At 67.7% G+C, this 54,458-nt stretch carries 60 protein-coding genes and 1 tRNA gene (2 of these 61 only partly in view); 27 read left to right on the top strand and 34 right to left on the bottom strand.

Going from position 1 to position 54,458, the window contains the following annotated elements; translation table 11 throughout:
- On the bottom strand, positions 1–820 hold the 5' portion of the coding sequence (locus QO010_RS08685) for an autotransporter assembly complex protein TamA (RefSeq protein WP_307348251.1). Its footprint begins 1,001 nt before the window's first position; 820 of the gene's 1,821 nt are visible here — the first part of the coding sequence; the start codon lies at positions 818–820; its stop codon lies off the left edge, out of view.
- 311 nt (positions 821–1,131) lie between these two features.
- On the opposite strand from QO010_RS08685, the gene QO010_RS08680 reads away from it, so the two are divergent.
- The 5 genes from QO010_RS08680 to QO010_RS08660 all read left to right on the top strand — a co-directional run bounded on the left by QO010_RS08680 (position 1,132) and on the right by QO010_RS08660 (position 5,493).
- On the top strand, positions 1,132–2,544 hold the full coding sequence (locus QO010_RS08680) for a circularly permuted type 2 ATP-grasp protein (RefSeq protein ID WP_307348643.1): 1,413 nt from the start codon (positions 1,132–1,134) through the stop codon (positions 2,542–2,544).
- Positions 2,541–3,485 carry an alpha-E domain-containing protein gene (locus tag QO010_RS08675; protein WP_307348249.1) on the top strand — a complete coding sequence of 315 codons (945 nt, stop codon included), beginning with the start codon at positions 2,541–2,543 and terminating at the stop codon, positions 3,483–3,485. Before QO010_RS08680 ends, QO010_RS08675 begins: the two co-directional genes overlap by 4 nt.
- Entirely contained in the window at positions 3,485–4,462 is a 978-nt protein-coding gene (locus tag QO010_RS08670) for a transglutaminase family protein (RefSeq protein ID WP_307348247.1), read from the top strand. Before QO010_RS08675 ends, QO010_RS08670 begins: the two co-directional genes overlap by 1 nt.
- A gap of 167 nt (positions 4,463–4,629) precedes the next feature.
- Positions 4,630–5,220, top strand: coding sequence for a type II toxin-antitoxin system prevent-host-death family antitoxin (locus QO010_RS08665; protein WP_307348245.1), 591 nt, complete (start codon positions 4,630–4,632; stop codon positions 5,218–5,220).
- Between the two features lie 144 nt (positions 5,221–5,364).
- A complete protein-coding gene (locus tag QO010_RS08660; protein WP_307348243.1) occupies positions 5,365–5,493 on the top strand; it encodes a hypothetical protein in 129 nt (42 codons plus the stop codon).
- An 11-nt stretch (positions 5,494–5,504) separates the two neighbouring features.
- Here QO010_RS08660 and QO010_RS08655 read toward each other — a convergent pair whose 3' ends face one another.
- A complete protein-coding gene (locus QO010_RS08655; protein WP_307348241.1) occupies positions 5,505–6,305 on the bottom strand; it encodes a hypothetical protein in 801 nt (266 codons plus the stop codon).
- An 18-nt stretch (positions 6,306–6,323) separates the two neighbouring features.
- On the opposite strand from QO010_RS08655, the gene QO010_RS08650 reads away from it, so the two are divergent.
- Positions 6,324–6,647 carry a hypothetical protein gene (locus QO010_RS08650; protein WP_307348239.1) on the top strand — a complete coding sequence of 108 codons (324 nt, stop codon included), beginning with the start codon at positions 6,324–6,326 and terminating at the stop codon, positions 6,645–6,647.
- A gap of 85 nt (positions 6,648–6,732) precedes the next feature.
- Here QO010_RS08650 and QO010_RS08645 read toward each other — a convergent pair.
- Positions 6,733–6,807, bottom strand: a tRNA-Lys gene (locus tag QO010_RS08645).
- Positions 6,808–6,923: 116 nt separating this feature from the next.
- Between QO010_RS08645 and QO010_RS08640 the strand changes: the two genes are divergently transcribed.
- The gene (locus QO010_RS08640) at positions 6,924–7,538 is read left to right on the top strand and encodes a hypothetical protein (protein WP_307348237.1); all 615 of its coding nucleotides are present in this window, start codon (positions 6,924–6,926) and stop codon (positions 7,536–7,538) included.
- Here QO010_RS08640 and tgt read toward each other — a convergent pair.
- Both tgt and queA read right to left on the bottom strand, forming a co-directional pair.
- Positions 7,535–8,653: a tRNA guanosine(34) transglycosylase Tgt gene (tgt, locus tag QO010_RS08635; RefSeq protein WP_307348235.1), complete on the bottom strand. Its 1,119-nt coding sequence runs from the start codon at positions 8,651–8,653 to the stop codon at positions 7,535–7,537. The two genes, QO010_RS08640 and tgt, sit on opposite strands and share 4 nt — an antisense overlap.
- Positions 8,653–9,729, bottom strand: a complete 1,077-nt coding sequence (gene queA, locus QO010_RS08630) for a tRNA preQ1(34) S-adenosylmethionine ribosyltransferase-isomerase QueA (RefSeq protein ID WP_307348234.1) — start codon at positions 9,727–9,729, stop codon at positions 8,653–8,655. Before queA ends, tgt begins: the two co-directional genes overlap by 1 nt.
- 104 nt (positions 9,730–9,833) lie before the next feature.
- On the opposite strand from queA, the gene QO010_RS08625 reads away from it, so the two are divergent.
- From QO010_RS08625 to QO010_RS08615, 3 genes are read left to right on the top strand one after another with little or no spacing between them, the layout of a single operon-like run.
- A complete protein-coding gene (locus QO010_RS08625) occupies positions 9,834–10,430 on the top strand; it encodes a hypothetical protein (protein ID WP_307348233.1) in 597 nt (198 codons plus the stop codon).
- Positions 10,423–11,433 (top strand): endonuclease/exonuclease/phosphatase family protein, encoded by a 1,011-nt coding sequence (locus tag QO010_RS08620; protein WP_307348230.1) that lies wholly within the window; start codon positions 10,423–10,425, stop codon positions 11,431–11,433. Before QO010_RS08625 ends, QO010_RS08620 begins: the two co-directional genes overlap by 8 nt.
- A 32-nt stretch (positions 11,434–11,465) precedes the next feature.
- Positions 11,466–12,161, top strand: a complete 696-nt coding sequence (locus QO010_RS08615; protein WP_307348228.1) for a beta/gamma crystallin-related protein — start codon at positions 11,466–11,468, stop codon at positions 12,159–12,161.
- Here QO010_RS08615 and QO010_RS08610 read toward each other — a convergent pair.
- Genes QO010_RS08610 through gyrA form a run of 6 tightly spaced genes read right to left on the bottom strand, consistent with a single transcriptional unit; the run spans position 12,158 to position 18,277 of the window.
- Positions 12,158–12,715, bottom strand: a complete 558-nt coding sequence (locus QO010_RS08610) for an HD domain-containing protein (protein ID WP_307348226.1) — start codon at positions 12,713–12,715, stop codon at positions 12,158–12,160. The genes QO010_RS08615 and QO010_RS08610 overlap by 4 nt on opposite strands.
- Positions 12,712–13,179, bottom strand: a complete 468-nt coding sequence (locus tag QO010_RS08605) for a peptidylprolyl isomerase (RefSeq protein ID WP_307348641.1) — start codon at positions 13,177–13,179, stop codon at positions 12,712–12,714. Before QO010_RS08605 ends, QO010_RS08610 begins: the two co-directional genes overlap by 4 nt.
- A complete protein-coding gene (locus tag QO010_RS08600; protein ID WP_307348225.1) occupies positions 13,176–14,030 on the bottom strand; it encodes a peptidylprolyl isomerase in 855 nt (284 codons plus the stop codon). The genes QO010_RS08605 and QO010_RS08600 overlap by 4 nt, the downstream gene beginning before the upstream one ends.
- Before the next feature lie 16 nt (positions 14,031–14,046).
- Complete coding sequence (locus QO010_RS08595; protein WP_307348224.1) at positions 14,047–14,949, bottom strand: peptidylprolyl isomerase; 903 nt, start codon at positions 14,947–14,949, stop codon at positions 14,047–14,049.
- Between the two features lie 49 nt (positions 14,950–14,998).
- Positions 14,999–15,496, bottom strand: coding sequence for a pantetheine-phosphate adenylyltransferase (gene coaD / locus QO010_RS08590; protein WP_307348222.1), 498 nt, complete (start codon positions 15,494–15,496; stop codon positions 14,999–15,001).
- 24 nt (positions 15,497–15,520) lie between these two features.
- Positions 15,521–18,277 carry a DNA gyrase subunit A gene (gene gyrA, locus QO010_RS08585; protein WP_307348221.1) on the bottom strand — a complete coding sequence of 919 codons (2,757 nt, stop codon included), beginning with the start codon at positions 18,275–18,277 and terminating at the stop codon, positions 15,521–15,523.
- A 180-nt stretch (positions 18,278–18,457) separates the two neighbouring features.
- On the opposite strand from gyrA, the gene QO010_RS08580 reads away from it, so the two are divergent.
- The 4 genes from QO010_RS08580 (at position 18,458) to QO010_RS08565 (ending at position 21,834) form a co-directional block, all read left to right on the top strand.
- Complete coding sequence (locus QO010_RS08580; RefSeq protein WP_307348220.1) at positions 18,458–19,000, top strand: superoxide dismutase family protein; 543 nt, start codon at positions 18,458–18,460, stop codon at positions 18,998–19,000.
- Between the two features lie 80 nt (positions 19,001–19,080).
- Positions 19,081–19,779 carry a hypothetical protein gene (locus tag QO010_RS08575; protein WP_307348219.1) on the top strand — a complete coding sequence of 233 codons (699 nt, stop codon included), beginning with the start codon at positions 19,081–19,083 and terminating at the stop codon, positions 19,777–19,779.
- Positions 19,780–19,782: 3 nt separating this feature from the next.
- Complete coding sequence (locus QO010_RS08570; protein ID WP_307348218.1) at positions 19,783–20,694, top strand: alpha/beta hydrolase; 912 nt, start codon at positions 19,783–19,785, stop codon at positions 20,692–20,694.
- A 69-nt stretch (positions 20,695–20,763) separates the two neighbouring features.
- Positions 20,764–21,834, top strand: coding sequence for a 2OG-Fe(II) oxygenase (locus tag QO010_RS08565; protein WP_307348217.1), 1,071 nt, complete (start codon positions 20,764–20,766; stop codon positions 21,832–21,834).
- Here QO010_RS08565 and QO010_RS08560 read toward each other — a convergent pair.
- Both QO010_RS08560 and ssb read right to left on the bottom strand, forming a co-directional pair.
- Positions 21,831–22,730, bottom strand: a complete 900-nt coding sequence (locus QO010_RS08560; RefSeq protein ID WP_307348215.1) for a DMT family transporter — start codon at positions 22,728–22,730, stop codon at positions 21,831–21,833. The two genes, QO010_RS08565 and QO010_RS08560, sit on opposite strands and share 4 nt — an antisense overlap.
- A 243-nt stretch (positions 22,731–22,973) precedes the next feature.
- Complete coding sequence (gene ssb, locus QO010_RS08555; protein WP_307348214.1) at positions 22,974–23,468, bottom strand: single-stranded DNA-binding protein; 495 nt, start codon at positions 23,466–23,468, stop codon at positions 22,974–22,976.
- 171 nt (positions 23,469–23,639) lie between these two features.
- Here ssb and QO010_RS08550 point away from each other — a divergent pair, with 171 nt between their 5' ends.
- The 3 genes from QO010_RS08550 to QO010_RS08540 are packed head-to-tail and all read left to right on the top strand — an operon-like array spanning position 23,640 to position 25,311.
- Positions 23,640–24,014, top strand: coding sequence for a PadR family transcriptional regulator (locus QO010_RS08550; protein WP_307348213.1), 375 nt, complete (start codon positions 23,640–23,642; stop codon positions 24,012–24,014).
- Entirely contained in the window at positions 24,011–24,616 is a 606-nt protein-coding gene (locus QO010_RS08545) for an HAAS signaling domain-containing protein (protein WP_307348212.1), read from the top strand. The genes QO010_RS08550 and QO010_RS08545 overlap by 4 nt, the downstream gene beginning before the upstream one ends.
- Positions 24,613–25,311: a CPBP family intramembrane glutamic endopeptidase gene (locus tag QO010_RS08540; RefSeq protein WP_307348211.1), complete on the top strand. Its 699-nt coding sequence runs from the start codon at positions 24,613–24,615 to the stop codon at positions 25,309–25,311. The genes QO010_RS08545 and QO010_RS08540 overlap by 4 nt, the downstream gene beginning before the upstream one ends.
- Before the next feature lie 15 nt (positions 25,312–25,326).
- Here QO010_RS08540 and QO010_RS08535 read toward each other — a convergent pair whose 3' ends face one another.
- From QO010_RS08535 to QO010_RS08525, 3 genes are read right to left on the bottom strand one after another with little or no spacing between them, the layout of a single operon-like run.
- Positions 25,327–25,725, bottom strand: coding sequence for a hypothetical protein (locus QO010_RS08535; RefSeq protein ID WP_307348209.1), 399 nt, complete (start codon positions 25,723–25,725; stop codon positions 25,327–25,329).
- Positions 25,726–25,736: 11 nt separating this feature from the next.
- Positions 25,737–26,420, bottom strand: a complete 684-nt coding sequence (locus QO010_RS08530; protein ID WP_307348207.1) for a hypothetical protein — start codon at positions 26,418–26,420, stop codon at positions 25,737–25,739.
- A gap of 45 nt (positions 26,421–26,465) precedes the next feature.
- Positions 26,466–29,219: a hypothetical protein gene (locus QO010_RS08525; RefSeq protein ID WP_307348206.1), complete on the bottom strand. Its 2,754-nt coding sequence runs from the start codon at positions 29,217–29,219 to the stop codon at positions 26,466–26,468.
- Between the two features lie 172 nt (positions 29,220–29,391).
- Here QO010_RS08525 and QO010_RS08520 point away from each other — a divergent pair, with 172 nt between their 5' ends.
- Complete coding sequence (locus tag QO010_RS08520) at positions 29,392–29,727, top strand: UrcA family protein (protein ID WP_307348204.1); 336 nt, start codon at positions 29,392–29,394, stop codon at positions 29,725–29,727.
- 79 nt (positions 29,728–29,806) lie between these two features.
- On the opposite strand, the gene pseH is transcribed toward QO010_RS08520, so the two are convergent.
- From pseH to flbT, 7 genes are all read right to left on the bottom strand, one after another.
- Positions 29,807–30,361, bottom strand: coding sequence for a UDP-4-amino-4,6-dideoxy-N-acetyl-beta-L-altrosamine N-acetyltransferase (gene pseH / locus QO010_RS08515; RefSeq protein WP_307348203.1), 555 nt, complete (start codon positions 30,359–30,361; stop codon positions 29,807–29,809).
- 28 nt (positions 30,362–30,389) lie between these two features.
- Positions 30,390–31,220 carry a flagellin gene (locus QO010_RS08510; RefSeq protein WP_307348202.1) on the bottom strand — a complete coding sequence of 277 codons (831 nt, stop codon included), beginning with the start codon at positions 31,218–31,220 and terminating at the stop codon, positions 30,390–30,392.
- 181 nt (positions 31,221–31,401) lie between these two features.
- A complete protein-coding gene (locus QO010_RS08505; RefSeq protein WP_307348200.1) occupies positions 31,402–31,647 on the bottom strand; it encodes a hypothetical protein in 246 nt (81 codons plus the stop codon).
- 171 nt (positions 31,648–31,818) lie between these two features.
- On the bottom strand, positions 31,819–32,649 hold the full coding sequence (locus QO010_RS08500; RefSeq protein ID WP_307348197.1) for a flagellin: 831 nt from the start codon (positions 32,647–32,649) through the stop codon (positions 31,819–31,821).
- 351 nt (positions 32,650–33,000) lie between these two features.
- A complete protein-coding gene (locus QO010_RS08495) occupies positions 33,001–33,834 on the bottom strand; it encodes a flagellin (protein WP_307348194.1) in 834 nt (277 codons plus the stop codon).
- Between the two features lie 391 nt (positions 33,835–34,225).
- Complete coding sequence (gene flaF / locus QO010_RS08490) at positions 34,226–34,600, bottom strand: flagellar biosynthesis regulator FlaF (protein WP_307348192.1); 375 nt, start codon at positions 34,598–34,600, stop codon at positions 34,226–34,228.
- Entirely contained in the window at positions 34,560–34,985 is a 426-nt protein-coding gene (gene flbT / locus QO010_RS08485; protein WP_307348190.1) for a flagellar biosynthesis repressor FlbT, read from the bottom strand. The genes flaF and flbT overlap by 41 nt, the downstream gene beginning before the upstream one ends.
- A 235-nt stretch (positions 34,986–35,220) precedes the next feature.
- Between flbT and QO010_RS08480 the strand changes: the two genes are divergently transcribed.
- The 5 genes from QO010_RS08480 (at position 35,221) to QO010_RS08460 (ending at position 39,563) form a co-directional block, all read left to right on the top strand.
- Entirely contained in the window at positions 35,221–37,029 is a 1,809-nt protein-coding gene (locus QO010_RS08480) for a tetratricopeptide repeat protein (protein WP_307348188.1), read from the top strand.
- A gap of 62 nt (positions 37,030–37,091) precedes the next feature.
- Positions 37,092–37,586 (top strand): hypothetical protein, encoded by a 495-nt coding sequence (locus tag QO010_RS08475; RefSeq protein ID WP_307348186.1) that lies wholly within the window; start codon positions 37,092–37,094, stop codon positions 37,584–37,586.
- Positions 37,587–37,633: 47 nt separating this feature from the next.
- A complete protein-coding gene (locus QO010_RS08470) occupies positions 37,634–37,765 on the top strand; it encodes a hypothetical protein (protein ID WP_307348185.1) in 132 nt (43 codons plus the stop codon).
- A gap of 98 nt (positions 37,766–37,863) precedes the next feature.
- The gene (locus tag QO010_RS08465) at positions 37,864–38,733 is read left to right on the top strand and encodes an AAA family ATPase (RefSeq protein WP_307348182.1); all 870 of its coding nucleotides are present in this window, start codon (positions 37,864–37,866) and stop codon (positions 38,731–38,733) included.
- 77 nt (positions 38,734–38,810) lie between these two features.
- The gene (locus tag QO010_RS08460; RefSeq protein ID WP_307348180.1) at positions 38,811–39,563 is read left to right on the top strand and encodes a hypothetical protein; all 753 of its coding nucleotides are present in this window, start codon (positions 38,811–38,813) and stop codon (positions 39,561–39,563) included.
- Here the strand turns inward: QO010_RS08460 and QO010_RS08455 are convergent.
- The gene (locus QO010_RS08455) at positions 39,560–39,931 is read right to left on the bottom strand and encodes a hypothetical protein (RefSeq protein ID WP_307348178.1); all 372 of its coding nucleotides are present in this window, start codon (positions 39,929–39,931) and stop codon (positions 39,560–39,562) included. The two genes, QO010_RS08460 and QO010_RS08455, sit on opposite strands and share 4 nt — an antisense overlap.
- A gap of 26 nt (positions 39,932–39,957) precedes the next feature.
- A complete protein-coding gene (locus QO010_RS08450; protein ID WP_307348175.1) occupies positions 39,958–40,770 on the bottom strand; it encodes a universal stress protein in 813 nt (270 codons plus the stop codon).
- 168 nt (positions 40,771–40,938) lie between these two features.
- Here QO010_RS08450 and QO010_RS08445 point away from each other — a divergent pair, with 168 nt between their 5' ends.
- The 3 genes from QO010_RS08445 to QO010_RS08435 are packed head-to-tail and all read left to right on the top strand — an operon-like array spanning position 40,939 to position 43,031.
- On the top strand, positions 40,939–41,532 hold the full coding sequence (locus QO010_RS08445) for a YfbR-like 5'-deoxynucleotidase (protein WP_307348639.1): 594 nt from the start codon (positions 40,939–40,941) through the stop codon (positions 41,530–41,532).
- A gap of 3 nt (positions 41,533–41,535) precedes the next feature.
- Positions 41,536–42,072, top strand: a complete 537-nt coding sequence (locus QO010_RS08440) for a tyrosine phosphatase family protein (protein WP_307348173.1) — start codon at positions 41,536–41,538, stop codon at positions 42,070–42,072.
- The gene (locus QO010_RS08435) at positions 42,069–43,031 is read left to right on the top strand and encodes an NUDIX hydrolase (RefSeq protein WP_307348172.1); all 963 of its coding nucleotides are present in this window, start codon (positions 42,069–42,071) and stop codon (positions 43,029–43,031) included. The genes QO010_RS08440 and QO010_RS08435 overlap by 4 nt, the downstream gene beginning before the upstream one ends.
- Here the strand turns inward: QO010_RS08435 and QO010_RS08430 are convergent.
- The 3 genes from QO010_RS08430 to QO010_RS08420 all read right to left on the bottom strand — a co-directional run bounded on the left by QO010_RS08430 (position 43,017) and on the right by QO010_RS08420 (position 45,007).
- Positions 43,017–43,982, bottom strand: a complete 966-nt coding sequence (locus QO010_RS08430) for a sterol desaturase family protein (RefSeq protein ID WP_307348171.1) — start codon at positions 43,980–43,982, stop codon at positions 43,017–43,019. The two genes, QO010_RS08435 and QO010_RS08430, sit on opposite strands and share 15 nt — an antisense overlap.
- Positions 43,979–44,386: a hypothetical protein gene (locus QO010_RS08425; RefSeq protein ID WP_307348169.1), complete on the bottom strand. Its 408-nt coding sequence runs from the start codon at positions 44,384–44,386 to the stop codon at positions 43,979–43,981. Before QO010_RS08425 ends, QO010_RS08430 begins: the two co-directional genes overlap by 4 nt.
- Before the next feature lie 126 nt (positions 44,387–44,512).
- On the bottom strand, positions 44,513–45,007 hold the full coding sequence (locus tag QO010_RS08420) for a porin family protein (protein WP_307348167.1): 495 nt from the start codon (positions 45,005–45,007) through the stop codon (positions 44,513–44,515).
- 239 nt (positions 45,008–45,246) lie between these two features.
- Here QO010_RS08420 and QO010_RS08415 point away from each other — a divergent pair, with 239 nt between their 5' ends.
- Positions 45,247–46,362: a beta-ketoacyl-ACP synthase III gene (locus QO010_RS08415; protein ID WP_307348164.1), complete on the top strand. Its 1,116-nt coding sequence runs from the start codon at positions 45,247–45,249 to the stop codon at positions 46,360–46,362.
- On the opposite strand, the gene QO010_RS08410 is transcribed toward QO010_RS08415, so the two are convergent.
- The 6 genes from QO010_RS08410 to QO010_RS08385 form a co-directional block, all read right to left on the bottom strand.
- A complete protein-coding gene (locus QO010_RS08410) occupies positions 46,359–47,561 on the bottom strand; it encodes a M48 family metallopeptidase (RefSeq protein WP_307348162.1) in 1,203 nt (400 codons plus the stop codon). The genes QO010_RS08415 and QO010_RS08410 overlap by 4 nt on opposite strands.
- 67 nt (positions 47,562–47,628) lie before the next feature.
- Complete coding sequence (locus tag QO010_RS08405) at positions 47,629–48,147, bottom strand: nucleoside/nucleotide kinase family protein (RefSeq protein ID WP_307348160.1); 519 nt, start codon at positions 48,145–48,147, stop codon at positions 47,629–47,631.
- Entirely contained in the window at positions 48,147–50,825 is a 2,679-nt protein-coding gene (gene ppdK / locus QO010_RS08400; protein WP_307348158.1) for a pyruvate, phosphate dikinase, read from the bottom strand. Before ppdK ends, QO010_RS08405 begins: the two co-directional genes overlap by 1 nt.
- 16 nt (positions 50,826–50,841) lie before the next feature.
- Positions 50,842–53,022 (bottom strand): glycine--tRNA ligase subunit beta, encoded by a 2,181-nt coding sequence (gene glyS / locus QO010_RS08395; RefSeq protein ID WP_307348156.1) that lies wholly within the window; start codon positions 53,020–53,022, stop codon positions 50,842–50,844.
- Between the two features lie 3 nt (positions 53,023–53,025).
- Positions 53,026–53,943: a glycine--tRNA ligase subunit alpha gene (locus QO010_RS08390; protein WP_307348154.1), complete on the bottom strand. Its 918-nt coding sequence runs from the start codon at positions 53,941–53,943 to the stop codon at positions 53,026–53,028.
- A gap of 121 nt (positions 53,944–54,064) precedes the next feature.
- Positions 54,065–54,458, bottom strand: the 3' end of a protein-coding gene (locus QO010_RS08385) for a fasciclin domain-containing protein (RefSeq protein WP_307348151.1). Its footprint extends 494 nt past the window's final position; the window shows 394 of its 888 coding nt (coding positions 495–888); its start codon lies beyond the right edge, outside the window — the gene reads right to left on this strand; its stop codon occupies positions 54,065–54,067.

Below are 54,458 nucleotides of genomic sequence, written 5' to 3'. Positions count from 1 at the left end.
CCAGCACCGGCCGGGTGCCGTCGGGCAGCAGCTGCTCCTTGGGGGCCAGGGTGACGGTGACGCTGTCATAGACGCCGGTGTCCAGCAGCCGCCGCTCCAGTTCGGCGATATCGTCGGGCTTGTAGATCTCGCCGCTCTTCCAGGGGGCCAGACCGGCGATGAATTTGGAATTGGAGCGGCCGGTGCCGGTGAGCTGCACGCCGTCCAGCCGCACCAGCATGCCGGAAACGACGACATAGGTCGGCCGCACCGTGTCGTCGGCATGGTCGACCACCACCTCACGCTGGCCCGGCGTGGCGTCGGCATAGCCCCGCGCCTGCAGCGCCGCGATGATCCGGCCCTCGGCCGACAGGATGGTGGCGGCCCGGCCGGTCGCCCCGATGCGCAGGGCCATGGCCTGCTCGGCGGCCTTCTGGATGTCGGCCAGCGGCGGCTCGCCCTCCCAGCGCACGGTCGGGGCGGCGATGCGGAATCGGGGGCCGGTCTTGACCTTGAGCACCGCCTCGGGCGGCTGGCCGCTGTCCTCGTCGTCGGGATCGGCCACGTCGGCCTCGACGTCGTAGCCGTAATAGCCTTCCGAGCGCAGGACGGCGATGGCGTCCTCGCCGGCCTGGCGCGCCCGCCGCCTGGCTTCAAATCGCGTGGTGGCCGGGCTGTGGCTCTCGCCGATGGCCTGCTCGATCAGGTCGCGCAGATCGCCCTCCGGGACCCCCTCGATCCTGGCCTTGGGGGTTTCCGCAGATACGGGCGCGGCCGCCATCTGGGCGGCCACGGCGACGGAGGCGGCAAGGGCAAGACGCAGCGGCGCCAAGCGATTCATTCCCTTCCTTGCGCCCCCCAGGCTCGTTTAGTCGTGGCGCGGGCGGGTGTCACGCTTACAGGTGAACCGGCTCTGGCCCTTTGCTTGAGCCAAGAAAGTTGCACAAATGTGAGGCGGCGCGCCGCCAAGGCGACGAGTCGAGCCGAAAGCGGCGCACTATGGCCGCAACGCGGTCTATCAGGTCGGGGGACATTCAGTCCCCGTCAGGAAGGGCAAGGCTAATCAGCGTGGCGAAAGCGCGAGTAACCGGAACGGCGCCGGCTCCCGCCCCGACCGAAGCGGCCTATCTGCCCGGCGTGGCCTTCGACGAGATGTACGCCGAGGGCGGGATGGTGCGCGAGCACTACAATCCCATCCACGCCCGGCTGGCGACCCTGAGCCCCGAGGCCCTGGCCGAGCGGCAGAAGACGCTGGAGCGGTCCTTCCTGCTGCAGGGCATCACCTTCACCGTCTATGGCGCCGAGGCGACCACCGAGCGGATCATCCCCACCGACCTGATCCCGCGCATCATTCCCGGGGCGGAGTGGAACCGCATCGAGAAGGGCCTGATCCAGCGCCTCAAGGCGCTGAACATGTTCCTGGCCGACATCTATGGCGAGCAGCAGATCCTGATGGATGGGGTGGTGCCGCGCGACCTGGTGCTGGGCGCGGCCAGCTACCGACGCGAGATGCAGCACGTCTTCGTGCCCCACAAGGCCTATGCCAACGTCTGCGGCTCGGATCTGATCCGCGGCCAGGACGGCGAGTTCGCCGTGCTGGAGGACAATCTGCGGGTCCCATCCGGCGTCTCCTACATGCTGGCCAACCGCGACGCCGCCAAGCGGACCTTCCCGGGCACCTTCCGCATCGCCAATGTCCGGCCGGTCGAGCGTTATCCCGACCTGCTGCTGGCGACGCTGAAAAGCATGGCGGCCGAGTGGCGGCCCAACCCGCAGGTCGCGGTGCTGACGCCTGGCGTCTACAACAGCGCTTATTACGAGCACGCCTATCTGGCCCGGCTGATGGGGGTGCCCCTGGTCGAGGGGCGCGACCTGGTGGTGCATGAGAACCAGGTCTACATGCGCACGACCACGGGCCTGCGCCGCATCGATGTCATCTATCGCCGGGTCGACGACGACTTCATCGACCCCCTGACTTTCCGGCGGGACTCGGGGCTGGGGGTGGCGGGCCTGTTCAACGCCTACCGGGCCGGCAATGTGGTGATCTGCAATGCCCCGGGCACCGGGGTGGCCGATGACAAGGCCGTCTACGCCTACGTCCCCGACATCATCCGCTACTATCTCGACGAAGACGCCATCCTGCCCAACATCGAGACCTTCCTCTGCCGCGAGCCGGCCCAGCTCAGCCACGTGCTGGCCAATCTGGACAAGCTGGTGGTCAAGGCGGTGGGGGCGTCGGGCGGCTACGGCATGCTGGTCGGGCCGCACGCCAGCCAGAAGGAGCGGGACGAGTTCGCCACCGTCCTCAGGGCCGATCCCGGCAACTATATCGCCCAGCCGACCATCCAGCTGTCGACCGCCCCCTGCCTGATCGACGGCGCCAATATCGAGCCGCGCCACGTCGACCTGCGCCCCTTCATCCTGTCGGGCGAGAAGACGGTGGTGACCCCCGGCGCCCTGACCCGCGTGGCCCTGCGCCGGGGCTCGCTGGTGGTGAATTCCAGCCAGGGTGGCGGCTCCAAGGACACCTGGGTCCTGAGCGAACCCCGGAGCGCCAAGTCATGATGCTGGCCCGTGTCGCCGACAGCCTCTACTGGATCGGCCGCTATGTGGAGCGGGCCGAGCACCTCTCGCGCCTCTCCGACGTGATGCTCAACGCCACCCTCGACCAGACCGACGCGGCGGCCCAGGCGGCCTATATCGCCCTCTCGGCCGTGGGCGACCGCGACCAGGCCCGGGCGGCCAAGCCCTATGAGGCGGCCCTGGCCCTGGTCATGGACCGCAAGGACCCCAACTCGGTCTTGATGTCCCTGGCCCTGGCCCGCGAGAACGCCCGCCAGGTGCGCGACCAGATCACCACCGAGACCTGGGAGCGGCTGAACCTGCTGTTCCTGAAGGTCACCGCCGACGACGCCCCCCAGGAGTTCGAGCGGCAATCCTCGGCCTTCCTGCACGACATCATCGCCGACCTGCACCTGTTCAAGGGCGCGGCCGACGCCACCATGAGCCATGGCGAGGGCTGGCGGTTCCTGCTGCTGGGGGTGCATATCGAGCGGGCCCAGTTGATCGCCCGCCTGCTGGAGGTCTGTTTCGGCGACACCCGCGGCCGGCGGGTCACCGACCGCCTGGCGTTGATGAGCCTGCTGCGCATGGCCTGCGCCCTGGAGCCATACCTGCGGCAGTACACCGCCGAGATCGAGCCGCGCTACATCCTGGACTTCCTGCTGTTCGACGAGGACTTCCCCCGCTCGATCCGCTTCGCCACCGCCCGCATCGAGGAGGACCTCACCTCGCTGGCCCGGCGGATGGATTCGCACGGCCGGGCCGGCCCCGAGCGGCTGGCCGGCCGGCTGAAGGCCCGCCTGCAGTTCGCCGATGTCGAGGAGCTGGAAGCCACCGGGGCCAGCGGCCTGCTGGCCACCGTGACCACCGAATGCGCCCGCATCCATGAGGCCATCTACGAGACCTTCGTGGCCTATCCCCTCGAACTGAGGCTGCCCGCCTGATGCTGCTCGAGATCCGCCACGTCACCGACTACCACTATGAGCGCCCGGTCCGGGAAAGCGTCATGGAGCTGTGGATGCAGCCCCAGAAGAGCCCTCGCCAGCGGCTGATCAGCTTCGAACTGGAGCTGGACCCCCGCGCCCAGCTGTTCAGCTATCCCGACACCTTCGGCAACGCCGTCTATCACTTCGACGTCCCCCAGCCGCATGACTCCCTGCGGATCATCGCCCGCTCGGCGGTCGAGACCGAGCGGGCGCCGGCCATCCCCGAGAGCCTGGACATCGGCGAATGGGACCGCCTGCGCAGCGACTTCGTGCGCGGCGAATGCTTCGACTTCCTGCGGCCGCACGGTTTCGTGGCACCCTCCCCGCGCCTGCAGGCCTTCGTGGAGAAGGCCGGGCTGGACGCCCTGCGCCGGCGCGATCCGCTCAGCGCCGTGCGGGCCCTGAACACGGCCCTCTACGAGGCCTTCGCCTACGACCCGGACGCCACCACCGCCGAGAGCCCCATCGACGTGGCGCTGAAGGCCAAGGCGGGAGTCTGCCAGGACTTCGCCCATATCATGCTGACCATCTGCCGCGACTGGGGCCTGCCGGCCCGCTATGTCTCGGGCTACCTGTTCACCGACCGCAAGCACCATGACCGCTCCGACCCCGACGCCACCCATGCTTGGGTCGAGGTCTTTCTGCCTTCGCTGCGCTGGGTGGGGCTGGATCCGACCAACAACGTCCTGGCGGGCGAGCGCCATGTGACGGTGGCCATCGGCCGCGACTATGCCGACGTGCCGCCCAGCCGCGGCGTCTACAAGGGCGAGGCCGACAGCCAGCTGGCCGTCGCTGTGCAGGTCCGCAAGGCCCGGGCGGCTCTCGCCGAACCCGAATTCATCCGCGCCACCCGCCCCAACTTCCCGGGCGGGCGCCGCCGCAAGGACAGCGACGTCCTGATGCGCGAACAGCAGCAGCAACAGCAGCAGCAGTAGCCATCGGCGCCCGCATCGACGCTCTGATCACGGCATTACTCAACCTCGGTAACTTGGGGTTGCATCTGCTCGCGAAGCATCACCTATTATGAGAGGAAGAGGGGTTAAGTCTCTACGGAATTTAAGCAATTTCCGCAGAACCCCGGTTGGCGAAACGACGGGGCTTAATGGTGAAACACGCATACGGCGAGGCCACGTATGCCACGGCGGCGGAGGTCAGCCGCAACTTCGGACGCTGGCAGGATCAGGCGCTGGCCGGGCCGGTGGTGGTCACCCATCACGGCCGACCGAGGGTGGTGGTGATCTCCGCTCACCAGTACGAGGCGATGACCGAGGAGGCGGCCGGCGGGATGGCCGAGGATCCTCCGGAGACGGCGCGGCTGCAGGAAGCCCTGGCCGCCCTGCAGGCCTTCCAGACCGTGACGGGCGGCGGCGCGATCCGCCTGACGCGACGGGGCGTCATCGCGACCATCGACGAACCGGTGGCGGAACTGCTTGGCCTCAGCGGTGAGGAAGCGGTCGGCGCCCTGTTGACCGATCTGATCGACACCGGCGAGCGCCGGCGGGTGACCGCGGCCCTGGAAGCCTGTTTCGAGGAGGGCGTCGCCGCCCAACTCGACCTCAAGCGCCTGGGCCGGACAGGCGAGGCGGCGCCGGTCACCCTGGGCCTGGCCCCGGTGCGGCGGGACAGCCTGATCGACGGCGTGGCGGTCGCGGTGACCCGGACGACGCCCGGAGGGGGCGTCGAGGTTTGGTAGGCCGGGTGGGGGTCGAACCCACGACCATTCGATTAAAAGTCTGAGGCGGGCGGCTGTATTGTCGGCCAGCCGTTAGACGTTTCCCGGTCTGTTCGGAACCAACCTTCCCTCGGGTGGTCAGGCCGGTCTAACGGGTCCGTGGTGATGCGGCTGGCCAGGGGCGGCGAGAGCCTCTTCCCCAGCCACGACGCTATCCAGGTCAGCCCGCTGGAAATCGCCCTGTCCGTCGACGCCAGCCAACCGGGTCTGGACGAGTTGCTGGCGCTGGAGTGAAGCAACTGACGCTATCGTTTCCAGTAATGCGCTGCGATTCTTCGCCAGCGGCGCCCGTGTTCCCTAACCTCATCAGCACTGGTGACCAACTCCTCCAAGGTATTAAGGCTGGGGGAACTTTCGGCCGTGGCTGCGAGGCGATCGACCTCCTCAGCAAACGATCGCCACGCGCTAAGGTGCTCCGAAGCGACCTTCCTAGTGGCAAACGATGTCCAGCGCTCGAGCGGGTGCGAAATGAGTTCACCCATCACTTCAGCCACCTCAGCAGCATCGAGTTTCATCCCGTCCCGCCACTCGTCCAAACCGCCGCTCTCCTGAAGGTTTTCGAGAATAGTTTCACCTCTCTTGACTGCTTCGTCGAAGAGTCGAGCCACCATCCAGTGTTGTCGATCGAGGGCCCGCTGACCCGAGCGTTGGGCCACTCCGGTCTGCCAAACCGATACTCCGATAATTAGTATCGCGCCCACAGCTTGGCTCCACGACGCGAGACCTGGATGCGCATCCATCCATCTGAGGGAATTGGCAAAGGCCAACGTAGGAAATCCGCCGACCGCCCGAAGGCTCGTATTTAACGAACTCAACTCAATCCAAATTACGGCGGCAAACAACGGCAATACGATCCAGGGCGTATATCGAAGCCAGCCCTCACGGGCGGCTGCTCGTTTCCTAATATTTCGCTTCGCAATTATTACAGCTGGCTTGGGCGGGAACAGTCTATTCAGGCCGTAACGGAGCTTCTCAAAAAGGAGCTGAATTCTCCTTTTGATTTCGGGCACCGGATGCGCTGCGTCGGGCTCATCCTGAGGATTCATTGGAATATCCTACTGTCCGTGAATTTCTCTGACCAAGATCTTTGGCATTTCCAAGTTGTAAGCGGCCGGCCGCTCGAAGAACAGCGGCCCGGCCACGTCTTCATCGATCCCACGCAGGCCAGTGGCAGCCGAGCGCTCACGCTCAGAGCCCTGCGCCATAGCGGTGAGGTCCAGTTCGCCCGCGCCGGCTGCACCGTCCCGGAAATCGCAGCGACTATGGGCCATTCCATCTCGTCGGTAGAGCAAATCCAGTCAGTCTATCTGCCGCGAGACAATATCGTCGCATCGAACGCCCAGGCCAAGCGGGGGCTCATCCAGAACATAGCCAGCACAAAGGTCTAGCGGGTGGGCCCACCAAGAGTCTAACGACCCCAAGTTATGCCGGCTAACCCGAGGCGGAAAGTATTGATCCGCCTCCGGAAAGTATTGGTAGGCCGGGTGGGGGTCGAACCCACGACCATTCGATTAAAAGTCGAATGCTCTACCACTGAGCTACCGGCCCGCCGCGGACCCGAGATTCCCGGGCCGAAAGCGGCGCGGACCATAGTGGCGGCAATCGGCGGGGGCAAGCGTTCAAGCGGTCTTGCGGGAAGACAGGGCTGAGCTAGCATCGGCGCCATGCGCGTAGCCCTCGCTCTCACTCTTCCAGCGCTGATTCTGCTCGGCGCCTGCGCCACGGCCAGCAAGCCGCCGCCTCCGCCGTCCATGCGGGTGGTGACCACCGACGAGGCCAACCGGGGCGGGGTCAAGGGGGCGGCCGCCGCGCCGCTGCGCGACGTCAACCTGCTACGCACCAAGATCCCGCAGGTGCTGCTGGACGCCCTCAACGATCCCTATGAGCGGCCCCGGCCGATGACCTGCGCCAGCCTGGCCGCCGCCATCCAGCCGCTGACCGACGCCCTGGGGGCCGACATCGACGAGCCGTCTTCGTCCGACGACCGTGACCTGATCGTCAAGGGCCGCGACGCCGCCGAGGACACCGCCTTTGGGATGATGGCCTCGGCCGCCCAGGATCTGATCCCGATGCGCAGCTGGGTGCGCCGGCTGACCGGGGCCGAACAGCACGACCGCCTGGTCCGCGCCGCCATCACCGCCGGCGGCATCCGTCGCGGCTATCTCAAGGGCCTGGGCGAAATGAAGAACTGCCCGCCCCCGGCCATGCCCAGCCACATCAAATCGACCCTTCCCCCGCCCGAGGAGAAGAAAAAGGGGCCGAAGTATCCGATCCGCTAGTCCGGCTTGAGGTGACGAGCGCGGAAATCGCGGCGGAAAGCCTCCAGCCGGCCCTCGGCGATGGCCGCGCGCATCGCCGCCATCAGGGCCTGGAAGAAGGCGATGTTGTGCCAGGAGAGCAGGACCTGGCCCAGGATCTCCTCGGCCTTGACCAAGTGGTGCAGGTAGGCGCGGCTGTAGTCGCGGCTGGCGGGGCAGTCGCTGGCCGGATCGAGGGGCGACTCGTCCTCGGCAAAGCGCGCGTTCTTGAGGTTGATCGACCCCTCCCAGGTCCAGGCCTGGCCATGGCGGCCAGAGCGGGTGGGCAGGACACAGTCGAACATGTCGACCCCGCGCCAGACCGCCTCGACCAGGTCGATGGGCTTGCCGACCCCCATCAGATAGCGGGGGCGGTCGGCGGGCAGCAGGCCCGGCGCATAGTCCAGCACCTCGCACATCGCCTCATGGCCTTCACCGACCGCCAGGCCGCCGATGGCGTAGCCGTCATAGCCGGTCTCGGTCAGCCGCTCGGAGGATTCGCGGCGCAGGGTTTCGAAGGTCGAGCCCTGCTGGATGCCGAACAGGGCCTGGGTCTCGCGCGTTCCGAAGGCGGCCTTGCTGCGGGCGCCCCAGCGGGCCGAGAGGCGCATGCCGTCGGCGGCGCGCGCCTCCTCAGCCGGCCAGGCGACGCATTCGTCCAGCTGCATGACGATGTCAGAGCCCAGCAGGTCAGCCTGGATCTCGATGGAGCGCTCCGGCGAGAGCACGTGGCGCGAGCCGTCGATATGGCTCTGAAAGGTCACCGCCTCCTCGCTCATCTTGCGGATGCCCGACAGCGACATGACCTGGAAGCCGCCGCTGTCGGTGAGGATGGGGCCATCCCAGCGCATGAATCTGTGCAGACCACCAAGGCGCGCCACCCGCTCGGCCGTGGGCCGCAGCATCAGGTGATAGGTGTTGCCCAGGATGATGTCGGCGCCGGTCTGGCGCACCTGGTCTACCGTCAGGGCCTTGACCGTGCCGGCCGTGCCCACCGGCATGAAGGCCGGGGTGCGGATGTCGCCGCGCGACGTCTTCAGGACGCCGGTGCGGGCTGCGCCGTCGGTGGCGGAGATATCGAAGGGGAAGGCGGTCATCAGGCGGCGCGGAATAGCAGGCTGGAGTCGCCGTAGGAATAGAAGCGGTAGCCTTCCGCGATGGCCGTCTCGTAGGCGGCCCGCATCGTCGCCTGGCCCGCGAAGGCGCTGACCAGCATGAACAGGGTCGATTTGGGCAGGTGGAAGTTGGTCATCAGGACGTCGGCGGCGCGGAAGCGGTAGCCCGGGGTGATGAAGATGGCCGTCTCGTCGGCGAAGGGGCGGATGACCCCGTCCTCGCCCGTGGCGCTTTCCAGCAGCCGCAGCGAGGTGGTGCCGACGCAGACGATGCGGCCGCCGGCGGCTCGGGTAGCGTTCAGGGCCTGAGCGGTCTCGGCGGAGACCTCGCCGAACTCCGGATGCATGCGGTGCTCGGCGACCACCTCGGTCTTCACAGGCAGGAAGGTGCCGGCCCCGACATGCAGGGTGACGAAATGCTGCGAGACGCCGCGCGCCTCCAGGGCCGCCAGCAGTTCCGGCGTGAAATGCAGGCCAGCGGTCGGGGCGGCGACCGAGCCATCCTCGCGGGCATAGACGGTCTGGTAGTCGGCCCGGTCGCGCTCGTCCTCGGGCCGTTTGGAGGCGATGTAGGGCGGCAGCGGCATGGCCCCGCGTTCATGGATGGCCATGTCCAGGTCGGGGCCGGCCAGGTCGAAGGCCAGGGTGACCTCGCCCCCCTCCCCCTTCTCGACGACGGTGGCCGCCAGGCTGACCAGGAAGCAGGCCCGGTCGCTGGCCTCGCCGAACTCGATGCGATCGCCGGGGGCCAGCTTCTTGCCGGGCCGCATGAAGGCGCTCCAGCGCGAGGGCGACAGGCGCCGGTGCAGGGTGGCCTCGACGGCGATGTTGCTCTCGCCGCGATGGCGGCGGCCGGTCAGGCGGGCCGGAATCACCCGGGTGTCGTTGAAGACCAGGGCGTCGCCAGGCTGGAGCAGGCTGGGCAGGTCCCGGACCTGGGCGTGCGCCAGCCCCTGGCCCGGATGCACAACCAGCATGCGGGCGGTGTCCCGCGGACTGGCGGGTCTGAGGGCGATCAGGGCCTCGGGCAGGTCGAAATCGAAGTCGGAGAGCAGCATGGGGCCGCACGTCCGCCACGATGGCGCGCCAAGGTCAAGCGCGCGGTAGACAATTGGCCCAAGGATGAGCCAAACATCGCGCCGGTTGGAGTGAGGGGATTTCCATGCGGATACGAGGTCTGGCCATTGGTCTGAGCGCGGTGGCGCTGCTGGCCAGCGCCTGCAATCGCAAGGCCGAGACGCCTCCGGCGGCCGCCCCCGCCGCGCCCGCTCCAGCCGCCGCGCCGACGCCGGCGCCGGCCGCCGGCTTCAGCCACGAGGCCGGGTTCGACGCCGCCGGCTACTACATGACCCAGGCCAACGTGAAGGTCGGGACCTGGCGGCTGGCCAATATGGGCGTGGGCGCGCCCAGCGACTTCGAGACCTGGGAAAAGGGCGACCACAGCTCCACCTTCGGCCCGATCCTGTTCGAGTTCGAGGACCAGGCCAGCCCCGCTCAGACCGGCGAGACCGGGGCCGAGACCCGCAGCGGCCGCATCCGGGTGCTGCCCGACAGCTACGCCATCGACGACCAGCAGGTCAGCTTCGCCGGCCATGACGCCAAGCTGGGCGCGGTAAGCTTCACCGGTCGGTTCGACAAGGCGGCCCTGGCCGAGGCCAAGGTCAATAGCTCGAGCCAGATGGCCGTGCTGACCGGCACGCTGAAGGTCGGCGACAAAACCTACGACCGCATCAGCTTCACCTATTTCGTCGGTGATTGATCTTCGCGAACTGCCGCAGGCCGCCCGCAGGCTGACCGTGCGGGTCGCGCGGGCCTTCATCCTGCTGCTGGCGCTCGGCTGCGCCGTCACCGCCGGGCTGGCGCTGCTGGGCCGGTTCAGCGACCGGCTGGACGTGCTGGCCCATTTCAGCCTGGTCTGGCTGGCCGGGGGCCTGGTCTGCGGCGCCGCCTGGCTGGTCGATGGCCGCCGGCACGGTGAGCGGGCGACCGGCATTCTCGCCGCCATCACCCTGCTGGCCCTGACCCCGCTGATGCTGCCGGAGATGGCGCGCGGCGTCTTCGCCCAGCGGGTGAAGCCCAGAAGCGAGACCCTCAAGCTGGTGCAGTTCAACCTCTCCAAGGACAATCCCAGGCCCAGCCGGGCCGTGGCCTGGATCCTCGCCGAGGACGCCGACGTCGTGACGCTGGAAGAGGTGGTGGAGAGCACCAGCGGCGTGCCCTACGCCCTGCGCCAGCGCTATCCCTACCAGGTCAGCTGCCTGGCGGATCTGCCCTGCTCGACCATGGTGCTGAGCAAGCGGGCGCCGGCAGCCCAGGGGCGGCTGGGCATGCCCGACACCGGCCGCTACCTGTCGGCCGCCTGGATGACCCTGCCCGGCCAGGGCGGACCCTTCACCGTGGTGGCGACCCACATGACCTGGCCCGTCCCGGTGGGGCCGCAGCGGTATATGAACCAGCGCCTGGCCGAGGCGACCCGCCCCTTCCGGCGCGACAGCCTGATCGTCGGCGGCGATTTCAACTCCACTCCCTGGTCGCGCGGCCTGCGCCGCATGGACGGCTGGCTGGGCCTGGATCGCCGCACCCATGGCCTCGCCAGCTGGCCGACCGCCCTGCCCCGGGTCGGGGTGAAGCTGCCGGTCCCGCTGCTGGCCATCGACCAGGTCTATGCCGGCAAGAGCTGGAAGACCGTCAGTGTCAAACGCGGCCCGGCTCTGGGCTCGGATCACTACCCGGTGGTGGTGGTGTTGACGCGCGGGCCGTGAGAGCATGGCTTAAGCTGTTCAGGGAGATTGCTATGACCCTCGCCGTCCGCCGCGTCCTCGCGGCCCTCACCCTCGCCGCCGGGGCGCTCGTCGCCTCGCCCGTCCCCGCGGCAGGACCGCCCTCGCAGGGGCCGTTCGACCCGGTGCCGGAGGGCTCCTACCAGCGCAGCTGCCGCGACATCACCGCCATCAACGGCCGGGTCTGGGCCAGCTGCAACACCGGCAGCGGCTATTTCATCAACACCGACATCGACCTGCGCTATTGCCAGCGCCCGGTGCTGGACAACGTCAACGGCCGGCTGCAGTGCTCGACGGGCGGCTACGGCCAGGGTGGCGGCTATGGCGGCCAGGGCGGTGGCTACGGTCAGGGCGGTGGCTATGGCCAGGGCGGTGGTTACGGCGGCCAGGGCGGCGGCTACGGCCCGCCCCCGCCGCCTCCAGGCCCGCCGCCCGGTCCCGCCGGCGGTCCCGGCCGGGTCGGGCTGATGGTCTACGAGAACCCCAACTATGGCGGCCGGCGGCTGGAAGTGGCCGGCTCGGTGCCCGACCTCAGCCCCTGGGCCATGGATGACGAGATCACCTCGGTGCGGGTGCTGAGCGGCAAGTGGCAGCTGTGCTCGGGCCGCGACTTCAACGGCCAGTGCTGGACGCTCACCGCCGACAGCCCGAACATCAAGGACATCGGCGCCAACGACAAGGTGACCTCGATCCGCAAGCTGCCGAACTAGCTCAGCGTAGCGAGTTCTCGAGCGAGATTGGCGCGCGCCGGGGCGTCCAGGCGCGCGCTGAACTCCGGGGCGGCGAAGAGAATCGGCGTCTCCAGGAAATGCCGCATCACCCGGCCGCGGCCGGCGCGGAAGGCGTCTTCCGGCACGTGGGCGTACTCGTGGCGCACGCCGGCGGCATAGCGGTCATAGTCGGCCGGCGCCGCGCCCAGGATCGACAGGTCAATGGAGACCATCAGGGCGCCCAGCCGGTCGCCCGGCTCGACGCTGTGGCCGCGCGTCAGCAGGATCAGGCGGGCGATCTCCTCCACCTCCCCGGCGGAAAACCCAAGCGCCGTCAGGTCGCGGCGGGCCATCTCGGCGCTGCGGGCCTCGTTGTCGCTCCGGCGGGCGTCATAAATCGCGTCATGCCACCACAGCGCGTGGCGCAGCAGGCGATCGTCCCGGGCGCTCAGGCCCGGGACGGCGTCCAGTTCAGCCAGGCAGGCCTGGATATGGGCCAGCGTGTGGTAACGCCGGTTCGGCTCGGCATAGGCGCTGAGCAGGTTGGGCGTCACGCGTCCGCCGCGACCTTCATGCTGACGATCTTGCCCGGCGCGCGCGGCGGCTCGCCCTTGGGCAGGGCGTCGACATTGTCCATGCCGTCGGTGACCACGCCCCAGACCGTGTACTGACGGTCCAGGAAAGTGGCGTCGTCGAAGCAGATGAAGAACTGGCTGTTGGCGCTGTGCGGATCGCTGGTGCGGGCCATCGAGCAGACGCCGCGCAGGTGCGGTTCGGCCGAGAACTCGGCCTTGAGATTGGGCTTCTTGGAGCCGCCCGAGCCGGTACCGCTCGGATCGCCGCCCTGGGCCATGAAGCCGGGGATCACGCGATGGAAGACCACCCCGTCATAGAACCCCTCGCGGGCCAGTTCCTTGATCCGCTCCACATGGCCGGGGGCCAGGTCGGGCCGCAGCTGGATGGTCACCGGGCCGGTGTCCAGGGTCATGATCAGAGTGTTTTCAGCGTCGGCCATCAGTTCGTCTCACCATTGATTTGGGTCGGGATATCGAGGTCGCAGGGCGAGAAGTCGGCCCCCTTGGATTTGCGCATGCGCTTGATCTCGCCAGCGAACCATTTGCCGGTCGGATCGATGACCCGGATTTTCGGGCGCTCGCCCTCGGGAATGTCAGCCAGAACGCGCACCTTGAGCATACGATCCTGAGGATCGGGCACCGGCTCGCCGGTCTTGATGGCCCGCACCACGCCCAGGCCATCGATCACCCGCCCGAATGCGGTGTAGCGCTTGTCCAGCGAGGGATAGGCCCAGCGCATCAGAAAGAACTGGCTGTTGGCGCTGTCGATATCGTCGTCGCGGGCCATGCCGACCACGCCGGGGCAGTAGGTGCCCCAGGCGGAGACCCTGTGGTCCGAGGTCATCTCCGAATAGCTCCAGGCCTGGCTGTAGATCGGCAGCGGCCCGATGAAGCCCAGCTCCGCCCCCTGCGGGCTGGCGGCCAGGGCGAACGGGGTCTTGGCGTCGCGGCGGAAGGTGAACTCGGCCTTGAGGTTGGGCAGGTCCGTGCCGCCGTCGCCGGTGTCCTTGGGATCGCCGGTCTGGTCCATGAACCGGTCGATGACCCGGAAGAAGGTGCGGCCGTCATAGGTCCCCTTGCGGGTCAGCTCGCGCAAGCGGGCCACGTGGGCCGGGGCGACCTCGGGGACCAGTTCGACGATGATCCGGCCCTTGTTGGTGTCGATGACCAGCACGTTCTCGGGGTTGGGCGTGCGCCAGTCGGCCTCGGCCGGCCCATTTCTGGAAAGGAGGGGGGCGGCGAAAACCGGGGTCGCGATAGTGGCCAGAAGCGCGGCGAGGAGGACTGGTTTCATGGGTTCCTCAAAAGGCTCATGAGGGCTTGGCGATCAGGACCGGGATGTCCAGGTCGCAGATGCTGGGGCCGACCGGGCTGCCGACGCCGGACTTGGCCAGCAGGTCCTTGAAGCTGGCGCTCCGGGTGTCCAGCACCTTGACGGTCGGACGCTCGGCGGGCGGCAGGTCGGACAGCAGCCGCACGGTGGTCAGGGTGTCGCGCGGCGGGGCCGGCGGTTCGCCGACCTTGATCGCCCGCACCACCTCCATGCCCGACAGCACCCGGCCCCAGGCGGTGTAGTTATGGTCCAGGTCCGTGACGCTGGCGCGCATCAGGAAGAACTGGCTGTTGGCGGTGTCGGGCGGCGAGGCCTTGGCCATGCCCATCACCCCGGCGCAGAAGATCGGCCAGACCTTGGTCTTGCCGTCGGCGCTGAGCATCATCTGGGCGGAGGGACCCGAGCGCACGGGCAGAATCCCCATCAACCCCAACTCGGTCGTGGCGACCACGCCCGGCGCCGAGGCCTGGCGGGTGATGAAGACCCAGGGATCGGCGGAACCGCGGCGGAACTCGAACTCGTCCTTGAGGTCCGGCAGGTCCGAGCCGCCGGTCCCGAGGTTGGTCGGGTCGCCCGTCTGATCCATGAAGCCTTCGATGACGCGGAAGAATTCCTGGCCGTCATAGAAGCGGGCCCGGGTCAGGGTCTTGATCCGGTCGACGTGGTTGGGGGCCGAGAAGGGCGTCATCTCGACGATGACCCGGCCCCGGCTGGTGTCGATGACCAGGATGTTGTCGGGATCGGGGGTGCGCCAGTCAGCCTCGGGATAGGTCGGGGCCGGCGCCGCCTTGGGAGCCTTGGGCGCGGCGCCAAGAACCGTGGGGGCGGTCCAGGCGCAGGCGATGGCCAGCAGGGCGGCAACGGGGATCAGGCGTTTCATCGGTCCTCGCCTAGAACGGAGCCGCTCCGGCGGCAAGTGGCGACGAAAATCAGGACGACCGCCCGACCTTCTCGAGCACCCGGGCCGCGACATTGGCCGAGACGAACTTGTGGATGTCGCCGCCCAGGGTGGCGATCTCCTTGACCAGCCGCGAGGCCACCGCCTGGTGGCGCGGATCGGCCATCAGGAAGACGGTCTCGATCTCGCGGTCCAGCTGCTGGTTCATCGCCGTCATCTGGAACTCGTATTCGAAATCGGCCACGGCCCGCAGGCCCCGGACGATGATCTGGGCGTTGACCTCACGGGCATAGTGCATGAGCAGGCCCTTGAAGGGCTGCACCTCGATCTCGGCGATGTTCTGGAACTTGGCGGTCTCCTGCTGGAGCATCTCCACCCGTTCATCCAGCGTGAACAAGGGTCCCTTGCCCTCGTTGATCGCCACGCCGATCACCAGCTTGTCGACCAGCTTCACGGCCCGGCCAATGATGTCGATATGGCCGTTGGTGACCGGATCGAACGTGCCCGGGTAGAGTCCCACGCGTTGCAAATCACCCCTCCTGCGCCGTGCGGGCTATTCGGAAACTTCGGCCACAACCTCGTCGCCAGAGTCGTCCTCGCCGCTGCCACCTTCGAGCCGTTCGACGCCCACCACATGCTCATCGTCCGCCGTGCGGAAGACGATGACGCCCTGGGTGTTGCGCGCCGCGATACGGATCTGGGCGACGGGGCAACGTATCAACTGCCCGGCGTCTGTCACCAAGAGGATTTCGTCGCTGTCCTCGACGGGGAAGGCGGCGACCAGCCGTCCGCCCTTGCGGGTCAGGTCCTGGGCCAGCAGCCCCTGCCCGCCCCGGCCGGTGCGCCGGAAGTCGTAGGCGCTCGACCGCTTGCCGATGCCCTCGGTGGACATGGTCAGGATGGTCTCGGCCGCGGCGTCCAGCTCGATATAGCGCTCGGGGGTCAGATAGGCGTCGGCGGCGACGTCTTCCTCATCGTCGGCCACCGTCGGCTCGTCGGTTTCCTCGCCGGTCGTGGCTCGCAGCAGCGCGCGGTACTGTTTGAGATAGGCGCTGCGCTCGTCCGCCGTGGCGTCGACGGCCCGCAGGATGGCCATCGAGATCACATAGTCCTCGCCCTGCAGGCGGATGCCCCGCACGCCGGTGGAGTCCCGGCTGGCGAAGGTTCGCACGTCATCGGCGTGGAAACGGATCGCCCGGCCATTGGCGGTGGTCAACAGCACGTCGTTGGCGGTGTTGCACAGGCCGACCCCGACGATGGCGTCGCCCTCGTCCAGCTTCATGGCGATCTTGCCGTTGCGGTTGATCTGCACGAAGTCGCTGAGCTTGTTGCGGCGCACGTTTCCGGAGCGGGTGGCGAACACCACGTCCATGCCGTCCCAGGCCGCTTCGTCTTCCGGCAGGGTCAGGATCGAGGTGATGGTCTCGCCCGGCTCGATGGGCAGCAGGTTGACGAAAGCCTTGCCGCGCGAGGTCGGCGTGCCGAGCGGCAGGCGCCAGACCTTGAGCTTGTAGACCTTGCCCCCCGAGGAGAAGAACAGCATCGGGGCATGGGTCGAGGCCGAGAAGACGCGGGTGACCGCATCCTCGTCCTTGGTCGCCATCCCGGAGCGGCCCTTGCCGCCGTGGCGCTGGGTCCGATAGGTGGCGAGCGCGGTGCGCTTGACGTAGCCGCCGTGGGTGACGGTGATGACCATGTCCTCGCGCGGGATCAGGTCCTCGTCCTCGAGCTCGGCCTCGCCCTCGACGATCTTGGTGCGGCGCGGCACGGCGAAGCGCTCGCGCACCTCGACCAGTTCCTCGCGGACCACGGCCATGATGTTGGCGCGGTCGCTGAGCAGCACTAGCCAGGCGGCGATGGCGTCAGCCAGCTCGCGCGCCTCATTCATCATCTCGTCGCGGCCAAGGCCGGTTAGGCGCGAGAGGGTCAGGGCCAGGATGCCGCGGGCCTGCTCGTCGGTCAGGCGGACCTTGTCGCTGTCGACGACGATGGTGCGCGGGTCGTCGATCAGCTCGATCAGCGCCATCATGTCGCCGACCGGCCAGGGCTTGGCCACCAACCGCTCGCGGGCCTCGGCCGCGTCGGCCGAGCTGCGGATCAGGGCGATGACTTCGTCGATATTGGCCACGGCGATGGCCAGGCCGACGACGGTGTGGCCACGATCGCGGGCCTTGGAGAGTTCGAACTTGGCCCGGCGGACGACGACTTCCTCGCGGAAGTCGATGAAGGCGTGCAGCAGGGGCTTGAGGCCCATCTGCTCGGGCCGGCCCCGGTTGAGGGCCAGCATGTTGACGCCAAAGCTCGACTGGGCCGAGGTGAAGCGGTGCAGCTGGTTCAGCACCACCTCGGCGCTGGCGTCGCGGCGCAGCTCGATGACCACGCGCAGGCCGTCGCGGTCGCTCTCGTCGCGCAGCTCGGCGATGCCCTCGATGCGCTTTTCCCGCACCAGTTCGGCGATGCGCTCGACCAGGGCGGCCTTGTTCACCTGGTAGGGCAACGAGGTGAAGATGATCGCCTCGCGGTCCTTGCGGATCGTCTCGATGGTCGACTCGCCGCGCATGATCACCGACCCGCGGCCGGTCATCAGGGCCTGGCGCGCGCCCGTGCGGCCGATGATCTCGCCGCCGGTCGGGAAGTCGGGACCGGGGACGATGTCGAGCAGTTCCTCCAGGGTGACGTCGGGATTGTCGACCATGGCCAGACAGGCGTCGACGATCTCACCCAGGTTGTGGGGCGGGATGTTGGTGGCCATGCCGACGGCGATGCCGCCCGAGCCGTTGACCAGCAGATTGGGAATCCGGGCCGGCAGGACGGTGGGTTCCTGCTCCTTGCCGTCGTAGTTGTCCTTGAAATCGATGGTGTCTTTGTCGATGTCGGCTAGCAGCGCCTCGGCGGCGCGCGTCATCCGGCACTCGGTGTAGCGCATCTGGGCCGGCGGATCGTTGTCGATCGAGCCGAAGTTGCCCTGGCCGTCGATCAGCATCAGCCCCATCGAGAACGGCTGGGCCATGCGCACCAGGGCGTCATAGATCGAGGCGTCGCCGTGCGGATGGTATTTACCCATGACGTCACCGACCACGCGGGCCGATTTCACATAGGTCCGGTCATGGGTGTGCCCCTGCTCGCCCATCGAAAACAGGATGCGGCGGTGCACGGGTTTGAGGCCGTCGCGCGCGTCCGGCAGGGCGCGGCTGACGATCACGCTCATGGCGTAGTCGAGATACGAACGGCGCAGTTCGTCTTCGATGGCGATGGGGCTGATGTGCCCGCGCCGGCTGTCTTCCGGTGGGCTGGAGGTCTCGTCGGTCAAGGTGGGAAAAGGCCTTTGGAATCGGCGTGAAATGTGAGGACATTGGTTACCATCCCAGGCCGGCGGGCGCCACCCGCGCGGGGCGGAAACCCCGGAATTCGGACGGTTTTCCGGTTCCCGCTCCCCGCAGCGCGAAATGGGCGTATGACGGGCCTTAAGACCCCAGCGAGGAGACCGCCGATGAAGCCCCACCCGCTCGCCCTGGCCCTGGCCGCCGCCCTGGTCCTGACCGGCGCCGCCCGCTCCCAGGCCGCCGCCGATCCACAGTCGGTCGAAATTCAGCTGAAGGCCGCCGACGGCAAGGTGGTCGGCAAGGCCAGCCTCACCGAAGGCCCACGCGGGGTGCTGCTGCGGCTGTCGGTCCAAGGCCTGGCGCCCGGCTGGCACGGGCTGCATTTCCACGAAAAGGCCGACTGCGCCGCGCCCGACTTCAAATCGGCCGGCGGTCACGTCCATGGGATGGCCGACGCGGTCCATGGTCTGCTGAACCCGGTCGGTAACGAGGCCGGCGACCTTCCCAACCTCTATGTCGCCGCCGATGGGACGGGCCAGGTAGAACTGTTTTCGACCTTTGTGTCGCTGAAGGGCGCCGGCGGCCGCTCGGCCCTGCTGGACGCCGACGGCTCGGCGCTGGTCATCCACGCCTCGCCCGACGACTATGCCAGCCAGCCCATCGGCAATGCCGGAGCGCGGGTGGCGTGTGGGGTCATCGCCGCCGGCTGAAACTCGCCGAGCGTCGCGGTTGACGCACTTCCCGCCTGGGTAGAACATCTCCCCTCGGACAAGAACCGGGGGCTGAGATCATGGCTGTGCTGACGGGCGCCGAGATGGGCCAGGCGCTGGTGGCGATCGGGGCGCTGGGAACGGCGGCCTATGGCATCGTGGACGTGACCAAAGCCTTCTGGGGCGGGGTTTCGCGGGTCGGCTATGGCCACATCGCCCGCACCTTGGCGCCTTTCGCGCCGGCGCTCGACCTGGCGGCGGGCCGCGACCGCTGGCGCGATATGCTGTTCTCGCACTGGCTGAACGGCCGACCGATCGATGAGCAGAAGGCGCTGGCCAAGAGCCTGGTGCGGCTGGGCCTTTCGCCCGAGACCGCCCCGAAGATGGCCGAGCATGGCCATGTGGCGGCCGACCGCCTGACCGACGTGGCCGGCAAGCTGGCCAAGGGTGAGGATCTGGACGAGGAGGACATGAACATCCTGGGCCGGTTCGACGCGGCGCTGGATTTCGAGCTCGACTCCGCCTTCGAGCGGGCCGACCAGCAGTACCGCGCCGCCGCCAAGGGCCTGGCCGCCGTGGTCGCCGTCGCCCTGGCTGTGATCGCCACCTTCTTCGTTCCCAACGTCGCCGAGAACGCCAACGGCATCCCCGCCGGCAACGCCATTCCGCTGGCCATCCTGATCGGCATCCTGGCCGTGCCGCTGGCCCCCGTCGCCAAGGACCTGGCCTCAGGCCTGTCGGCGGCGGTCAAGGCGGTGCAGGCCACGCGGCGGGCCTAACGCATGGTTCTCTTTCTCGACTATCGCTCAGCCGGGGTCGGCGGATCGGTGACCTCCAGCCCGAGGGTCTATGAGGCCGGCGTGCCGGCGACGGGTTCGCCCATCGCCTACAATCCCGTCGCCACCCTGCCCAACGTCACCGGCGTCCACCTGGTCTTCGCCACCCACGGCTTCAATGTCAGCCGGCCAAAGGGGGTGCGCTCCCTGACCCGGCTGGGCCAGGCTCTGGCCGCCGAGATCGCGGGGCTGGGCGGGCGGATGGCGACCACGCCCGCCGAGTTGTCGCCAAACGCCGAGACGCGGCCGACCTGGTATTTCATGGGGGTGCTGTGGCCGGGCGACTGGGCGCTGCCGCAGATTCCGCTCAACTACATCGGAGCGGGGCCCGACGCCGACGCCAGCGGCCGGCGGCTGGCGGAATACGCCGACAGCCATTTCCCCGGCGCGGCCAGCGTCTCGCTGATCTCGCACAGCATGGGCGCCCGCCTGGTGCTGACCGCCGCCAACCGGACGGGCAAGACGGTGCGCCAGATCTGCGTCGCCGCTCCGGCGGTCGACGACCGCATCCTGGCCGACCGCCAGCGCTTCGAGGCGGCCCGGCGGCGGGCGGCGCGGACCACGGTGATGTCCTCGATGGGCGACAATGTGCTCAAGCTCGCCTACCCGGCCGGCACCCTGGCGGCCCTGGTCGGGCGCCAGGACGACATGCCGTTCGGCACGGCGCTGGGCTATTCGGGCTCGCGACCCAACCCGCTGACCCTGGTCGACAACACCGCCATTCCCAAGGCCCAGAAATACGACCACGGCGACTACCTGCCCAGCGAGGACATGACGGTCAGTAATTTCCGGGTCGACCGCTCCATCCACCTGATGGCCCAGGCGATGGTCGGCGGCTCCTCGGCCTGGCCCTACTGAGACACCGCGACACTTGCGGCGCGGCGCCGTCGGAGGCATCGTCGCGGCCAGTTCAAGGGGACCTCAAACTTGCCGCTGACGCCGGGCGATCTCGCGCCATCCTTCCGGGCCCCGACCCCGACCAATCCCCGCTATGTGTTCAACAGCGCGGCGGGCCGCTACATCGCGCTCGCCTTCCTGCCGGCCAGGGAAGACAAGGCCTGCCACGCCGCCCTGAGCCTCATCCGGGCGCGGCGGGCGCTGTTCGACGACGTGACCCGGGCCTTCTTCGGGGTGATCACCGATCCGGACGTGGCCCCCGGCGCGGTCGACGAGATCCCGGGCATCCGCTGGTTCCTCGATGTCGAGCGCGAGGTTACCACCCTGTTCGAGATCACCGAACCCAGTTGGATCGTGCTGGACCCCTCGATGCGGGTCATCCTGACCGCGCCGCTGGACAAGACCGAGGTGGTGCTCGAGCATTTGAGCCGCCTGGCCCCAATCGACCTGCATGCCGGCGTGCCGCTCCACGCCCCGGTGCTGATCGCCCCGCGCATCTTCGAGCCGGCCTTCTGCAAGCGCCTGCTGGACTATTACGACGCCCAGGGGGGCACGCCCTCGGGCTTCATGCGCGAGGTCGACGGCCGCACGGTCCTGGCCCGGGACGAGAGCCACAAGCGGCGCTCGGACGCCACCATCGAGGACGAGGCGCTGATGGCCGCCTGCCGGGCGCGGATCAGCCGGCGGCTCTCGCCGCTGATCACCCAGGCCTTCCAGTTCGTTCCCACCCGCATCGAGCGCTACATCGTCGCCTGCTATGACGCCGACAGCGGCGGCTGGTTTCGCCCCCACCGCGACAACACCACCAAGGGCACGGCCCACCGCAAGTTCGCCGTCTCGATCAACCTCAACGCCGAGGAATTCGAGGGCGGCGACCTGCGCTTCCCGGAATTCGGCTCGCGCACCTATCGGCCGCCGACCGGCGGGGCGGTGGTGTTCTCCTGTTCGCTGCTGCATGAGGCCACGCCCGTGACCAGCGGCCGGCGGTTCGCCTTCCTGCCCTTCCTCTATGACGAGGACGGCGCGAAGATCCGCGAAGCCAACAACGCCTATCTCGACCCGGCGCTGAGCCAGTACACAGCCGCGCCCGCCCAGGCCTAGGTCACGCTGGCGGCGGCCACGGCGCGGCGCTCGGCCAGGGCCACCAGCGCCACCCCGACCAGGGTCGCTCCGCCGCCCAGCACCAGTTGCACCGACAGGCGGTCGTGCAGCATCAGCACCCCGAAGGTGCAGGACACCAGGGGCGTCAGCAGGAACCAGGGCGTCACCCGCCCGGCCTCACGCCGCTGGACCAGCCAGAACAAGAGCGCCGTGGCCCCGATGGTCGAGGCCACCGCCGCCCAGACCACCAGGCCCCAGACAAACAGGCTGGCATGGGCAGCGCGTTCGACCACGTGCGGCTCGAAGAAGGCCGAGGCGCCCAGCAGGACCGGCGCGCCGGCCAGCGAGGTCAGGGCCTGCAGCTTCAGCGGCCGCACCGTCGTGGTCCGCCGCATCAGCACGGTGGCCAGGGCCCAGAGCGCGCTGGCGACCACGCCAATACAGATGGCGGGCAGGTCCGCGCCGCCCTTGGGGTCCAGGGTCATGAAAGCCACCCCGGCGAAGGCCACGATCATGCCGAGGATGGCCGCTCTGGGCATGGTCTCGCCCAGGATGCGCCAGGCGAAGAAGGTGGTCATCGGGATCCACAGCTGCAGGGCGACCACCAGCGGGCTCAGCGTCTGGGCCATGGCGAAGGCGATGTAGACCAGCCCGAAATGCAGCGGCCCGGCCAGCAGCATCAGCGGCAGGGTCTGGCGCCACGGCGGCCAGGGCGGCCGGACCAGGATGGGGAGCAGGAAGACCAGGGCGATGGCGAACCGCGCCCCGCCCATGAACAGCGGCGGCAGTTCCTGCGTCGCCACCTTGGCGGCGACGTTGTTGACGCCCCACACCAGGATGATGGCGGCTATGGCGCCCCACTCGGCGAGGCTGAAGGGGCTGCGGTCGTTGTTCACGGGGCGCTTGTGGCATGGGGTGGGCCACGCCGGGAAGCGCGGCGGTGATCAAGAGTGGTTACGGATACTCAGGAGACTCCCTTCCTCCTCGATGGAGGAAGGGTTGGGGATGGTGGTGGTGGCAACGTGTTTCCCGAAGAGCGCGGGGAGGCGTGGTCGCCACCCTGAGCCTTTCACCCAGGCTCCGGGCGCACACCACCATCCCTGCCCTTCCTCCATCGAGGAGGAAGGGTTCTCTCAATCCTAGAACGGAATCTCGTCGTCCAGGTCGGCCGAGAAGTTCTCGCGCGGGCCGGAGGGCTGGTTGCGGGCGCCGCCGCCGCCGAAGCCGCCCGAGGAGGCCCCGCCGCCGTAGTCGCTGTCGCCCCGGTCATCGCCGCGGTCGCCACGGCCGCCGAGCATGGTCAGCTCACCGCGGAACTTCTGCAGCACGATCTCGGTGGAGAACTTTTCGACGCCCTGCGCGTCGGTCCATTTGCGGTTCTGCAGCGAGCCCTCGATGTAGACCGTCGAGCCCTTCTTCACATACTGCTCGACCACCTTGACGATGTTGTCGTTGAAGATGACCACCCGATGCCACTCGGTCTTCTCTTTCTTCTCGCCGGTGGCGCGGTCGCGCCAGCTCTCGGACGTGGCGATGCGCAGGTTGGCGACCCGGTCGCCCGAGGTCAGGGTGCGGATCTCGGGATCGAAGCCCAGATTGCCGATCAGGATGACTTTGTTGACGCTGCCCGCCATGGGGAGGCCTCCTTCGCGTACTCGCCCGGCGACCCTACGCGCCGGAATCTGTTAACGACCCTAGTCCCCGCCGGGTCCGCCCGCAAGTAAATGTTCCCTCTTCGTTCCAGGTTACCCACAGACAATCTGACCTATTGACGGCAAGATACCTTGCAATACATAGTATCATGCATGAGCGAAGCCGATGACGACCTTGTCTCCCTCGACCGCTGGACCGTGCAGCTCCGCAAGGGGACGCTGGGCCTGGCCGTGCTGGCCAGCCTGTGGGGGGGCCGGCTCTACGGGCTGGAGATTCTCCGCCGCCTGGAGGCCGACGCCGACCTGACGGTGCCGGAAGGCACCATCTATCCCCTCCTCAACCGGCTGAAGCGCGACGGGCTGATCTCGTCCGAATGGGTCGAGGCCGAGGGCGGGCACCCGCGCAAATACTTCACCCTCACCGAGGCCGGCCGCCGCCGCGCCGCCGAGATGGCCCAGGCCTGGGGCCGTTTCGCCGCCGGCCTCGACGCCATGCTGACCCCGATGCGCCAGGAGCAGAACCGATGAGCGATCCCCAGGCTGAAAAACAGCTGGAAGCCTATCTGGCCCAGGTCCGCCGTCACCTGCTGCCGCTGCCGGCCGAGGAGGCGCGCGAGGCGATCGACGAACTGCGCAGCCATGTCCGCGACCGGGCCGGCGGCGCTGGCCTGACGCCGGAGACGGTCGCGGCGGCCCTGACCGCGCTGGGCGATCCGCGCAGCTTGGCCGGGCTGCACCTGGCCGAGCGGGCCGCGGTGCGGGCCGAGACTCACCGCCAGCCCTGGCGGGTGCTGGCGGCGACCTGGCGGCTGGCGGGCTTCAGCCTCGGGGCGGCCTGGACCCTGCTGGTCTCGGCGCTCGGCTATGTCACGGGCCTGAGCCTGATGGCCGCGGCGCTGCTCAAGCCGATCCTCCCGAACAATATCGGCCTGTGGGTGCAGCCGAGCGCCGACGACGACATCAGCTTCTCCATCGGCCGCAGCAACGCGCCCATCGGGCCCGAAGTGCTGGGCTGGTGGATCATCCCCATCGGCCTGGTCCTGGGCGGGCTGATCCTGTTCCTCACCTGGCGCTTCAGCCTGGCCGGCCTGCGCCGCCTGGGCCGCGGCTGGGCCAAAATCCTGTCATGAGCCGCCCCATGATTTCCCCGAGCCTGCGAGACCGTCTGAACCGCAGCCGCTGGCTGATCCTGGCCGAGCTGGCCCTGGCCATCACCGCCTTTGTCGCCGACCAGGCCGGGTTGATCTGGTTCAGCAAGACCCTCTACCTGCTGGTCCCGGCCACCCTGTCGCTGTGGGTGCGGGGGATCGGCTGGCGGGGCGTCGGCCTGACCCTGAAGGGGCGATGGCCGCTGATCCTGATGCTGGGCGTCGGCGGCGGCGCAGCCATCGAGGCCCTGGAACTGTTCGTCACCCAGCCGCTGCTGGTCCGGCTGACCGGCGAGCCGCCGGACCTCTCCGACTTCAAGATCCTGATCGGCAACACCAAATACCTGCTGCTCGGCCTGGGCCTGACCTGGACCCTGGCGGCGTTCGGCGAGGAGATGGTCTATCGGGGCTGGCTGATGAACCGCGCCGCCCAGCTGTTCGGCGATGGCCGGACGGCCTGGATCGCGAGCCTGGCGTCGATAAGCCTGCTGTTCGGCTTCGCCCATGGCTACCAGGGCGTCACCGGCGTGACCGAGAACGCCCTGAACGGCCTCTGGCTGGGGCTCATCTACCTGGCGGCCGGGCGCAATCTGATGGCCCCGATCATCGCCCACGGCATCACCGACAGCATCGATCTGCTGCTGATCTGGAGCAACCACTACCCCACGCCGATCTGACGACCGGCGGCGGCGTCACCGCATGTCGGCCGGATCCATCGGCATGGCGCCGGGGATGGCCAGGCGGCCGTCGCCGGTGCGGACCAGCAGGATATACTGGGCGCTGTTCCAGCGTTCGGCCCGGTAGATGCCGTTGGGCCGCAGGAACAGGAAGCTGCCCTGATAGGCGCCGATCATGTCGTGGTTCTGGCCGCCCAGGGCCAGGAACCGCTGGCGGATGCCCTCCAGCTTGGCGGCGCATTTCTCGATGCTGTCGATGCCCTTGCCGGCGACATTGTATTTCAGCGTCTTGCCGTCCGGCTGCGGCTGGGCCTGATAGCAGACCCCGCGGTCATAGGGCGCCTCGGGCACCTTCTCGCAGGCGGCCAGCAGGGCCAGCGGGGCGGCGAGCAGCAGCAGGGTCTGATGTTTCATGATTGAAGATCCTAGCCGGCCGCGGGAATGCTGCAGTTGGAACCCTGTTCGACCAGGGTGCGGAAACGGCGGTCATCGGAGGACACCTCGACCTTGCCCTTGACCAGCCGCAGGGTCTGATCGCCGAAGCGGCCATAGTTGGCCTGACCAGACTTCACGCACTGGCCGGCATAGAGGGTCTGGACGCAGCTGTTGAGGCTCATATCGCCCAGCCGCTTCCATTCGGTCCCCGCGTAGCGCCAGCAGGCCGAGCCGCCGGCGGCCGGGGTGGCGGTGGGGGTCGTGGTGGGTGTTTCGTCGGCGGGCGTCGTGGGAGCCGGCTGGGCGGCGACCTGTTCCTGCGGCGGCAGCGGGGTCAGCACGGTGCCGGCCTCGGTCGAGGCGGCCAGGGCGCCGGTCTGGTCGACCCCGACGTCCAGGGCGCCGGTGGCCACGCCGTTCTTGTTGGCGCACTCGGCCAGGGTCAGGTCCCCGACATACTGGCCGTTGACGAAGCAGCGCAGCGGACGGGCCGCGTCGAGCTTGGCGTCGTCGACCCTGCCCGGCTCAACGACCAGACCGCCCTGCGAGGCGGGGGGCGGTTTGTCGGAGCCAGGGTCGCGGCGGGCGATGAGCATGGCGATGGCCACGCCCAGCACCAGGGCCGCGATTGCGCCCAGCACGAGCATAAGCCGGCGGTCCTTGAACATATCCATAGCGAACCGCTAGCCCGCGCGCCCGGCGCTTTCAAGGCGCCAGCTTCAGCCGCCGCCGGTCAGTCGGTCAAGCGCCGCCTGATAATTGGCCACCTGGTTGGTCAGATAGGCCGGCACAGGCCCGCTGGCGCCGCCCTTGGATTCGGGGGGTTTCGGCTTGGCGGCCGATTCCAGATCGCGATAGGCCGAGCGGATCGCGCCCAAGGCCGTGGAGAGGGCCGCCAGGGTCGCCTTGCGGGCGTCGGCCGTCGAAATATCCAGGTCGGTGGTCAGCGACAGGCCATAGACGTTGCCCTTGCCGTCGGCCGACTGGGACTTGCCGTCCTTGAAGATGGTGTTGCGCACCACGCCCTGGTCCAGGCCGATGGCGGCCAGCAGGTCCTTGCTGCCCTTGCCGGGCAGGATCTCGACGCTGGAAGTGTCGGTGGCGGGGCTGATCTTCAGGCGCTTGACGCCGCTGTCGCTGACCACCTCGACCTTGGCCTTGTAGCCGGCAGCCCGGGCCACCTTGGTCTTCAGGGTGTCCAGGGTGTCGTTGGCCTCCAAAGTGACCGTGGTCAGAGCTCCGCCGACGCTGGTGCGGATCTGGAACTGGTCGCCGGCCCGGGCCGAGGTCGCCGAAACGATCTTCTGGGAGTCGGTATAGGTCAGCGCGCCCTTGGGCAGGCCCAGCTTGTCGAGCGCCGAGGCGCCGCTGGCGTCGACGGCGATCGAGGTGGGGGTGGTGTAGCCGTCCTTGCCGGTGATCCGCTGGGCGGCGGCGGTCGTCCCGGTCGCCATGTTGATCTGGGCCATGTAGCCGTCATTGGCGCCGATATCGACGACGCCGGGCAGATGCAACCCCGCCTTGCCGGCCACCCAGACCTGGCCGTTCGCTACGGCCATGGTGGTGACGGTGTCGTCCTCGGCCCCGCCGAAATAGGAGAGGCGGTCGGAGGCGGTGCTGGTCAGATCGGTGGAGATCCGCGCAGCGTAGGCGTCCATGCCGCCAGTGTAGGCGACGCCGGGATTGCCGACCGCCAGCGCGCCGTTGCGGGTCGCCCCGGCGATGTAGAGCTGGCCGCCGTCGAGCTTGAGGCCGGCGATGTTGCCGCCCTGCAGGTCGCCGAGGTCGCGGGTGGCGGTCAGGGTCGGCGCCGCGCCGCTGACGTCGAAGCTGCGTAGCACGGCGTTCTGGCCATCCTTGCCGGCCACGATCACCTGCGAGCCGTTGACGACCAGGTCCGTGACCCCTTCATCGCCCGTCCCGCCGAACTGCTGGGTGAACTTGACGGTGGGCAGGCCCTTCGACGTCGTGCCGATGCCGGTGATATAGCCATCCCAGCCGCCGGCGGTGGTTCCGCCGCCGGGCAGGGTCGATTTGGTGCGGCCGCCCACATAGACGGTGCCGTCGGCGCCGAAGCCCACGGCCGTGGCCTCGTCCTGCTGCAGCGCCCCGCGCCGCTGGGTCCAAATCTCGTCGCCCTTGTCGTCGTAGAGGGTGACGAAGCTGTCGCTGAGGCCGGTGTCCGCCCCGGAATTCAGCGCCCCGTTCGTCGCGCCCAGCAGGTCGCCGGTGACCTTGCCGGCCACCGCCACCTTGCCGTCGGCCGAGACCGCCAGGTTCAGCCCCTGAGCCTCGTCCGCCGCCCCCAGGGTGCGGGTGAAGATGATCTTGCCGGCCGAGTCGTACTTGATCAGGGCGACATCGGTCGTGCCCTGCAGGGTCTGGCCGTCGACCGCGCCGTTGACGTCGGCCAGCACATAGACCGAGCCGTCGGCGGTGGTTTGGCTGGTCCGCACCTGCTTGATGGATTTCTCGAGCGTCTGGTTGAACAGCTGGGCGCCGTCGCCGGTGACGCCGGTGTCCAGCTTCATCAGCTTGTTCTGATAGACCGCATCGTCGGTCTTGGTGTTCTTGTCCGGGTCGGGATTGCCCGAGGTCGAGGCGATATAGACGGCCGGAGTGGTCGCCGCCGCCGAGAAGGTCAGTTGTTCGGCCGAGTCGCCGGTGATCTTGAAGGCCAGCTTGTCGGCCTCGGCCGGCAGAGTGACGCTGGTGGTCCCGACCTTGACCGTCTTGACCTCGCCCGGGGTGCGGGCGATCGAGAAGCGGCTGTGCAGTCCCGCCGCCTCCAGCTTGGAATTGATGTAGCTGGTGACATTGCTCATCGAGCGGGGCGTCGAGCCCATGTCGGCCAGGTTGATGTCCAGGTTCTGGGTGACGTTCAGCCGCTTGACCTGGATGGTGAAGGCGACCGCGCCCTGGAAGGCGTCGACCGGATCGGTGACATGGCCGGTCTCGATAGTGTCGGTGGTGTAGGTGTAGTCCGGCCTGGGCACGCCCACCTTGGTGCGATCGGTGATCATCGCCGTGCCCCGGGTCAGGCGGATATCATCCAGCTTGACCGTATCGGCATAGGCGACGGTGTCCTTCAGCCCGCGGGTGAAGGCCCGGGTCAGGCCGGTCATTTCCAGGGCCGAGGTGGTTTTGGCGTTGGCCTGTTCGACCACCCCGTTCAGGGCGTTCAGCCCCTGATAGAGGGCGAACAGCTTCTTGTAGTCGGCGCTGGCGCCCGGCAGGTCCAGTTGGGCGGCGTTCTCGTCGATGAACCGGTGGCCGGCCAGGACCTGCTTGGTGAGGTCGGCCATCTTGGGCGCGGACGAGCCGGTCGCCCAGGGCGCGGTCGGGGCATAGATGCGCTTGCCATTGACCACAGCGCCGCTGGTTCCGCCCGTGGCGGCGGCCAGCAACGACCCGCCGCTGGTGCGCGACTGGTAGTAGCCCAACAGAACGCTGCTATCGATGCCGATGGCCACAGGTTTGCCTTAAGAGGCCACACGCCCCCGCGGCCATTGTGACTCGGCAGCCCTGATAGGAGGTTAAGGCGCGAGCAGATTGGCGCCGGCCGGTGAGCGGCTGTGATCCAGTGAAGTTTTTACATCGTAAGGCCGACCAACACCCCCAGTCCGGGGGCAAGGAGACCTAGAGATGACCTCGAAAAAGACCCTGATCCTGGCGGCCATGGCCGCCGCCGCCCTGATCGCTCCGGCCGCCCAGGCCGCCTCCGCCGCCGACGGCAAGACGCTCATGGAGCGGGTGAGCTATGCCGACCTCGATCTGAGCAAGGCGGGCGACGCCCGGGTGCTGCTGCACCGCATTCGCCAGACCGGCGAGACCGCTATCGAGGCGATCGAGCGTTTCGACGAGTGCTATAACGGCGCCACGGCCAGCGCCGTCGCCGCCGTCGGGGCCCCCTCGCTGACCGAAGCCTTGCGGAACGAGAAGCGCAACCCGCTCGGCGTCAGCGTTCAGGCCTCTCGCTGACCGGTCGGCGCGTGGTCTGGTTTCGGCTGGGTGGCGACATCCAGCCGGCTGGGCGCCTTGCGGTGGAATCTCGCTCAGGTCAGGCCGCGATCAGCCCGGCGCTGTGGAGTTCCTTCAGCATCACCCCGCGCCGCGCCGCCCATTCGTCGGCCAGGATGCCCAGAAGCACCACGTCCTTCGCCGCCCCCGCCTTCATGACGTGACCGCGCAGATAGCCCTCGCGACGGAAGCCTGTGGCGCCCAGCATCTTCAGGGCCGCGTCGTTGTCGGCCATCACCTCGGCCCAGACCTTGTGCAGTCCCAATGTCCCGAAAGCCCGCTCCAGGCCCAGCACCTGAGCGGCCCGGCCGACGCCCCTGCCCCGCGCCTCGGCGTCGCCCACGAACCAGTTCCATTCGGCCCGGCGATGGTGGCTGGTCAGACCGCTTAATGTGAGAAGACCCGAGGGGCGGCCGTCGCGCTGGATCATCCAGCCGCGCACGTCGGCGTCATCGCCCAGGGCGTCGAACCAGCGCCTGTGGGCGGCGCGGTCGGGGAAGGCCGCGTCCGACATCCAGCGGTCGACCTCGGGCTCGGCGCGCCACTCGAACAGACGCGCCTCGTCCTCGGCGACCAGGTCGCGCAGCTCGATCATGCCTCAAGTCCCGACGATGGGCTTTGAATCAGCCCTTGAAGAGCGAGAGGATCACCTGCGGGGCCTGGTTGGCAATCGACAGCGCCTGGGCGCCCAGCTGCTGCTGGACCTGCAGGGCCTGCAGCTTGGCGCTTTCCTTGGCCATGTCGGCGTCGACCAGGTTGCCGACCCCGGTGTTGAGCACGTCGCTCAGCTTGGTGACAAAGGTGTTGTGCGCCTCGATCTGCTTGGCCTGGGCGCCCATGTCGCCGAGCGCCTGGTTGACCTTGCCGATCGAGGTGTCGAGCTGGGCCAGGATGGCGGTGGCCAGGGTCACCGTGCCGATCGAGGAGGTCGCGGTCATCGAGATCAGCGAACCGCCCAGCGTCAGATTCTGCGCGGCGAGCGTGATGAAGCTGTTGGCGTCGGCGTTGGCGATGAAGCGGATGCCGGTATTGGTGCCGTCCAGCATGTTGGCGCCGTCGAAATCGGCGTCCTTGGTGATCTGGCTGATCTGCTTGATCAGGGCCTTGTAGTCGGCGTTCAGCGCCGTGCGCGAGGACGGATCCAGCGACGGATCCATCGCCGAGACCACCTTTTCCTTGAGCTGGTTGAGCAGGTCGGAGATCGATTCGCCCGCCGCCATCGAGACGTCGGAGATCGAGGTCGCCCGATCCAGGCTCATCTTGACCGCGCTCAGCGCCCCGATATCGGCCCGCTGCGCCTGGGCGATGCCCCAGACCGAGGCGTTGTCCTTGGGCCCCTGCACCTTCAAGCCGGTCGAGATGCGGTTCTGGGACAGAGCCAGATCGTCGTTGGTCTTGTTGAGGTTCTGAAGCGCAATCAGCGCCGACTGGTTGGTGTTAACGCTGATCGTCACGACCCGCTCCTTCTGAGGTGGGTGGTGAGTCGCCTATTGCTCGCCGCCCAGCCTCAAGGACTAGGCGGACTTGGTATGCGTATGGTTAACGACCGGAAACCGTGATGGCCGCCGCCGCTGGTGCGACGCCGGTTAGGGGCGATAAGTCGCCAGGGCGGAAGGCCCGCCTATTGCTGCGTCATCAGGTCGTGGTGTCCGCCATCTGCCCCGGCACGTAGACCGACGCGTCCTTCAGTCGCAGCACTTCTTCGCGCGGCAGCTGCTGGACGACCTCGCCGGTCCGGCGGTCGAGGGTCTTGTAGATGTAGGACCCGGACACCGGATCCTCCTCGATGACCAGGCGCAGATCGGGCGCGGTCTGGACCGAGGCGTTGACCTGGGACGCACTGGCTCCCGACGGGCCCTGGCCCAGCACAGGCTGGCTCAAGGGTTCCGGTGCGGGAACGGGAAATGCGACCGAGTTGCTCATCTCTCCTGTCGCCGGCGGTTAGAGACCGGCGTCTCCTTGCCCCCCAATGGTTCTGATGTCTGGCGGGCGGGTTTTTGGGGAAAATCGGAGGCGGGCAAAACTCGCCCGCCTCCTTTTTCAGGGCTGGTCCTAGCGGAACAGGCCCAGCAGGGACGAGCTCGACTGGTTGGCGATCGACAGAGCCTGCACGCCGAGCTGTTGCTTGGTTTGCAGGGCCTGCAGCTTGGCGCTTTCCTTCGCGAGGTCAGCGTCAACCAGGTTGCCAACACCGGCGTCCAGAGCGTCCTGGAGCTTGCCGACGAAGCTGAGGTGCGAGTCCAGCGCCTTGGCGCCGGTGCCCAGCTTGGCCAGGGCCGAGCCGACGTTGGCGATCGAGGTGGTCACGGTCGCGATCATCGCCGTGGCGGTGGTCACGGTGCCGATGGTGCCGGCCGCGGCGACCGTCACGTTGGAGCCGCCGAGAGCCAGCGACTGGGCGGCAACCGTGATCTTGGAGCTGCCGTCCGCGTTAGCCAGGGCGTAGATGGTCGTGCCGCTGGCCTTGATCATGTTCGAGCCGTTGAAGTCGGCGTTCGACACGGCCTTGCCGATCTGGTCACGAAGAGCCTTGAAGTCTTCGTTCAGAGCAGCGCGGCTGGTGGAGTCCAGCGAGGCGTCCGAAGCGGCCAGGGCCTTTTCCTTCATGCTGACCAGCAGGTCGGAAACGGATTCACCGGCGGCGACAGCCACGTCGATGGTGGACTGACCACGCATGATCGAGTCTTTGACCGCGTTCAGGGACTGCGAAGTGCCACGTTGCGATTGAGCGATGGCCCAGACCGCGCCGTTGTCCTTGGCGGACGCCACCTTCTTGCCCGTGTTGATGCGGGATTGAACGGTGTTGAGCTCGTTGTTGGTGGAGTTCAGGTTTTGCAGTGCGACCATCGCACCGACGTTGGTGTTAACGCTGTTCAGCGCCATTTTGGTATTCCTCATTCAAGGTGTCCGACGTCATTTTGACTGCCGGGAGCTTTTTGCTCAGGATAGCAGAAGCAAGGGTCGGGCCAGTTCCGCCACACTAGGCAATTCTAGCAACTATTTGAAATATATACGTTATTGGTCTATTAAGCCTGTCGGAAGCGGCAGCTTCTGCCGGGTGGGGCCTCCAGGACGGCAATTTCTGCCGGGCGGATGCCGGGGCAAACTCTGCCGGGTATGCGGAGGATCGGCCCAGCCATCGGCCCAAACGAAAAAGGGGCCCCGAAGGCCCCCGATCATCAGTCTAAAAAGTCTGCCGGGCGGTCCCCAGATGGAGACCGCCCGGCGTCGCGACTAGCCGCGGAAGAGCGACAGCAGGGACTGGCTCGACTGGTTGGCGATGGAGAGAGCCTGGACCCCCAGCTGCTGCTTGGTTTGCAGAGCCTGGAGCTTGGCGCTTTCCTTGGCCAGGTCGGCGTCGACCAGGTTACCCACACCGGCGTCCAGGGCGTCCTGCAGCTTCGTAACAAAAGCGGAGTGCAGGTCGAAAGCCTTGGCCTTGGTGCCCAGGCGGGCGAGAGACGCGCCCACGTTGGTGATGGAGGTGCCGACCGTGGTGATCATGGCCGTGGCCGTGGTCACCGTGCCGATGGTGCCGGCGGCAGCCACCGTGACGATCGAACCGCCCAGGGCCAGGACCTCGGCGCCGACCGTCAGCTTGGAGCTGCCGTCGGCGTTGGCGAGGGCCTGGATCGAGGTCGCGCCGGTCTTGATGAGATTGGTCCCATTGAAATCGGCGTTCGACACGGCCTTGCCGATCTGGTCGCGCAGGGCCTTGAAGTCCTCGTTCAGAGCGGCGCGGCTGGTCGAGTCGAGCGAAGCGTCCGACGCGGCCAGTGCCTTTTCCTTCATGCTCAGCAGCAGGTCGGAGACCGACTCGCCGGCCGCGACAGCCACGTCGATGACGGAGCGGCCACGGTTCAGCGAATCCTGCACGGCGTTCAGCGACTGGCTGTTGGCGCGCTGGGACTGGGCGATCGCCCAGGTAGCCCCATCGTCCTTGGCGCTCGCCACCTTCTTGCCGGTGTTGATGCGGGATTGGGTCTTCGACAATTCCGAGTTCGTCGCGTTGAGGTTCTGCAGCGCCACGAGAGCGCCGACATTGGTGTTGACTGAGTTCATAGCCATCAGAGTGTCCATCCATTCTGGAAGGGTGCATTCCGGCTTTTGCCGGACGAGCGTTCTTGCTCGCGCAGGCACACGCAAGGAGCGGGCCAGATAGCGGCGGTTTGCGGAAGTTTATCTTGTTGATTTTATTGAGTTAACCGTGCGGCGCGACGACCGGTCACAGCCAGGTCCGGCGGTCAAAATCGCCGGGCGGCAGGTTCTGCCCAACCAGCTCCCTTCCTCCTCGATGGAGGAAGGGTTGGGGATGGTGGTGCTTGCAGTGCGTTTACGACTGAACGCTGGTGGGCGCATGCGCCATCCCACGCTCTTCACCCAGGCTCAGCGGACACACCACCAACCCTGCCCTTCCTCCATCGAGGAGGAAGGGTGGAGCCCTATTCGGATAGGTTTGTTAGGCCGCCTCGACGCCGCCGCCGCTGTTGCCGACCAGGCCCTGCATGATCATGCGGTTGATCTCGATCAGCGGCTCGATCTCTTCCTCCTGGCGGATGACGGCGCTGGTGTGGCGGCCGACCCAGAGGCTGAGGGAGATCATCGAGGCGCGCAGGGCGTCGGGCAGGCCGTTGCCGCTTTCGGCGCAGTCGCTGGCCAGCGCCGACCACAGCCGGCGATTCCAGTCCAGCGCGTCCATGCGCCCACGGATGTCGTCCGCCGGCAGGGCGGCGGCTTCCATAAGAGCGCGGGTAACCTGGCCGAACAGACGGTATTCGGCCTCGCGGGGGGTCTCAGCCCTCGCCGCGACCCGTTGATACGCCTGTAGCGACATGGCCCAACCTCTCGTCTTCGTAGTCAACCAGTTTGCGGCAGAGCATCAGCGCCTTGTAGTACTCCTTGCCCATCACGTGGCGGGAGATGGCGACGCCGTCGGCCAGAATGTTCGGGTTCGAGATGACGCCGATGAATTCGGTCAGCCGGCGCACGAACTCGTCGTAGTAGCGCGCCGCTCCCGCCTCATCGAGATACATCATCATCACGGGGAAATAGATCCGCCGTGCGGGGGTGCAGGCGTCTTCCTCCTGCATGATGTCCTTCTCGCGAAGGACCGACGCCTTGTTCTGCAGGATCAGCACGCCACGGCGATCGCCGTTCTGCACGACGGCGCCGTTCAGCACGAAGCGCTCACCCGGCTTAAGCGACAGTTTCAGCGGCAAATGACCAACTCCGATACGGCCCCGTCAGGGACCGCCCCCGATCGTCGCCTTCCGCCGGCAAGGGCGGGAAACAACCATTTCACGCTAGCGAGCGCTGGTTAACGGTTGATTGCCCCTGCGGCGATGGGTCCGCGACCTGTGGTCGCTGATTAAGCGGGGATTAAGCAAGCTGGCGCACCTAGGAGCTACGCGCGGCGCCCGCCGTTTCGGCGCCCCGCTCTTTCGGAGCCAACTCATGTCCCTTCCCCCGCCACGCCTGAAGACCGCGGCCTCGGCCACGGCCCTGGGTTTCCCGGAAGCCGCGATCGAACCGGCCCGGGCCCGGATGGCGGTCGGCACGGCCGGCGACTCGGCCTCGGCCGCGGCGCTGGCCCGGCTGGACCAGGCGGTGCGGGAACTAAAGGCCGCCTCGATCGAACCCATGCTGCAGAACGCCGTGGCGGCGATCCGGAACGAAGACGCCAAGGCCGCCGGCGAATGGGCGATCAAGGCCCTGGAGATGGACGAGAAGAACGGCGTGGGCTGGTACCTGCTGGCCATCGCCCGGGAAAAGGCCGGCGACTTCGCCAACTCGGTGCGGGCCTACGAAATGGCCCTGGGCCTGCTGCCCGACCAGGCCGAGATCGCCAACGACATGGGCCGCCTGGCCTATCGCATGGGCATGAAGGAGACGGCCGAGAAGCTGTTCGCCCATTATCTGCGCCGCTATCCGCAAAGCTATGAGGCGGCCAACAACCTGGCCTGCGCCATCCGCGACCAGAACCGCTTCGACGAAGCGGTCGAGGTGCTCAAGCCCGCCATCATGGGCAAGCCCGACGATCCGCTGCTATGGAACACCCTGGGCTCGGTGATCGCCGAGCAGAGCGATCCCGAGGGCGCCATCACCTTCTTCAATGAGGCCCTGCGCTGGGATCCGGGCTTCGTGAAGGCCCGCTACAACCGCGGTAACGCCTTGCTGGCCATCGGCCAGATGGAGGGGGCGCTGGCCGACTGTCAGGCCGCCCTGGACGCCGCCATCATCCCCTCCGAGCGGATGATGATGCAGCTGGCCCGCTCGACCATCCGCATCTGCCTGGGCGACCTGGGCGGCGGCTGGGACGACTACGAAGCCCGCCTCGACCCGCAGTTCGCCGACGTCACCAACTTCATGTGCGACCAGCCGCGCTGGGAGCCGGGTTCCGACCTGGCCGGCAAGCGCTTGGTCATCATCGGCGAGCAGGGCCTGGGCGATGAGGTGCTGTTCGCCAACCTGATCCCCGACGTGCTGGCGGATCTGGGCCCCGAGGGCCGCCTGGCCATCGCGGTCGAGCCGCGCCTGGTCAGCCTGTTCCAGCGCGCCTTCCCCACCGCCGAGGTCGGGCCGCACGCCACCTACCGCATCGATGGCCACACGGTTCGTGGCGCGCCCTTCCTGGCCGATCCGGACGCCTTCGACCTGTGGACGCCCCTGGCCAGCCTGCTGCGCGGCTACCGCCGCAGCGTCGAGGCCTATCCGGACCGCGAACGCTTCATGCGCGCCGATCCCGAGCGGGTCGCCTACTGGAAGGGCGTGCTGGCCGAGGCCCCGGCCGGCGCCAAGGTCGGCATCCTGTGGAAGAGCCTGGTCAGCACCGGCGCCCGCCACCGCTTCTTCGCCCCCTTCGAGGAGTGGGAGGCGGTGCTCAAGACCCCGGGGATCACCTTCGTCAACCTGCAGTACGGCGTCAGCGACGAGGAGGTCGCCTTCGCCGCCGCCGAGTGGGGCGTCAACATCTGGACCCCGCCGGGCATCGACCTGAAGGACGACCTGGACGACCTCGCCGCCCTGACCTGCGCCCTGGACCTGGTCCTGGCCCCGTCCAACGCCACCAGCAACATCGCCGCCGCCTGTGGCGCGCCGGTCTGGATCATCTCGGTGCCCGGCGCCTGGTCGCGCCTGGGGACCGAGCGCCTGCCCTGGTATCCGCAGGCGCGGGTCTTCCTGCCGCCGGGCTTTGGCGACTGGCTGCCGGTCATGGACGAGATCGCCCAGGCGCTGACCCAGGCCTTTCCAACCGGAACATAAGGCGTCCGCAGGGGTTATTTCGGGGACGATGCTGGGGGTGGCCCAGCCAGGAGTCCCTCGACATGCCCCAGATGCCAACCGAGTTTGACGCTCAGGATTCCGCCGAGGTCTTCGACGAAACCAACCTGACGAAAGATGGCGGCGACATCGCCAATTTCGACACCCTTCGCGAAGTCCGCGACTTCACCAGCGCCAGCGACGACGACGATCTCGACGGCGACGAGGGCGAACTGGACGAAGCCGATTTCGATGACGACGCGGTCGACGGCGACGTCCTTGAGGCCGGTCGCGACGATGACGGCCTGCGCCGCACCCTGTCGGCCGCCAACGATGTCGACAGCGACGACGATCAGCCCGACGACTACCAGGCCTCCAGCGGCGATCCCGGCGAGGGCGGCGACGACACGCCCCCGCAGGAAATCCCCGACGACGGCGACCACACGCCCGAGGAACAGCCCATGGAGGCCGACGAGCACGTCGACAAGCAGCTCGACAAGGGCCTGAAGGAAACCTTCCCCGCCTCGGACCCGGTGTCGATCAACCCCGGCGCCGATTGAGGCCCCACCGGCCCGAGACCAGGCTGGGCGGGACAGGAGTTCCGCCCATGCCTGATACTGACGGGCCCGACCAACACGAGGAAGACGCGCTCGACGAGGCCCTCGAAGAGAGCTTCCCGGCCAGCGATCCGCCGTCCCAGACCCAGCCCCATCCGGCCGATCCGCCGAAACCCGCTTGAATGTGGCGATACGCCCTATAGGCTGTCCCCTGAATTGAACGTTTGTTTGGATCGCCGCGCGCGACCAACGACATAGGGCGCGACGACAAGGGGATGGCATGACCGAGCGTTTTTCCGGCACCGACAACTATATCGCCACCGAGGACCTGAAGGTGGCGGTCAACGCCGCCATCGCGCTCGAGCGGCCGCTGCTGATCAAGGGTGAGCCGGGCACCGGCAAGACCGTGCTGGCCTATGAAGTGGCCAAGGCGCTGAACGCCCCGCTGATCACCTGGCACATCAAGTCGACGACCAAGGCCCAGCAGGGCCTCTACGAATACGACGCCGTCACCCGCCTGCGCGACAGCCAGCTGGGCGAAGAGCGGGTCAAGGACGTCCGCAACTACATCAAGCGCGGCAAGCTCTGGGAGGCCTTCGTCCATGAGGGCCGGCCCGTGCTGCTGATCGACGAGATCGACAAGGCCGATATCGAGTTCCCCAACGACCTGCTGCAGGAACTCGATCGGATGGAGTTCTACGTCTACGAGACCGACGAGACCATCTCGGCCAAGGTCCGACCGGTGGTGATCATCACCTCGAACAACGAGAAGGAACTGCCGGACGCCTTCCTGCGCCGCTGCTTCTTCCACTACATCCGCTTCCCCGACGAAGAGACGATGAACGCCATCGTCGATGTCCACTTCCCGGGGATCAAGCAGAAGCTGGTCAGCGAGGCGATGCGCATCTTCTACGACATGCGCAAGGTGCCGGGCCTGAAGAAGAAGCCCTCGACTTCCGAGCTGCTGGACTGGCTGAAGCTGCTGATGGTCGAGGACATCGACGAGAACACCCTGAAGGAAAAGGATCCGACCAAGTTGATCCCGCCCCTCCACGGCGCCCTCCTGAAGAACGAGCAGGACGTGCACCTCTTCGAGCGCCTGGCCTTCCTGGCCCGCCGCGAAGGGGCCGGTTCGCGCCCGGGGCAATAGTCTTTCCGGCTTACCGCGATTTCACTGGACCCTCGCCAGAAGCGGTCGCACGCTTGTGGTGTAGAGGAGCTATGCCCATGACCCGCCTGCTGCTGATCGCCACCGTCGCCGTTTCGGCCCTGGGACTGACCGCCTGTCATCGCGAAGGCAGCTACAGCAAGACCGAGGTCAGCGTCTCGAGCGACAAGCCGGTCAAGACCATCGCCAAGCTGGAATGCCCCCAGAGCCAGGGCGAGCTGACCCTGGTCAGCGCCGCCCCCGACGGCCAGTCCTGCAACTACGCCGGCAAGGGCTCTGAGGTGACGCTCAAGCTGCTGGCGATCCAGGCGGGCGATCCCGCGACGGTGCTGGGTCCCATCGAGACCGAACTGCGCGGGCTGATGCCGGCCAAGCCGGTGGACGTCACGACCAAGGTCGAGGCCGACGAAGACCACGAGGCGACCAGCGTCGACCTGCCCGGTATTCATATCAAGACCGAGAAGGACGGCAGCGCCAAGGTCAATATCGGCGGCGCGATCAAGGTGGACGCCGACAAGGACGGCAAGGCCAAGGTCAATGTCGGCGACAAGGTCAAGGTCGACGCCGACGACGACCGCGCCGAGGTTCATATCAGCGACGCCGAGCAGGACGCCAAGACCGGCAGCATCACCGCCTTCTTCGTGCTGACCGACAAGGGGGCGTCCGGCTACAAGGCCGTCGGCTACCAGGCCCGCGGACCCAAGACCGGTCCGATCGCCGTGGCCGTGGTCAAGGTCAAGACCGAAGCCGGCCGCGACGACGGCGCCTTCCGCGCCGCCAAGGACCTGATCCGGCTCAACGTCGGGGGCTAGACCTCCACCACCTCCATCACCTTGTAGGTCAGCGGCCGGCCGTCCTCGTCGGTGACGGTGACGTATTCGCCCAGCGAGAAGCGGTGCTCGCCCAGGCGGTGCAGCGGCTCGTCGTCGGAGGCGTCCTCGTCGTCGTAGTCGAAGAACCAGCGCTGGCCGCGGCGGTTCAGCCGGCCCTCGACCGCATCCTCGTCCGGCGCGAAGCGGCGCACCGTGCAGGCGGCCCTGTGCTTGGCATAGGCGGCCTCGTCGATCAGGCCGTCGGCCGTGAGCGGGGCGACCAGGGTGTAGCCGCGATGGTCGTCGCCGCCGGAAAATTCGGTGCCGGGATTGCGACCCAGGCGCATGACGATGCGCGACAGGCTCATGACGTTTCTTCTTTCTTTTTAAGAGCTTAGTGGGAGAGGAACAGCGATGGCCCGTCGTTGTTGAGCAGGGTCCGGGTGGTGCCGCCGAAGATGTATTCCTGCAGGCGCGGGTGACCGAAGGCGCCCGCCACCACCAGGGTGGCCTCCAGCCGCTGGGCGGCGGCCAGGATCAGCGGGGCGGCGTCGGAGCCCTCGCTCATCAGGGCCAGTTCCGACTTGACGCCCCGGGCGGCGAAGAATTCCTGCAGCCGGGCCGGTTCGAAGTTGCGCGAACTGGCCTGTGGGGCGCCGAAGATCACCACCTTGCCGGCCTTTTCCAGCAGCGGCAGCGCCGTGCGGGCCGCCCGGCTGGCCTCCTTGCCGCCGTCCCAGGCGACCAGGGCCGTACCGCCGGCCTTCAGGCCCGGGCGGGCGACGATGACCGGCCGCTGCTCGTCGGCGACCACCTGCTGGAAGGCTTCGGCCAGGGGGCCCCTGCCCCGCGCCGCCTCGCCGCCGAACACCACCACGTCCGACAGCCGGCCCTCCATGGAAAGGCCCGCCCAGACGGGGGATTCCAGGCTGACGAAACTGGTCTTGTCATAGCCGCAGGCGGCGACGGCGGCCTTGGCGGCCCGCTCGCCCTCGGCGGCGGCCTCCTTGAGGCTGTCCATGGCGGTGATCTGCACACCGCCCATGAACCCTTCGCCCATCCAGGGCATCAGGTCGGCGATGTCGGCCGGCGCATGCACCGCCGCCAGCTCAGCCCCGAACGGCCTGGCCAATTCGGCGGCCGCGCCGAGGATTTCCCCATCCCCGTGGCCACCGGCCAGCGGCGCCATGATTCTTGCCCAGCTCATTGTTTCGCTTCTCCGTTGTGGAAATCAGCACTGAGTGGAATTCGGATCATTGATCTTTCTCAAGCCATGCGCCAGTTGGATCGCCCACTAGTGAAGGGAACGCCTGAAGTGGCCAAAGGAACCGGAGCCACGCGCAACAGCCGCAATACCCCCAGGGCCTGGCAGCGCATGCTTTCCGGACGGCGCCTGGACCTGCTTGATCCCTCGCCGATGGATATCGAGATCGAGGATATCGCCCACGGCCTGGCCCGCGTCGCCCGCTGGAACGGCCAGACGATCGGCGAGCACGGCTTCTCGGTCGCCCAGCATTCCCTGGTGGTCGAAGAGATCGCCGCCCACATCCAGCCGACCCTGGAGCCGCGCTGGCGATTGGCGGCCCTGCTGCACGACGCCAGCGAATACGTCATCGGCGACATGATCAGCCCCTTCAAGGCGGCGCTGGGCGTCTCCTACAAGGATTTCGAGGAGCGGCTGGAGCACGCCATCCATGCCCGCTTTGGCCTGCCGGCCAAGACGCCGGTCCCGATCAAGAAGCTGATCAAGCAGGCCGACCGCGCCTGCGCCTTCTTCGAAGCCACCCAGCTGGCCGGGTTCAGCCACGCCGAATCGCTGGACTTCTTCGGCGCCCCGCCGGCCGGCTACAGCCTGACCATCGATCCGCTGGCGCCCAACGACGCCAGCGCGCGCTATGTTCACCGCTTCCACGTCCTCTCAGAGGCCGCGGGCTACGAGTCCGTCCCGGCGGCTCACGATACCGAGTAGCTCATGACCATCATCGTCAGCCCCCTTCGCGACGTCGATACGGTGGTGCGGTTCAAGAAGCCTTCCCACCTGATCACCCTGCTGGACCCCGAACTGATCGGCCAGAGCCCCAAGGGTTTCGCCCCCGCCCGGCATCTGAAGGTGGCGGTGGACGACATCTGGGAGCCCGAGGCGGGCAGGGCCGCGCCGGACGAGAGCATGGTCCGCCGCATCCTCGACTTCGGCGTCGGCTGGGGCGGCGAGGCGCCGTTGCTGGTGCATTGCTGGGCCGGGGTCAGCCGCTCGACCGCCACCGCCTTCATCCTGGCCTGCGAGCGCAACCCGCACGTCCCCGAGGCGACCATCGCCAGGGCCCTGCGCGCCGCCTCGCCGGGCGCCACGCCCAACCCGCTGCTGGTGCGGCTGGCCGACGACCTGCTGGGCCGCCAGGGGCGCATGCTGGCGGCGGTGCGCGAGATCGGCCAGGGCCACTATGTCTATCCCGGCGCCGTCTTCGAACTGCCGAGCCTTTTTCCGCATTCAAGTTCGTCCGGGGCATGACCGACGCGGTGGTCATCGGGCTGTCGGCCGTGGTCATCGCCATCCGTGATGGCGAGGCGGTGGTGCTGACCGTCCGTCCGGCCCAATCGACCCTGGCGGGCCTGCCCTTCGGCCCGTTCGACCCCGCCGCCGACCGCACCTTCGAGATGGCCATGCGGGCCTATGTGACCGAGCAGACCCGGTTCGACCTGGGCTATGTCGAACAGCTCTACACCTTCGGCGACAAGGGCCGCGAAGCCCCCCGGGCCGAGGTCGGGGCCGGGGCGGCGCGGGTGGTCTCGGTCGGCTATCTGGCCCTGGCCCCGGCGGCGGTCGACACCCACGCCCCCGACACCGCCTGGACGCCCTGGCAGCGCTACTTCCCTTGGGAGGACTGGCGCGGCGGCCCGCCGGCGGCCATCGAAGGCGCCATCGCCCCGGCCCTGCGCGACTGGGCCGGCAAGAATCCACAGCGCCTGTCGCGGGCGCGGCTGGCGTTCGGCCTGGACGGCGCACGCTGGAACGAGGAGCGGGTGCTGGACCGCTACGAACTGCTCTACGAGGCGGGCCTGGCCCCCGAGGCGGCCCGCGACCTCTCCCGCGCCCTGGGCGGCGCCCCGGACGAGCCCCGCGCCCTTTCGGCGGCCTTCGGCGAGCCGATGATCTCCGACCACCGCCGCATCCTGGCCACCGGGCTTGGCCGGCTGCGCGGCAAGCTGAAATACCGCCCGGTGGTGTTCGAGTTGATGCCCACCGAGTTCACCCTCTCGGCCCTGCAACGCACCGTGGAGGCCATCGCCGGCGTGCCGCTGCACAAACAGAACTTCCGCCGGGTGGTCGAACGCACCGGCCTGGTCGAAGGGCTGGGCCGGCTGGACGTCGATACAGGCGGACGCCCCGCCGAGCTGTTCCGCTTCCAGCGCGAGGCGCTGAACGCCCGCCCGGCTCCGGGCCTCTCCCTGCCCCTACTCCGCGACTAGCGGGACTGTCTCGGGTTCCGTCGGCTTGACCGCCGTCTGGGCCGCTTCCCGGGCCAGCCACTTGGCCTTGAGGGTATGGGAGGTGTCGCGCGAGCCGTCGGGGCTCCAGCCGGGCGGACCGAACAGATAGCCGAACACCTCGCGGATGGAGCGCGACCCGGCCAGGTCCTTCGCAATGCCCATCCACTCGTGGAACGCCACCCGCAGGACATTGAAATCGCCCAGGTTCTTGACGATGCCATAGCGCGGCGGCTCGGCCTCGTTCTCGGCGACGAAGGTGCCGAACATGCGGTCCCAGATGATCAGGATGCCGGCATAGTTGGCGTCCAGGTAGCGCGGGTTGCGGGCGTGATGGACGCGGTGGTGGCTGGGCGTGTTGAAGAAGGCCTCGAACCAGCGGGGCAGCTTGCGGATCGCCTCGGTGTGGATCCAGTACTGGTAGACCAGGCTGATCCCCTTCTGGATGGCCAGCATGGCCGGCGGAAAGCCTATCAGGGTCAGCGGCAGCCACAGCAGCCAGGTCCCGGCCACCTCTCCGGTCCAGGTCTGCCGCAGGGCGGTCGCCAGATTGTAGTGCTGGGAAGAGTGGTGGTTGACGTGCGCCGCCCACCAGAAGCGCCGCTCGTGCGAGAAGCGGTGGAACCAGTAGTAGGTCATGTCCTCGAGGAAGAAGACCGCCACCCAGGCCCACCAGGCGGTCATCGGAATCTCGAGCAGGTGATAGTGGATATAGACGTAGATGGCGGTCGCGGCGGCGAACCCGCCGATCAGCGCCCCGACGATATTGCTGCCCAGCCCCATCATCAGCGAGGTGGCGGTGTCCCGGAATTCGTAAGTCGCCTTGGCCTTGCCGAAGCGGCCCAGAACGATCTCCAGAATGATGGTGACCACGAACAGCGGGATGGCCAGGGTCACCACGCTGAAGGCCGGATGGATAGGGTCCAAAGTCATCCTTGCGGCTCCTTCAGGCCCTCGGGCGGCCAGGGGTTGATGCCGCTGACGGCCAGACGGGCCATCGGGGCGGACGGGTCGGCCAGCTTCAGGCGGATATGGCCGCTGCGGATCGGGGCCTTCAGGGCCTTGTCCCAGGGCATGTGGCGGGTGACCCAGCTGTCCCCCAGCCGATAGAGGACCAGGGCGTCCTTGCCGGCCCGGGCGATGGCGCCCCGGGTGTCAGCCGAGATCCACACCACGTCGGGAACCAGGTCGGGATAGTCGATGGCCAGCAGGGTCCGCGCTGTGGTGGGATCCAGCGGCGCAACCGGCCGGCTGATCCGCGCCCAGGCGGCGATGCCCACCATCAGCGCCACGGCGACGGCCGACCCGCCAAATTGCAGCAGCAGTGGATTGATCACCGTGTCGACGCCTTTCACTCCCCGCCTGGGAAGTGTCCCTGCGGAACCGTCACGTCAACAAAAAAGCCCCTCCCGTCGCCGGGAGGGGCCTTCTGTCACAGACCCTTAGAGGGCCGGGAACGGGTCTTAGAACTTGCGCACGTAGCTGACCGACCAGACGTCCGCGTCGCCGAGGAAGTCGTACTTGGTGTAGTCGGCGCGCACGCCGTTCTTGCCGTCGAAGCTGTACTGAGCGCCAACGCCATAGGCGACGCCATCGTCGCTGCCGCTGGTGCCGCCGACATCAGCTTCGGCGCGGGCGTAGCCGACGCGGGCGAGCAGGTCGAACTTGTCGTTCACCGGCAGCGTGCCGACGGCGTAGATGCCGTACTCGTTGTCGAGCTTCACGTCGGTGCCCAGAACGGTGTCGTCCTTCACGCCGAAAGCCACTTCGCCTTCAACGCCGATATGCGGGGTGAACTGAGCGCCGATGCGGCCCTGGATGGCGCCGAGGTTGACGTCGTCGGCGCTGATGCCGGCGTAGCCGACGTTGCCGTACCAAGTGGTTTCGGCGTTGGCGGCGACGGGGGCGGCGATGGCCAGCAGGGCGGCGACCGAAGCGCCAATCATGAGAGTCTTCATTCGTAGTTCTCCTATTCGACCTTTTTGGGCCCCTCACCGGTCCCGGATTGCTCAGCAAACGCGGCCAAGCTGGGGCGGTTCAAAGGCCTGTCTTAGCCGGGGGTTTGTCGTGACATGATTGCCACAGGCTGAATCGCCCCCGGAGTGCATGCTATCTAGTCGGCCGCGGATCGTTTTCCAGGCGCCTTACGGCGATTTAATCCGAATACCCGAAACAACCTTGAGAGGGTGTCACTAACTTGCATCAGGCCGTCATCGTCGCCACAGGGCTTCACACGCCAAAGCAAAGCATCAGCAACGCCGAGCTGGTCGATGCTTTTAATATGTTTGTTGCTCGACATAACGCCGCCCATGCCGAAGCCATCGCCGCCGGCGAGATGGAGGCGCTGACCGGTTCATCGGTCGAGTTCATCGAGAAGGCCAGCGGCATCAAGGCCCGCTACGTGGTCGACAAGGCCGGCATCCTCGACCCCGACGTCATGCGGCCCAACATCCCCGAGCGCTCCAACGACGAGCCCTCGATCCTGGCCGAGATCGCCATCGAGGCCGCCCGCCAGGCCATCGCCGCCTGGGGCAAGCCGGTCGACCGGATCGATGCGGTGCTGTGCGCCGCCTCCAACATGCAGCGGGCCTATCCGGCCATGGCCATCGAGGTGCAACAGGCCCTGGGCATCGGCGGCTTCGCCTTCGACATGAATGTCGCCTGCTCCTCGGCCACCTTCGGCATCAAGACGGCCGCCGACTTCATCGCCTCCGGCTCGGCCCGGGCGGTGCTGATGGTCAATCCCGAGATCTGCTCGGGCCACCTCAACTTCCGCGACCGCGACAGCCACTTCATCTTCGGCGACGTCGCTACCGCCGTGATCGTCGAGCGGGCGGAAGATGCGCAAGGCGGCTGGGACATCCTGGGCACGAGGCTCAAAACCCAGTTCTCCAACAACATCCGCAACAACTTCGGCTTCCTGAACCGCGCCGCGCCGGAAGGCATCGGCGCCAGGGACAAGCTGTTCGTCCAGGAAGGCCGCAAGGTGTTCCGCGAGGTGGTGCCGATGGTCAGCGAGATGATCGCCGAACACGCCTCGGACCTGGGCCTCGACACCACCCAGCTCAAGCGGATGTGGCTGCACCAGGCCAATATCAACATGAACGAGATGATCGGCCGCCGCGTCCTGGGCCGCGACCCGACGCCCGAGGAGAACGTCATCATCCTGGACGAATACGCCAACACCTCCTCGGCTGGCTCGATCATCGCCTTCCACAAGACCAACCAGGACTTCGCCGCCGGCGAGACCGGGCTGATCTGCAGCTTCGGGGCCGGCTATTCCGCCGGGACGGTGTTCGTCAGGAAGCGCTAGCGACCTGCGGGGCTCGGCGCAGCGTCCTTCATATGCGCCGCCTTCCAGTCCATCGCCTTGCGCACTCGGCTCGAGACCGACGGGTGGTCATAGAAGATGAACTCTTCCAGCTTCCCGGGCGTGGCGGCGCGGTACTCGATGGTCTTGACCAGAGCCTTGGCCAGGCCGTCGGGCTCGTTCACCCGCTGCAGGCTGAAGCTGTCCGCGTCGGCCTCGACGGTGCGGATGATGGTGTTGCGCACCGGGGTCGCCAGCAGCATCACCAGTCCGATCACCACCATCAGCACCGGCAATCCGGTCGGGTCCGCAATGCCGTCCACATGCCGCGCGCCCATCAGCCGCGCGGCCGGCATGAACAGCAGATTGGCCAGCCAATAGGCGAAGATGGCCAGCAGGCTCAGCGAGCCGGTCAGCCACAGCGAGTGCTGGTGGACATAGTGGCCCATCTCATGGCCGACCACGCCGCGCACCTCGGCCAGGTCCGCGTCCTTCTTGAACATCGTGTCGCTCATGGCGACGCGCGCCGAGCCGAACAGGCCCGAGACGTTGGCGGTGTAGCGGTTGGACTGCTTGGAGCCGTTGTAGATGAAGATCTTGTCGGACGGCACGCCATTGGCCTTGGCCATGGCCACCACGGCATCGCGCACCGGTCCCGGGGGCGCGGGGGTGTATTTGTTGAAGATCGGTTCAATCAACACCGGCGAGAGCACGATGGCGAACAGCAGGAAGGCAGCCGTAAGCCCGCCGGCCCACAGCCACCACATGCCCTTGGTCCAGCGGATCAGGGCGTAGAGCAGGCTAAGGAAGATGGCGCTGGCGATGATGCCGATGCCAAGCCCTTTGGCGCTCTCATCGAACCAGCCGACAAAGTCCTGGCTGCTGAGCCCGTACTGGGTCTCGCGCCACCAGTCGGCATAGATCGACCAGGGCAGTTCCAGCACCCAGTCGACGATGGTGAAGACGATCACGCACATCAGGGTGGTCAGCCAGGGTCGCGGCTTGGATTTCTGCAGCGAGCCCGAAATCCGGTCCAGCACGCCCAGCCGCACGATGATCAGGGCGATGACCAGCGACACCACAAAGCCCCACAGCAACAGCCAGTGGCCGCCCTGCGTATAGGCCGTGGCCTTAGCGTGAACCTCCGGCGGCAGCTGCGCCAGATAGGCGGCCGTCGCGGCGGCGGGATCGAATGTGGACATGGAAGGCTCCTCCCCAGGATGGGTGGAGGAGGCCACGGACGGGCCGGATTGTCAGGTTAAATCGCGGTCAGGCTAGGAAGGCGGCGATGGCCCTGGCGGTCTCGTCCGGCGTCGTCCTGGAGGTGTCCAGCACCAGATGCGGCTCCGGCATCGCCGCGCCGTCCAGCGCCCCCTCAACCCGCAGCTTCCGCAGCACCTCGACCGAGGTCAGCTTGCGGAATTCGTGACGCGAGGGGCTGTCCAGCCGATCCTCGATGATCTCGATCGGCGCTGTCAGTTCGACGAAGACCACCTCGCCGTTCACCGCCTTGAGGGTGTTGGGGATGAAGTCCGCCGTCACCGTCCGCTCGGGGGCGAAGGTGAAGATCATGCCCGGCAGGCCGGCGCGGACGCCCTCTTCGAACGCCTTCAGCCAAATCTCCTCGCGCAGCCGCACCATCGAGGGATGGCCGAACGGGAAGAGGGCCAGGACCAGGTCGACGGTCAGGTGGTTGTGGAACAGCGGCCACCCGGTCAGCTGGCTGAGCGCCTTGCCGACTGTCAGCTTGCCCACCGCCGCCGGGCCGTAGAGGAAGACCAGCCGCATCAGTCGCTGGGTTTCGACCCTAGCGCCGCCTGGGCCGCCGCCAGCCGGGCGATCGGCACCCGGAAGGGCGAGCAGCTGACATAGTCGAGGCCGACTTCCTCGCAGAAGGCGATGGAGGCCGGATCGCCCCCATGCTCGCCGCAGATGCCCATCTTCATGCCCGGCCGTTGGGCCCGGCCGCGCTCGGCGGCGATGCGCACCAGGTCGCCGACGCCCTCCTGGTCGAGGGTGACGAAGGGGTCTTTATCGAAGATGCCCTTGGCGATGTAGGCGTTGAGGAACCGGCCCGAGTCGTCGCGGCTGATGCCGAACGTGGTCTGGGTCAGGTCGTTGGTGCCGAAGCTGAAGAACTCGGCCGTTTCGGCCAGGTCCCCGGCCCGCAAGGCCGCGCGGGGCAATTCGATCATGGTGCCGACGGTGTAGTCGACCGTGACGCCGCGCTCTTCCATCACCGCCTTGGCGACCTTGTCGGTCAGGGCGCGCAGGTAGGCCATCTCCTCGCCCTTGGCGACCAGCGGGTGCATGATCTCCGGGGTCGGGGCCTTGCCAACCACGTCGCAGGCGGCCTCGAAGATGGCGCGGACCTGCATCTCGTAGATCTCGGGATAGCTGACCCCCAGCCGACAGCCGCGATGGCCCAGCATCGGGTTGGTCTCGTGCAGCTCCTTGGCCCGGCGCATCAGCTTGGTCGCGTCCAGACCGGTGGCCTTGGCGACCGCTTCCAGGTCCTCCTCCGAATGCGGCAGGAACTCATGCAGCGGCGGGTCGAGCAGGCGGATGGTGACCGGCAGGCCTTCCATGATGCTGAACAGCTCGACGAAGTCGGCCCGCTGCATGGGCAGAATCTTGGCCAGCGCCGTTCTACGGCCGGCCTCGTCGTCGGCCAGGATCATCTCGCGCACGGCGGCGATGCGGTCGCCGTCGAAGAACATGTGCTCGGTGCGGCAGAGGCCAATGCCCTCGGCCCCGAACTGGCGGGCGGTGCGGGCGTCCAGCGGGGTTTCGGCGTTGGCCCGGACCTTCAGGCGGCGCACGGCGTCGGCCCAGCCCATCAGGGTGGCGAAGTCGCCGGTCAGTTCCGGTTCGACCATCTTCACCGAGCCGGAAAGAATCTCGCCCTTGGAGCCGTCGATGGTGATCACCTCGCCGGCCCGGAATTCACGGCCCCGGGCGCGGAACAGCTGCTCGCGCGGATAGATGCCGATCTCGCCGGCCCCGGAAACGCATGGACGCCCCATGCCGCGGGCCACCACGGCGGCGTGGCTGGTCATGCCGCCGCGGGCGGTGATGATGCCCCGGGCGGCGTGCATGCCGTGGATGTCTTCAGGGCTGGTCTCGTCGCGGACCAGGATCACCGCCTCGCCGGCCTGGCCGAGACGCTCGGCCTCGTCGGCGTCGAAGACGATCTTGCCGGTGGCGGCGCCGGGGCTGGCCGGCAGGCCGGCGGCGACCACGTCGCGGGTGGCGGACGGATCGATGGTCGGGTGCAGCAGCTGGTCCAGCGAGGCCGGCTCGATGCGGACGATGGCCTCCTCGCGGGTGATCACCCCCTCGGCGGCCAGGTCGACGGCGATCTTCAGCGCCGCCTTGGCGGTGCGTTTGCCGTTGCGGGTCTGCAGCATGTAGAGCCGGCCCTGTTCGACCGTGAACTCGATGTCCTGCATGTCGCGGTAGTGGCGCTCGAGCGTGCCGACCACGTCCTTGAACTGGGCGAACACCTGCGGCATCGCCTCTTCCATGGAGATGTTGCGGTCACCCATCTCCTCGCGGGCCGCCTTGGTCAGCGACTGCGGGGTGCGGATGCCGGCGACGACGTCCTCGCCCTGGGCGTTGATCAGGAACTCGCCATAGAGGCGGCTCTCGCCGGTCGAGGGGTTGCGGGTGAAGGCCACGCCCGTCGCCGAGCTGTCGCCCATGTTGCCGAACACCATCGACTGGATGTTGACGGCCGTGCCCCAGCTTTCGGGGATGTCGTGCATGCGGCGATAGAACTTGGCCCGCTCGTTCATCCAGCTGGCGAAGACAGCGCCCACCGCGCCCCACAGCTGCTCCTGCGGATCCTGGGGGAAGGGCCGGCCCAGTTCGTCCTGCACGGCGGCCTTGTAGTCGGCCACCACCGCCCGCCAGTCCTCGGCGGTCAGGGCGGTGTCGACGCTGGCGCCCAGGCGGTCCTTATGGTCGTCGAGGATTTCCTCGAAGCTGTGATGGTCCAGGCCCAGAACGACGTTGGAATACATCTGGATGAAGCGGCGATAGCTGTCGAAGGCGAAGCGTTCGTCCGACAGCTTGGCCAGGCCCGCGACGGTCTCGTCGTTGAGGCCCAGGTTCAGCACCGTATCCATCATCCCCGGCATCGAGGCCCGGGCGCCCGAACGCACCGAGACCAGCAGCGGGTTGCCGGCGTCGCCGAATGACTTGCCGGTGACCTTTTCGACCTTGGCCAGCCCCTCGGCGACCTGGGCCTTCAGCTCGGCCGGATACTGACTTCCGTTGGCGTAGTAGTGGTTGCAGGCCTCGGTGGTGATGGTGAAGCCCGGCGGCACCGGCAGGCCCAGCGCGCTCATCTCGGCCAGGTTCGCGCCCTTGCCGCCCAGCAGCGTCTTCATCGAAGCGTCGCCGTCGGCCCCGCCGCCGCCGAAACCGTAAACCCAGCGCGTCTTGGTGAGTGCGTCGGCCATCTGATGCTGCCCTGCCCTACCCTGTTACCAGTGAGAAATCGGCCACGGCGCTCATCGCGTCCCTGACCTGAATCAAGAGCCTGAGGCGGTTATCGCGTTCCGCCTTAATCTCGGAATTGACCAACACCTTGTCGAAGAAGGCGTCGACCGGCGCCCGCAAGGTCGCCAGCGCGCCCATGGCCGCCTCAAAGTCTTCGCCAGGCATAGCGAGTTTGAGCCGAACCGTGACGACAGTCAGACTGTCGATCAGCGCGATCTCTTCAGCAGGCGCGCTCGGTAGCTTGACCGCGGGACCGGTGGGCAGCGGGCCCTTCTTTTCCTCGGCCTTGAGGATGTTGGCGGCGCGCTTGAAGCCGGCGAGCAGGTTCGAGCCGTCCTCGCTGGCGAGGAAGGCCTCCAGCGCCTCGACCCGCGCGACGATGCGGACCAGGTCGTCGTCGCCGAGCGCGAACACCGCATCGACGAGGTCGTGACGCTTGCCCTGATCGCGCAGCAGCACCTTCAGGCGGTCGGCGAAGAACTCCCTGAGTTCAACAACGACCGGCTCAGTCTTTTCTAAGGACATATGCTTCGCTGCAGCATCGCCAATCGCTTCTAAGAGAAGCTCAGCAGCGGCCGAGCTACCTTGCGCCTTCACATAAGCGCGGGTTTCCAACTCTATGCCCTGGTTGATCGCGACAGACGACGTTGCTTGGAGAGCCTTGTTGGTAGCCGGCCAAAGCACACCGATCAGACCCAGCCGCAGTTTTTTCTCCAGAATTATGCGGATCACCCCAAGCGCCGCGCGACGCAAGGCGAAAGGGTCGCGCGAACCGGTCGGCTTCTCCTCGATACCGAAGAAGCCGGTCAGCGTGTCCAGCTTGTCGGCCAGCGCCACGGCGGTCGCCAGCGGCGTCGCGGGCAGCGCGTCGGCAGGGCCTTGCGGACGATAGTGGTCTCGGATGGCGTCGGCCAGGTCGTCGCCCAGGCTCTCGGCGCGGGCGTAGTAGCCGCCCATCAGACCCTGCAGCTCCGGAAACTCGCCGACCATGTTGGTGCCGAGATCGGCTTTGGCCAGCTTCGCGGCCTTGGCTGCCAACTCGGCATCCGCGCCGACCAGCGGACCGACCTCGCGGGCCAGGGCCTCGATCCGCTCGACCCGCTCGTACATGGTCCCGAGCTTGGCGTGGAAGGTGACGCCCTTCAGCTTCTCCAGCCGGTCGGCCAGCCCGATCTTGCGATCCTCGTCCCAAAAGAACCGCGCGTCCGACAGCCGCGCCGACAGCACCTTGGCGTTGCCGCGGGCGATTTCCTTGCCGCCGTCGACGGCTTCCAGGTTGGCGACGACCAGGAAGTGGGGGGCCAGCTTGCCCGAGGCCGGGTCGCGGACGGCGAAATACTTCTGGTGGGTGCGCATCGAGGTGCGGATCACCTCCGGCGGCAGGTCCAGGAAGACCGGGTCCATGTCGCCCAGGATCGGGGTCGGCCATTCGGCCAGGCCGGCGACCTCGTCCAGCAGGCCCTGGTCCTCGACCAGTTCCAGGTTGCGGGCGAAGCAGAGGGTGCGGGCGCCCTCCAGGATGCGCTCCTTGCGCTCCTCAACGTCGAGCACGACGTAGTGGCCGGCCAGGGCCTCGCGGTATTCGTCGAAATCGCGGGCGCGGAACGGCCTGGCGTTGCCCATGAAGCGGTGGCCTTCGCTGATATCGCCACTGGCGATCCCCTCGATGTCGAAGGGCACGATCTCGCGGTCGAAGACGCAGAGGATGCGCTTGAGGGGCCGCACCCAGCGCAGCCGGCTGGTCCCGGAGATCATCGATTTGGGCCAGGGGAAGTTCCGGACGATCTTGTCGACCATGGCCGCCACGATCTCGGCGGTCGGCCGACCCTTGCGTTCGATGACGGCGAACCAGACGCCGTCGCGCTCGGTCAGCTGCTCGCGGGTCAGGCCCGTGGAGCGCAGGAAGCCGTCCATGGCCTGGTCCGGCGCGCCGACGCGGGGCCCCTTGCGCTCTTCGGAGCGGTCGCCCTGGGCTTCGGGCAGCCCTTCGGCCACCAGGGTCAGCCGGCGGGGGCCGGCGAAGGTCTTCAGGGCCTCGGGCAGCAGGCCGGCTTCGGCCAGGGCCTCGCGGGCCATGCGCTCGAGCGCGCGGGCCGCGTCGGCCTGCATGCGCGCGGGGATTTCTTCGGAGAAGAGTTCGAGAAGCAGTTGGGCCATGACTTAGGCGCCCACCTTCGCTTGCTCGGCCTTGTCGGCGGCGACATAGGCCTCGGCGCACATCTTACAGAGATCGCGGATGCGGCCGATATAGCTCTGCCGCTCGGCCACCGCGATGGCGCCGGTAGCGTCCATCAGATTGAACAGGTGGCTGGCCTTCAGCACATGATCATAGGCCGGCAGCACCAGCTGCTGCCCCTGCGGTCCGGTCATGGCCAGCATGCGCGAGACCTGGGCCTCCATGTCCTCGAACTGCCGCTTCAAGAGGGCGACGTCGGGGGCGTGAAAGTTGGCCTGGCTCCACTGGCGCTCGTTCTCCAGGAACACCTCGCCATAGGTCTTGTGGTTGGGGCTCTGGGGGTCGTTGAACGGCAGCTGGGTGAAGTGGTCGACCTCGAAGATATACATGGCCAGACGCTCGAGCCCGTAGGTCAGCTCGCCGGCCACCGGGAAGACGTCCAGCCCGCCGACCTGCTGCATGTAGGTGTACTGGCTGACCTCCATGCCGTCGCACCACACCTCCCAGCCCAGGCCCCAGGCCCCGACCGTGGGGTTCTCCCAATCGTCCTCGACGAAGCGGATGTCGTGCAGGCGCGGGTCCAGGCCGATGGCCTCCAGGCTGCCGAGATAGAGGTCCTGCAGGTCGGGCGGGTTGGGCTTCAGGATGACCTGGTACTGATAATAGTGCTGCAGCCGGTTGGGGTTCTCGCCATAGCGGCCATCGCCCGGCCGCCGCGAGGGTTGCACATAGGCCGCCCACCAGTTCTTCGAGCCCAGCGCGCGCAGCACCGTGGCCGGGTGCAGCGTACCGGCCCCCACCTCGACATCGTGCGGCTGCAGGATGACGCACCCGCGACGGCTCCAATAGTCGTGCAGGGTCAGGATCAGGTCCTGAAACGAACGGGGTTTTTCAGCGGGCATTTAGGGCTTGTTCGCAGGCGCAAAAAAAGTCGGCGGACCATAGGGCCCGTCGACCTTGCCAGCAAGTCGCGCTGGAGGGGGAAACGCCCTCCCCTTCACAGGGAGGGCGTTGCTGTCTTCATTAGCCCTTGGGCGTGGGGTCGGGCTTCTCCGGCGGGTCGGCCGGCATCGAATCGCCGGGCTTGGGCGAGGCGGTCACGTCATCGCCCGTGTCCGGCGCCGGGGTCGGCGCGGTGGTGGTCGCCGGGGCCGGCGTCGCGGGCGCGGCCGGCTCGGTTGTCGCCGCCGGCGCAGGCGCCGGGGCGGGAACACCGCCGGCCGGGTCGAGGACCTTGTCGATCACCTGGATGGTGCCGCCGCCGGTCGTCTTGACGTCGGCCTGGGTTATCGTGGAGGTGTTGACCATCAGGCTGGTCCCGCTGCCGTCCAGTTCGACGTCAGTATTGGCCACGGTCTTCACCGGCCCCTTGGCGCCCTTGATCTTGGTCGAGTCCACCGTGGTGTTGACCAGGTGA

The sequence above is a fragment of the Caulobacter ginsengisoli genome (genome assembly GCF_030814835.1).
GTDB classification, from domain to species: Bacteria; Pseudomonadota; Alphaproteobacteria; order Caulobacterales; family Caulobacteraceae; genus Caulobacter; species Caulobacter ginsengisoli.
The sequence above is the reverse complement of the archived record's forward strand: the minus strand, read 5'-3'. Positions and strand labels throughout refer to the sequence as shown.

Bases quoted from the DNA above. Each gene is read 5' to 3' on its own strand.
- QO010_RS08680 (WP_307348643.1), top strand. From the start codon at position 1,132: ATGTACGCCGAGGGCGGGATGGTGCGCGAGCACTACAATCCCATCCAC.
- QO010_RS08675 (WP_307348249.1), top strand. From the start codon at position 2,541: ATGATGCTGGCCCGTGTCGCCGACAGCCTCTACTGGATCGGCCGCTAT.
- QO010_RS08670 (WP_307348247.1), top strand. From the start codon at position 3,485: ATGCTGCTCGAGATCCGCCACGTCACCGACTACCACTATGAGCGCCCG.
- QO010_RS08665 (WP_307348245.1), top strand. From the start codon at position 4,630: ATGGTGAAACACGCATACGGCGAGGCCACGTATGCCACGGCGGCGGAG.
- QO010_RS08660 (WP_307348243.1), top strand. From the start codon at position 5,365: ATGCGGCTGGCCAGGGGCGGCGAGAGCCTCTTCCCCAGCCACGACGCT.
- QO010_RS08655 (WP_307348241.1), bottom strand. From the start codon at position 6,305: ATGAATCCTCAGGATGAGCCCGACGCAGCGCATCCGGTGCCCGAAATC.
- QO010_RS08640 (WP_307348237.1), top strand. From the start codon at position 6,924: ATGCGCGTAGCCCTCGCTCTCACTCTTCCAGCGCTGATTCTGCTCGGC.
- tgt (WP_307348235.1), bottom strand. From the start codon at position 8,653: ATGACCGCCTTCCCCTTCGATATCTCCGCCACCGACGGCGCAGCCCGC.
- queA (WP_307348234.1), bottom strand. From the start codon at position 9,729: ATGCTGCTCTCCGACTTCGATTTCGACCTGCCCGAGGCCCTGATCGCC.
- QO010_RS08625 (WP_307348233.1), top strand. From the start codon at position 9,834: ATGCGGATACGAGGTCTGGCCATTGGTCTGAGCGCGGTGGCGCTGCTG.
- QO010_RS08615 (WP_307348228.1), top strand. From the start codon at position 11,466: ATGACCCTCGCCGTCCGCCGCGTCCTCGCGGCCCTCACCCTCGCCGCC.
- QO010_RS08600 (WP_307348225.1), bottom strand. From the start codon at position 14,030: ATGAAACCAGTCCTCCTCGCCGCGCTTCTGGCCACTATCGCGACCCCG.
- QO010_RS08595 (WP_307348224.1), bottom strand. From the start codon at position 14,949: ATGAAACGCCTGATCCCCGTTGCCGCCCTGCTGGCCATCGCCTGCGCC.
- QO010_RS08580 (WP_307348220.1), top strand. From the start codon at position 18,458: ATGAAGCCCCACCCGCTCGCCCTGGCCCTGGCCGCCGCCCTGGTCCTG.
- QO010_RS08575 (WP_307348219.1), top strand. From the start codon at position 19,081: ATGGCTGTGCTGACGGGCGCCGAGATGGGCCAGGCGCTGGTGGCGATC.
- QO010_RS08570 (WP_307348218.1), top strand. From the start codon at position 19,783: ATGGTTCTCTTTCTCGACTATCGCTCAGCCGGGGTCGGCGGATCGGTG.
- ssb (WP_307348214.1), bottom strand. From the start codon at position 23,468: ATGGCGGGCAGCGTCAACAAAGTCATCCTGATCGGCAATCTGGGCTTC.
- QO010_RS08550 (WP_307348213.1), top strand. From the start codon at position 23,640: ATGAGCGAAGCCGATGACGACCTTGTCTCCCTCGACCGCTGGACCGTG.
- QO010_RS08545 (WP_307348212.1), top strand. From the start codon at position 24,011: ATGAGCGATCCCCAGGCTGAAAAACAGCTGGAAGCCTATCTGGCCCAG.
- QO010_RS08540 (WP_307348211.1), top strand. From the start codon at position 24,613: ATGAGCCGCCCCATGATTTCCCCGAGCCTGCGAGACCGTCTGAACCGC.
- QO010_RS08535 (WP_307348209.1), bottom strand. From the start codon at position 25,725: ATGAAACATCAGACCCTGCTGCTGCTCGCCGCCCCGCTGGCCCTGCTG.
- QO010_RS08530 (WP_307348207.1), bottom strand. From the start codon at position 26,420: ATGGATATGTTCAAGGACCGCCGGCTTATGCTCGTGCTGGGCGCAATC.
- QO010_RS08520 (WP_307348204.1), top strand. From the start codon at position 29,392: ATGACCTCGAAAAAGACCCTGATCCTGGCGGCCATGGCCGCCGCCGCC.
- pseH (WP_307348203.1), bottom strand. From the start codon at position 30,361: ATGATCGAGCTGCGCGACCTGGTCGCCGAGGACGAGGCGCGTCTGTTC.
- QO010_RS08500 (WP_307348197.1), bottom strand. From the start codon at position 32,649: ATGGCGCTGAACAGCGTTAACACCAACGTCGGTGCGATGGTCGCACTG.
- QO010_RS08495 (WP_307348194.1), bottom strand. From the start codon at position 33,834: ATGGCTATGAACTCAGTCAACACCAATGTCGGCGCTCTCGTGGCGCTG.
- flaF (WP_307348192.1), bottom strand. From the start codon at position 34,600: ATGTCGCTACAGGCGTATCAACGGGTCGCGGCGAGGGCTGAGACCCCC.
- QO010_RS08480 (WP_307348188.1), top strand. From the start codon at position 35,221: ATGTCCCTTCCCCCGCCACGCCTGAAGACCGCGGCCTCGGCCACGGCC.
- QO010_RS08475 (WP_307348186.1), top strand. From the start codon at position 37,092: ATGCCCCAGATGCCAACCGAGTTTGACGCTCAGGATTCCGCCGAGGTC.
- QO010_RS08470 (WP_307348185.1), top strand. From the start codon at position 37,634: ATGCCTGATACTGACGGGCCCGACCAACACGAGGAAGACGCGCTCGAC.
- QO010_RS08465 (WP_307348182.1), top strand. From the start codon at position 37,864: ATGACCGAGCGTTTTTCCGGCACCGACAACTATATCGCCACCGAGGAC.
- QO010_RS08460 (WP_307348180.1), top strand. From the start codon at position 38,811: ATGACCCGCCTGCTGCTGATCGCCACCGTCGCCGTTTCGGCCCTGGGA.
- QO010_RS08455 (WP_307348178.1), bottom strand. From the start codon at position 39,931: ATGAGCCTGTCGCGCATCGTCATGCGCCTGGGTCGCAATCCCGGCACC.
- QO010_RS08450 (WP_307348175.1), bottom strand. From the start codon at position 40,770: ATGAGCTGGGCAAGAATCATGGCGCCGCTGGCCGGTGGCCACGGGGAT.
- QO010_RS08445 (WP_307348639.1), top strand. From the start codon at position 40,939: ATGCTTTCCGGACGGCGCCTGGACCTGCTTGATCCCTCGCCGATGGAT.
- QO010_RS08440 (WP_307348173.1), top strand. From the start codon at position 41,536: ATGACCATCATCGTCAGCCCCCTTCGCGACGTCGATACGGTGGTGCGG.
- QO010_RS08435 (WP_307348172.1), top strand. From the start codon at position 42,069: ATGACCGACGCGGTGGTCATCGGGCTGTCGGCCGTGGTCATCGCCATC.
- QO010_RS08430 (WP_307348171.1), bottom strand. From the start codon at position 43,982: ATGACTTTGGACCCTATCCATCCGGCCTTCAGCGTGGTGACCCTGGCC.
- QO010_RS08420 (WP_307348167.1), bottom strand. From the start codon at position 45,007: ATGAAGACTCTCATGATTGGCGCTTCGGTCGCCGCCCTGCTGGCCATC.
- QO010_RS08410 (WP_307348162.1), bottom strand. From the start codon at position 47,561: ATGTCCACATTCGATCCCGCCGCCGCGACGGCCGCCTATCTGGCGCAG.
- QO010_RS08405 (WP_307348160.1), bottom strand. From the start codon at position 48,147: ATGCGGCTGGTCTTCCTCTACGGCCCGGCGGCGGTGGGCAAGCTGACA.
- ppdK (WP_307348158.1), bottom strand. From the start codon at position 50,825: ATGGCCGACGCACTCACCAAGACGCGCTGGGTTTACGGTTTCGGCGGC.
- glyS (WP_307348156.1), bottom strand. From the start codon at position 53,022: ATGGCCCAACTGCTTCTCGAACTCTTCTCCGAAGAAATCCCCGCGCGC.
- QO010_RS08390 (WP_307348154.1), bottom strand. From the start codon at position 53,943: ATGCCCGCTGAAAAACCCCGTTCGTTTCAGGACCTGATCCTGACCCTG.